Below are 57671 nucleotides of genomic sequence, written 5' to 3'. Positions count from 1 at the left end.
GCGATGGAAGCCCTGATGCAGGCCAAGGAGGAGAAGCTGATCCGCGCCCACGGCACGAGCTGCCACGGCATGGACCCGCTGCGGACCTCCGCCAAGCTGCCGTTCGTCGAGGTCGACCTCGCCCGGATCAACCCCGAAGGGCTGATCATGGACGACAAGAAGCCCGACGAGGTCGCCTCGGTCCTCGAGGAGATGCACACCGCCGGCAAGGGCGTCATCGGCATGAAGATCCTCGGCGAAGGCCGGATCACCGAGCCCGCCAAGATCGACGCCTCGCTCCGCTTCGTCCTGGGGCTGGGCACCGTCGACGCCTACATCATCGGCTTCCAGTCCACGGACCAGGTCGACGACATCCTCAAGCGGACCGAGGCCGCCATCGGCGCCCTCAAGGCCTGAGCCTTGCTCTTCCGACCTTCTCGGCCGCCGCCCCCCCCTCAAGGGCCGGCGGCCGGGACCGGCGGGACGGCGGCCAGGATGTCGCGCCAGGGCGCAGGCGAGACGTCCGCGGGCCCGACCCAGGCGACGATCGCCAGCCCCGCCTCGGGCGCGATCCCGCGGACCAGCGCGACCGCCGCGCCCGCGACGGCCGGCGATCGGCTCATGCCGGCCCCGCAGCAGACCAGCGTGGGGACCCCGTCCCGGATCAGCCCGGCGACGGCCCGCACCGCCGAGCGCAGCAGCCACGCGGGGTTGCCCTCGCCGTCGACGAGCGGGAAGCGGCACGAGACCAGCGCGCGGCCGAGCGGCGAAGGCGGCTCGTCGAGCGCCAGGTCGACGACCGCCTCGACGCCGGCCTCCGCCAGCGCCCTCGGGTCGCGCAGCGCGGCCACGGGGCCCAGCCAGAGCGGATGTTCGGGGATGCGTCTCACGGGCGTCTCCGTCCTCGGGGCGAGGGTGCGCCTCCAGCATACGATCGCGACAGCCGATGAGTCCACGGCGTCGGTCGTTGCGTCGACCCGCACCTTGGTTATATAATGCTCGTCCCAAGTTTGATGAAAATGTCGTCATTCCAGTGCTGAGTTGAGAGACCGGCCGCTTTGCAGGCTCGCGCGACGAGCCCGCGGCGCGGACTCTCGATGCTCCTGAATCGAAGGGTCAAGAGATGGCCGACGCCCAAGGAATCTCGCAGGGGACCAAGACCCTGGCGTTCGCGATGCGACGATTCCCGCTGAGCATCCGCAAGACGTGGTGGTGGTGGGAGCAGCTTTACCGCAAGATCGGGGGCGGGGGCTTCGACGACGACCCCGAGACCGACGCCAGGTGGCCGGGTGGCCTGCAGGCCCCCATCGTCACCCGCCCTTACGGCTTCAAGGTGCGCCTGGACCTCCGCCTCTGGCCCGAGCGTCGCACGTACTTCAGCGGCTCCTACTACCAGACGTCGCTCGAGTACCTTTACCGCGCCGTGCTCCGTCCCGGAGACCAGTACCTCGACATCGGCGCCAACATCGGCATGACGTCGTTGATGGCGGCGAGCCTGATCGGCGATCGGGGCAAGGGCTTCGCGTTCGAGCCCAACCCCGAGACGTTCGACCGGCTGCGGATCAACTTCGACCTGAACCCGTACCGCAACATCGAGCTGGTCCCTTGCGCCGTGGCCGACGTCGAGTCGGAGGCCGTCCTGAGCCTGCCCGCCGAGGGCAATACCGGCATCGGCTCGCTCGCGGGGTCGCCGGAGGAGGGGGGCCGGTCGTTCAAGGTCCGTACGGTCCCGGGCCAACGATACCTGGACCAGCTCGACCGGTCCCGGCCGACGTTCGTCAAGGTCGACGTGGAGGGCTTCGAGGTCAAGGTCCTCAGCGGGATCCGGTCGGCCCTCGACTGGCCGGAGATCGGCCTGGTGCTCGAGGTGAACGAGTCGATGCTCCAACGCGCGGGCGACTCCGTCGCCGCCATGGACGAGCTGGTGAAGGCCCACGGGTTCGAGGTGTACGGCATGGACATGCACCAGACCCGTTTCGACAGGACCCTGACGATCGACGGGCCGGTCGAGCTCGCCGACCCGAGCACCCGCAGGTGGGCGGACGTCCTGCTCCTGAAGCCGGGGACGACCTTCCGAGAACGACTCGCCCCCCTGATCCGCCCCGCGGCGGGCCGGACCGCCTGACTCGGCCGCGACCGGAACGCGCGGCGCGGGGTCGCCGCCGGGCCCGCGACGGCGACCGCGACGCCCCGGTTTATGGTAGGATCCGGGGGACGGGGTCGCGGGGCGGTCGGGGCCGGGGCGAATCCGGCCCGGCGGGCGGGCAGCGGGGATGAGAACGACGGCATGAGCGCAACGTATTTGGGGGGGCCCTCGTCCGCGACGGCGACGGACGGCGGGGAGGGGGCGTGGATCGAACTCCTGGACCCCCGCCGCGCGGGCCCGATCCGCGGCGAGCTGCTGGGGACGGACCGGCTGGAGCGGCTGGCGCGGGCGCTCGCCGGGGCGGGCGTCACGGCGCGTCGCCGGCGGGCGGGCAGCCCGCTGTTGAAGCGGTTCGCCGACAACGGCAAGGTCCTCGAACAGGTCCACGCCCGGATCGTCGCCGGCGACGAGCACGCGCGCGGGATCGACGTCGAGTGGCTCCTGGACAACTTCCACATCGTCGACGAGGTGCTGAAGGAGGTCCGCCGCGACATGCCCCAGGGCTATGACGCGGTCCTCCCCAAGCTGGCCGCCACGCCGCTGAAGGGCTATCCCCGGGCCTACGCGATCGCCATCGCCCTGGCGGCGCACACCGACGCCGAGTTCGACGAGGCCCGGCTCAACCGCTTCGTCGCCGCCTTCCAGCAGGAGTCTCCGCTCACCATCGGCGAGCTCTGGGCCCTGCCGACCATGCTCCGCCTGGTCCTCCTGGAGAACCTGCGGCGACTGGCCGAGGAGATGGTCTGGTCGTGGCGCGAGCGGCGCCGGGCCGACGCGTGGCTCGCCGCGGCCGAGGCCGAACGGCCCGCGATCGGTGAGCCGTCGGGCCCGTTCGTCGCCCGCCTGATGCAGGCCCCGCGCGCCCCGGGGACGACGGCGCCCGCCGCCGCCGCCGTCCACGACCGACTCAAGGCCCGGGGGATCGACGTCGACGACCTCGTCGGCCGCGAGAACCACCGCCAGGCGGCGAACCAGGTGACCGTCGGCAACTCGGTCGTCAGCCTCCGGCTGCTCTCGGCCGTCGACTGGAACGCCTTCTTCGAGCAGCAGAGCCTCGTCCAGAAGATCCTGCTGGACGACCCCTCGGGCTCGTACGCGCTGCAGGACTTCGCGACCTGCGACCGCTGCCGCAAGGTCGTCGAGAGGACCGCGCGAGGGTCGAAGGCCGACGAGCTGGCCGTCGCCCGCCGCGCCGTCGAGCTGGCCGCCGGGGCCGACCCGTCCGACCACCGTCGCCGTCACGTCGGCTACTGGCTGCTCGAGGACGGGCTCAAGGACCTCCGCGCGAGCTTCCCCTACCGCGGCCCCCGGGTCGAGCGGCTGCAGGAGGCGGCCCGCGCGCACCCGCACGTCGTGTACTTCGGGTCGATCGTCGCGACCTGGCTCGTGATCGCCTCGGCCTGCGTCTGGATCGCCGGGGCCGCGTCGTTCGGGACGCTCGGCCTGCTCGCGTTCCTGGCCCTCCTCGCGATGCCGGTGGGCGAGGTGGCCGTCGGCTTCATCAACCACACCCTGACGATCGTGATGCCGCCCAAGGTCCTCGCCAAGCTGGAGTTCAAGAAGGGGATCCCCGACGAGCACCGGACGTTCGTGGTCATCCCGACGATGCTGATCCGGCCGCACCACGCCGCGGGCCTGCTGGAACGGCTGGAGATCCACTACCTCTCCAACCCCGACCCCAACCTGCGGTTCGCCCTGCTGACCGACTTCGCCGACGCCCCCAGCGAGCACATGCCCAACGACCAGGCCCTGATCGACGACGCCCTGGAACGCGTGCGGGCCCTGAACGCGCGGTACGCCTCGACGTCGGGCGGCGAGGACCTCTTCTACATCTTCCACCGGCGGCGGCTCTGGAACCCGTCGCAGGGGTCGTGGATGGGCTGGGAGCGCAAACGCGGCAAGCTCTCGGAGTTCAACAAGCTCTTGCGCGGGGACGTCGCCGGCGGCAGCTACGACGTCTTCAGCGTCGACCCCGCGACGCTGCCGCACTTCCGGTTCGTGATCACGCTCGACTCCGACACCCAGATGCCGCGCGACACGGCGATGCGGCTGGTGGGCACGATCGCGCACCCGCTCAACCGGCCCCGGTTCGACGCGGCGAGCGGGCGGGTGGTCGAGGGCTACGGCGTGCTCCAGCCCCGGGTGAACTTCCACCTGACGGCCGCGACGCACTCGTATTTCGCCCGCCTGCTGGCGTCGGGGGGCGGCATCGACCCGTACTCGACGGCCGCCTCGGATTCGTACATGGACCTGTACGGGATCGGCAGCTTCACGGGCAAGGGGGTCTACGAGGTCGACGCCTTCGAGCGGGCCACGGGCGAGATCTTCCCCGAGAACCGGATCCTCAGCCACGACCTGATCGAGGGCAACTACGCCCGCTGCGGCCTGCTGAGCGACACCGAGGTCTTCGACGACTTCCCGGCCCGCTACCACGCCTACGCGCGTCGCGAGCACCGCTGGATCCGGGGCGACTGGCAGCTCCTGCCGTGGCTCGGCCCGAACGTCCCGCTGCCGGGCGGGAAGACCCGGCCCAACCCGCTGCCGACGCTCGAGCGCTGGAAGCTGCTGGACAACCTGCGCCGCAGCCTGGTCGCGCCGGCGATCGTCCTGATGCTGGCCCTCGGCTGGACCGTCATGCCGGGCTCGCCCTGGCTCTGGACGGGCGTGGCGCTGCTGGTCCTGGCCCAGCCGGTCCTCAAGTGGCTCACGGCGACGACCGTGGGCGCGATCCGCAGCGCCTCGATCGGGCCGTTCCGGGGCTGGTGGGAGAGCGTCTATTCGCTGGGCGGCCAGTCGCTCCTGTCGCTGGCCTTCCTGCCCGACCAGGCCCGGCAGGCGGTCGACGCGATCGTGCGGACCCTGTACCGCCAGTACGTGAGCCATGAGCGGATGTTGGAGTGGGAGACGGCCGCGTCGACCGAGCAGCGGTTGGGCGGCGGCCTGGGCGACTTCGTCCGATCGATGTGGCAGGCGCCGGCGGTGGCGATCTTGATCCTGGCGGCGGTCGCCTGGCTGCGGCCGGAGTCGCTCTGGTGCGCCGCGCCGATCCTGCTGGCCTGGCTCCTCTCGCCGCTCGTGGCCTACGGGATCAGCCGCCCCCTGCCCTCGACCGAGGTGCCCCTGGGCGCCGAGCCGCGTCGGGCGCTGCGACGCCTGGCGCGGAAGACCTGGCGGTACTTCGAGACCTTCGTCGGCGACGAGGACCACTGGCTGCCGCCCGACAACTTCCAGGAGGTCCCCGACGGCCGCGTCGCGCATCGGACGTCGCCCACCAACAAGGGGCTGCTGCTGATCTCGACGCTGTCGGCCCACGACCTGGGCTTCCTGTCGCTGGGGACGATGCTCGACCGCCTGGAGCGGACCTTCGACACCCTGGACCGGCTCGAACGCCACTGGGGCCACTTCTACAACTGGTACCAGACGCAGACGCTCGAGGCGCTGCCGCCGCTCTACATCTCGACGGTCGACAGCGGCAACCTGCTGGGTTGCCTGGTCGCCCTGCGGCAGGGGCTGATCGAGAAGGCCGGCGAGCCGATCGTCGGCCCGGCCGTCGCGGAGGGGTTGGCCGACGCGCTGAACCTGGCGCTGGAGGTCGGCGGCCTCGACGCCTCGCGGCTGCGGGCGCTGCTCGACGCGCCGCCGGCGGACGTCCCCGGCTGGCGGAGCTGGCTCGACCGCGTGGAGGCCGAGGCCGAGCGGCTGAACGACGCGGTCGCGGCCGAGGCCGGGCGTCGCGAGGGCGACTTCGCCGCGGCCAAGATCTGGGGCCGGAAGCTGCTGGAGCAGGTCCGCGACCACCGCCGACAGCTCGACGCCCTGACCGGCGGGGAGGCGTTCCCGGCCGGGGCGGCGGCCCCGACGCTGAAGACGCTCGCGGCCTCGCGGCCCGCGGCGGCCGTGCTGGCCGGGCGGCTCTCGGCGCTGGCCGATCGGGCCGACGCGATGGGCCGGGAGATGGACTTCCGCCCGCTCTACAAGAAGGAGAAGCACCTCTACGCGATCGGCTGCAACCTGTCGCAGGGGCGGCTCGACGGCGCCTGCTACGACCTGCTGGCGTCGGAGTCGTGCCTGACGAGCTACCTGACGATCGCCCGCGGCGAGGCCCCCCGCAAGCACTGGTTCCAGCTCGGCCGGCCGTTCGTCCGCGCGGCCGGGCGGATCGGCCTGATCTCGTGGGGCGGGACGATGTTCGAGTACCTCATGCCCCGGCTGCTGCTCAAGAGCCTGTCCAACACGGTGCTCTCCGAGGCCTGCCGCGCGGCCGTCGCGCGGCAGATCGAGTACGGCGGCCAGCTCGGGCTGCCTTGGGGGATCTCGGAATCGGCCTTCTCGGCCCAGTACGCCGACGGCGACTACCGCTACCAGGCGTTCGGCGCGCCCGGCCTGGGGATCAAGCAGGGCCTCGACGAGGACCGGGTGATCGCGCCGTACGCGACCGCGATGGCCACGATGATCGCCCCCGCCGCGGCCGTCGAGAACCTCAAGCGGCTGACGTCCGAGGGCGCCGAGGGCCCCTTCGGCTGGTACGAGGCGGTCGACTACACGCCCTCGCGGCTCGCGCCCGGCCAGCACTCGGTGGTCGTCCGGTCGTACATGAGCCACCACCAGGGGATGAGCCTGGTGGCAGCCGCCAACGTCGTGCTCGGCGACCTCATGCCGCGGCGGTTCCACGCCGAGCCCATGGTCCGCGCCGCCGAGCTGCTCCTTCAAGAACGCGTGCCCCGCGACACGCCGCTGGTGGACCTGGACGCCGACTACGGCCAGGGGGCAGACGCCGAAGGGGCGGGCGGCGCGCCGGCGGCCGAGCAGCCCCCCGCGCCGAGCTTCCTCAGCCGCAGGTTGACGACCCCCGCGACGGCCGCGCCTCGCACCCACCTGCTCTCCAACGCCCAGTACCACGTGATGATCACCAACGCCGGCGCGGGCGCCAGCTCGTGCCGCGGGTTCGCCGTGACCCGTTGGCGCGAGGACCCGGCGCGGGAGGCGTACGGCCAGTTCCTCTACATCCGCGACGTCGCCAGCGGCCTGGTCTGGTCGGCGGGGTTCCAGCCGGTCTGCCGGCCGGCCGACGAGGACGAGATCGTCTTCGCCGCCGACAAGGCGACGTTCCGCCGCCGCGACGGCTCGGTCGAGAGCCTGCTGGAGGTGACCGTCTCGCCCGAGCAGTTCGCCGAGGTCCGCCGCCTGACCCTGTTCAACCACGGCTCGAAGCCGAGGGAGCTGGACGTCACCAGCTACGCCGAGGTCGTCCTGGCCCGCCACGACGCCGACCTGGCGCACCCCGCGTTCCACAAGCTGTTCCTGGAGACGGAATGGCTCCCCGGATCGGCGGCCCTGCTCTGCCGGCGGCGGCCGCGGTCGCCGCACGAGGAGCCCCTCTGGGCCGTCCACGTCCTGGCCGTCGACGGCTCTTCCGCGGGCTGCACGCTCGTCGGCGAGGCGACGTTCGAGACCGACCGCGAGCGGTTCCTGGGCCGGGGCCGGACCGTCGCCGACCCGGCGGCGCTCGACCCGGGCGAGGCGCTCTCGGGGTCGGTCGGGCCGGTGCTCGACCCGATCTTCAGCCTCCGCCGCCGCCTGACGCTGGCGCCGGGCGGCACGGTCGTCCTGGCGTTCACGACGGCCGTCGCCGAGAACCGAGCGGGGGCCGTCGCGCTGGCCGACCAGTACCACGGCCCCAGCGCCTCGGCCCGCGCCTTCGAGATGGCCTGGGCCCACCGCCAGGCCGAGAACGGCCAGCGCGGCTGGTCGGCCGAGGAGGCGCACCTGTTCCAGCGCCTGGCCTCGCACCTGATCTTCGCCGGCCCGGCCCTGCGCGCCCGGCCGCCGGCCCCCGACCCGGTCGAGCCCGCCCCCCGGGTGCTCGCCCGCCACGGCGTCGGCCTGGGGCTGCCGATCGTGCTGGCGCGGATCGCCGACGCGCCCGAGCTGTCGCTGGCCCGCCAGCTCATGGCGGGGCAGGCGTATCTCCGCCTCAAGGGCCTGGAGTTCGACCTGGTGTTCCTCGACGACGCCCCGGCCCCCGGCCTGGGCGGGCCGCTCGACGCCGCGGCCCGCGAGGTCGGCGTCGCCGGACGCGTGAACCAGCCGGGCGGGATCCACGTCGTCCCCGGCGCCGCCCTCGACCCCGCCGCGCGGGGGACGCTGGCCGCGGCCGCCCGCGTGATCCTCGACGCCGCCGACGGGCCGCTGGCCGACCAGCTCGAGGCCGTCGACTGGAGCCCGGAACTCCCCGAGCTGCTCACCGCCTCGCCCCCGACCACGCCGCGGCGCGACGAGCCCGTGACGGCGCCCGACGGCCTCCTCTTCCCCAACGGCCTCGGCGGCTTCACGCCGGACGGCCGCGAGTACTGCATCCTCATCGACACGCCCGGCCGGCCCGACGGCAACGGCGCATCGGCCGCGCGCCAGCCGCTGCCCCGGCCGGCGCTCGCCCCCCTGCCCTGGAGCAACGTGATCGCCAACCCGACGATCGGGTTTTTGGTCACCGAGGGGGGCTCGCAGGCGACCTGGGCGGGGAACAGCCAGGCGAACCGGCTGACCGCCTGGAGCAACGACCCGGTCTCCGACCCCTCCGCCGAGGTCGTCTACCTCCGCGACGAGGAGGCCGGCCAGGTCTGGTGCCCCACGCCCCTGCCCATCCCCTCGGCCGGCGCGGTCCTCGTCCGCCACGGCCAGGGCCGCACGACGTTCGAACGCAACAGCCACGGGATCGAGCACCGGCTCGACGTCTACGTCGACCCCGAGCGGCCCGTCAAGTACCTCCGCCTCCGCCTCAAGAACCCGGGGACGACGCCGCGGAAGCTCTCCGCGACCTTCTACGCCGAGTGGGTGCTGGGGACGACCCGCGACCGCTCGGCCATGCACGTCGTCACCGCCGTCGACGCCGAGACCGGAGCGCTCACGGCCCGCAACGCCCTCCGCGAGGATTTCGCCGCCGGCGTCGCGTTCCTCGACGTCGACCGCCGGCCGCGGACCGTCACCGGCGACCGGGGCGAGTTCCTGGGCCGCCACGGCTCGATCGCCAACCCCTCGGCCCTCGGCCAGGTCGCCCTCTCCGGCCGCGTCGGCGCGGGGCTCGACCCCTGCGGCGCGGTCCAGACGAAGCTCGACCTGGGCCCCGGCGAGTCGCTCGAGGTCGTCTTCCTGCTGGGCTGGGCCGACGCCCCCGGCCAGGTCCGCGAGCTGCTGGCCCACGTCCGGAACGTCGGCGCGGCCGCCGCGCTCGAAGGGGCGACGGCCCGCTGGGACGAACTCCTGGGCGCCGTCCAGGTCCGCACCCCGGAGCCGTCGTTCGACCTGCTGATCAACCGCTGGCTGCTGTACCAGACGACGAGCTGCCGGCTCTGGGGGCGGACCGCGTTCTCGCAGTCGGGCGGGGCCTTCGGCTTCCGCGACCAGCTCCAGGACGCCCTGGCCCTCTTGCACGCCGCGCCCGGCCTGGCGCGCGAGCAGGTCCTGCTGCACGCCTCGCGGCAGTTCGTCGAGGGCGACGTCCAGCACTGGTGGCACCCGCCCGCGGGCCGGGGGGTGCGCACGCGGTACTCGGACGACTACCTCTGGCTGCCGTTCGTCGCCTCGCGATACGTCGAGACGACCGGCGACCGCGGCGTGCTCGACGTCGAGGTCCCGTTCCTCGAAGCCCCCGCGCTCGCGCCCGGCCAGGAGGACGACTACCGGCTGCCGAGCGTCGCCTCGGCCGCCGGTTCGCTCTACGAGCACTGCGTCCGGGCGCTCGACCGCTCGAGCCCTCGGGGCGCCCACGGCCTGCCCCTGATGGGCGGGGGCGACTGGAACGACGGCATGAACCGCGTGGGGGTCGAGGGGAAGGGCGAGAGCGTCTGGCTCGCCTGGTTCCTGAGCGTCGTCCTCCGCCGCTTCGCCCCGATCGCCGAGGCGCGCGGCGACGCGGACCGCGCCCGCCGCTGGCGGTCCCAGGCCGACGCCCTGGTCGCGGCGGCCGAATCCCACGCCTGGGACGGCGGCTGGTATCGCCGCGCCTACTTCGACGACGGCTCGCCGCTGGGCTCGGCCGCGAACGCCGAGTGCCGGATCGACTCGCTGGCCCAGTCGTGGTCCGTCTTCGCCGGCGCGGACGCGTCCCGTTCGGCCCGGGCCCTCGACGCCGTCGAGGCGCAGCTCGTGCGCGAGGCCGACCGGCTCGTCCTGCTGCTCGCCCCCCCCTTCGACCGGTCGAAGCCGAGCCCGGGCTACATCCAGGGCTACGTCCCCGGCACCCGCGAGAACGGGGCCCAATACACCCACGCCGCCGCCTGGGTCGTCCAGGCCGCAGCCGGGTTGGGGCGGGGGGAATCGGCCCTGAAATGGTTCGAGCACCTCGACCCGATCCGCCACACCCTTTGTAAGGATGACTTCCGGCGTTACAAAGGTGAGCCCTACGCCCTGGCCGGCGACGTCTTCGGCAAGGCCCCTCACCTCGGCCGCGTCGGCTGGACCTGGTACACGGGCGCGGCGGGATGGCTCTACCAGGCGGGCCTGGAAAGCATCCTCGGCGTGAGACGCCGCGGCGACCGCCTGAGCCTCGACCCGCGCATCCCCTCATCGTGGGAACGCTTCCAGGTCGACTACCGCTTCGGCGCGACCCGCTACGAGATCCACGTCCTCAACCCCGACGCACGCGAGCGTGGGCGGACGCGAGTCGCCATCGACGGCGTCATTCAGGAGACGGCCGAGATCCCCCTCGTCGACGACGGCCGTCATCGTTATGTGGAAATCGTTATGTTTCCACTTGATGATGACGCTGTGGGTGCATGATTTCTGAGCACGTCGCCCGAATTCGTCTCAACGGCCCGCCCCAGCTGGAGGGCGGCCGTTTTCGTCCAGGACCTCCGTCATCCCGGGCGCTGCCGCCCACCCCAAGGCGCAGGGCCGACCGCCGTCCCCTGGATCTCGCGATCGAGCGGGGGACGACGGTCGGGCGTTTTCGATCGCAAGTCCAGGCGGGCCGCGGGGCTTCACGCCTGAATATATTGCTTGCATGGAAGACTGCAAGCGTCGATTCATCCGATGGTCGCGCCGCAGGGGGAGAGATGCGGCGACGCCGGGCGGAGGGGGAGATGTGAAAATCCCGAGACGTTATCGTCCAGGTTATATGAGCATATCGAGTTTGCGTTCTCAACGCGCCTTGAGCATGGCGCGCATCTGGAGGCGGCTGGCGGGCAGCGAGGCTTCTTTCAGGAGACGGGTGAGCTTGGACTCGACGACGCAGGCGGGCCGCAGGCCCGACCGTTCGTCGACGATCAAGGCTTCCTCGCGGGGCGAGGGCGGCCGTCGCACGGCGACGGCCCCGCGGCCCGGGGGGACGAGGTCGACGGAAGGGGCGGTGGGCGACACGTCGGTGGCGATCAGAACGGGACTCAAGTAACCCTCGCTTGGAAACATGGTTGGAAGACCTCCTGCAAAGCCTGGCGGATAGCCGCTCCGGTCCTATGGTGGCGAAGAGCAAACGGCGCGCCGAAGGCGATTCTTCAGAGCGGCCGGGGAGGCGATGTGCGGGGCGCCTTAAGGAATCGTGAAGAACAGGCGTTCGACACGATCCTCCGCGCCCCGTCGGGCCTGGCGGCGACGGTGGGGATCTGTTCGTCCCCGTCGCTCACAAACTTAGTACGCGTTTTCCGGAAAGAGCGTGGGACGTTCCCCACGGTTTTCCAAATTCTTAAGAAACGCCTTCGAAGGTCGCGGCGGGCGGGCCGGAAATCGGGCGAATCGCCGGAGCGGTCCTCGCACGACCGGCGGCCCGATCCGTACCATGGACCGGAGAGGCGGGCGGCGGCCTCGCGGCCGCGCGGGGTCGGCCCGGGGCGAGGTGACGGGTCGGTGCGACTTTGGGGGCTGGAGAAGCGATGGCGCGAGAGAGCGTGGCGAGGCGGTTGCGGGAGGTCGGTCGCGAGCTGTCGCGGATCCGGCGGCGGGGCGGGCAGGTCTGGCGGCTCGTCCCCTGGCGGCACCGGGCCTCGCTGGCGATGGCCCTGGTCGTCATGGGCCTCGCCAGCGCCGGCGGCACGGCCAGCGCCATCTTCCTGGGGAAGCTGGTGAACGCCATCGGGCCCTCGGCCGACGGCCGGAACCGGCCGGCGGATGAGATCGCCCGGACGGCGGCGGGCTACCTCGCGCTGATCGGCATGGGATACCTGGTCCGCGAGACGATGAACGTCCTGCGGCGTTTCCTGGTCGAGCGGGCCTGCACGCGGATCGACAAGGACATGTGCGTGCGGCTGGTCTCCCACCTGATGAAGGTCGACCTGGCCTCGCTGGCGCAGGACCAGGTGGGCGCGCTGTACGGCCGGGTGACCCGCAGCGCCGACGGGTTCGTGCGGTTCCTGCGGATCAGCTTCCTGGACTTCGTCCCCGCGCTGTTCACGGGCGGCTTCGCCATCTCGTACGCCGTGACGCAGCAGCCCTGGGTCGCGCTGGCGATGCTCGGCGTGGTGCCGATCTCGCTCGGCCTGACCGTCGCCCAGATCGTCACCCAGAAGGGGGTGCGGCTCGACCTGCTGCGCACCCGCGAGCGGATGGACGGCACCGTCGTCGAGCAGCTCAGCGGCATCGACTACGTGCGGGCCTCGAACACCCACAAACGCGAGGTCCGCCGGGTGGCCAAGGCCGCGGAGCGGAAGCGCTCCATGGAGCTGCGGCACCACTTCCAGATGTCGCTCTTCGGCTGCGGCAAGGCGCTCAACGAGGGGCTCTTCCACCTGGTCGTGCTGGCCCTGGCCGTCTCGTTCTACATGCACGGGCGGATCAACCTGGGCGACATCTTCACGTTCTCGGTCCTCTACCTGAACGTGATGGCGCCGCTCAACGAGGTCCACCGCTTCATCGACGAGGCCCACGAGAGCAGCCTGCGCGTCGGCGACCTGATCGGCCTGCTGCGCGAGCCGATCGACCCCTCGTTCAAGCCCGTCGACCCCCGCACGCCGGTCCTGGCGCTAGGCGAACCCCTGTTCGTGGCCGAGGACGTGGGGGTGAGGTACCCGCGGACGATCGAGAACGGCCGCCAGGCGCTGGAGGGGCTGTCGTTGGTGGTCCGCCACGGCGAGACGATCGGCATGGCCGGCCGCTCGGGCTGCGGCAAGACGACGTGGCTGCGGGTGCTGATGCGGCTCGTCCACCCGACGTCGGGCCGCGTCTGGTTCGGCGGGGTGCCGCTGGAGAGCGTCTCGCGCGAGTCGATCGGCGACTTGGTGGGCTACGTGGGGCAGAACCCGTTCGTCTTCTCGGGGTCGATCGCCCAGAACATCGCCTACGGCTGCCGCGACGTCACCCACGAGGGGATCCGCCGGGCCGCCGAGGCCGCCTGCATCCACGACGAGATCATGATGATGCCCGGCGGCTACCGGGCCCGGGTCGCCGAGCGCGGCCAGAACCTCTCCGGCGGCCAGCGGCAGCGGATCGCGCTGGCGCGGATCTTCCTCAAGAACCCGCCGATCCTGATCCTCGACGAGGGGACCTCGGCGCTCGACAACATCAGCGAGCGGAGGGTCCAGAAGGCCGTCGACGCCGCGCGGGCCGACCGCACGGTGATCCTCGTCGCCCACCGGCTGACGACGTTGCTGGACACCGACCGCATCCTCGTCTTCGAGGACGGCAAGGTCGTCGAGAGCGGCACCTACGGCCAGCTCGTCCAGGCCGACGGCCACTTCGCCGACCTCGTCCGCTCCGCCGAGCAGGGCCGCCTCGACCCCCCGACCGACCCCGCCGCTCCGGCCGAGGTCGTCGAGGCGATCGAGCGGGGCGAGGGCTGACTCGAACGCCCGAGAGGGGCCGTCACTCCTTCGTTTCGAGGGCCTTGCGGAGCGATTCGACGGCCTCGCGCAGGGCCTTGATCTCGGCGGCGATCTCGTCGATCCGCTTCGTCGCGGCGTCGGCGTCCGGCGCGGGGGCGGTGCGCGACCGCATCGATTCGGCGAGCAGGCCCTGGAGCGTCTGGCCGCCGTCGCCCACGACCACGCCGGGGCGGAAGACGTCGACGTACTTGTTCGTGTAGGTCGCCGTCGTCGGGGATTGATGGAACAACGTGTAGGACCGATTCGTGACGTCGTGGAGGGGCCGCTTCTCCGGCGTGACGACCAGGGTGCGTCGCTCGCCGGCCCGGAGCACTTCCAGGTGCATGGCCTTGGCCCCCGCCTTGCCGACGCGTTCCAGCAGGCCGGCCGCGTCGGGGACCGTCGCGCCGTCGACGGTCAGGAGCACGTCGTGGACCTTGAGGCCGCACTTGGCGGCGGGGGCCCCGTCGACGAGCCGCGACACGCTCAGGCCCTGGTCGGCCGGCAGGTCGAGCTGCTCCCGCAGGACCGCGGCGATCGGCTCGACGCTCGCGCCGATCCAGTACTCCGGCGCCTTCTCCTCGATCGGGCCGAGCTCGACCTGGACGCGGGCCATGACCTTGAGCGTCAGCGGCTTCCGCTTGCGGAGCAGCGTGAGGGTCGCGGGCTGGTCGCCCGACTTCTTCAGCAGGCGATCGAGGTCGTCGATTTCGGCCAGCGGCTGGTCGCCCAGCGTCAGCAAAACGTCCTGCTCGCGGACGCCGGCCTCCCACGCCGGCCCGTTGGCCCGGACCGAGGTCACGATCAGGCCGCGGCCCTCGGCGACGCCGAGCTGGCCGCGGGTCGCGTCGTCGAGCTTCGTCAGGGCGAGGTTCGATTGCCCCGTCAGTTCGGCGATCCAACCCAGGTTCCCGTCCGCGGCCTGGAAGGCCGTGGCGCCCTGGAACTCGGCGAATCCTTGCAGCGGCCGGGCGAAATTCACGGAATGGACGGCGGCGGGCTTCTCACCGGCCGGTTCCTGCGTCATCCCGGACGTCGGGACGGCCGGGCCGTCTTGCAGGCCGAGCGGGGCGAGCAGCAGGCAGGCGACGAATCGAAGCATGGTCGAGGATCTCCGTAAGGGATTCAGTGACGGGCCGGAATTTCCGAGTTGCGCTCGATCGAAAGGTCATTCGTGAACTCGGGCGATCGTCCTTCCCCCCTCGTGGGAGAAGGTGGCCGAAGGCCGGATGAGGGGCTCGTCATCCGACGAAAGCCCGTCGCATTCCATGCGAGCCCCGGGCCTCGAAGTCCGTCGGCCCGACGAGGGTGTTCCCCCTCATCCGGCCTTCCGGGCCACCTTCTCCCACGAGGGGGGAAGGACGACCGGGATGGGATCGGGCTAGAGCGTCTCGCCGCCGACGTAGCGGACGCCGACGCGGTCGACGGGGACCACGACGCGGCGGCCGTCGGCGAGGCGGGCGGCGACGATACGACGCCGCTGGTCGAGTCGATAGCCGCGCGCCTGGAGCGAGGCCTGGGCGTCGGCCGAGACGGGCATCGGCTGGTTCAACACCCACGACGGGATCGGCTCCGGCCCTGGCTTCGACCTCGGCCCGGGATCGGGTCGGGGTTCGGGACGCGTTCCGGCGGCGGGGGCGGCCTCGACGATCGCGACCGAGGGTCCCGGGTCGCGACGCGACGCCGTCCCGCCCGCGAACCAGCCCGCGCCGAAGGCCGCCAGCGCCACGGCCGCCGCGAGCGCCGGGCGGAGGGACCGGCGACGGGCCGAGGCCTCGGCGGCGAGCGTGAGGGCGGGCCGGCTCGTCGCCTCGGGCGCGGCCGGGCGTCGCAGGACCTCGTCCAGGCACTGGGCCTCCAGAAAAGCGAGCGTGCAGCGCCGCCAGCCGTCGCGGGCGGACTCGACGCGGGCCAGGGCTTCGCGGAGGCCGGTCGGGGATAATCCGCCGTCGACGATGCGGTCGATCGCGACGTCGAGGTCGTCGTGGCTCATGGGTCGTGCTCCTCGAAGTCGCCGGTCAGGGATTGCAGCTCGGCCCGGAGCCGTTTCCGGGCGCGCGAGAGCCGGGCCTCGATCGCGGGCACGCCCACGCCCAGCCGTTCGGCCAACTCGCGGGCGCTCCAGCCCTCGCCGTGCTTGAGCGCCAGCAGGTCTGCGTCGCGGGGCGGCAGGCGGTCCAAGGCCCGGCGGACGAGATCCCGGCGCTCGTCGTGCAGCAGCCAGGCCAGCGGCGACGGCTCGGGAGCCGCCTCGGCCGCGGGCCGGGCCGTCGCGCACCGGCCGATGAGCGCCCGCCCGCGGCCCGCCTTGCGGCGGTGCAAAAGCGCCTGACGCACCGCCAGACGATACAGCCAGCCGCCGAGCCGCGCGGGGTCGAGCAGCGGGGCCCGCTGGGCGACGACCGCCAGCGCGACCTCCTGCATCACCTCGTCGACCCCCTGCGGCTCCCGCAGCCGGGCCGACACCACGCGCCGCAGCCAGCCGTCGTGCCGGGCCAGCACGCCGCCCCAGTCCGGGCCCTCCGCATCCATTCGTCGCGGGCGTTCCTCGCTCATGGTGCAGAGTAAGTTGCCGCAGTCCGGCCCGACCTTGCAGGGGGGTCGGGAATTTGGTCAGGGCACGACGTCGAACGCCCGGACGCCGTCGATGCGATACACACGGAAGTGGTGGTCGAGAGTGAAGATCCGAGACAGGCCGAGGCTCTCCGCCGTCGCCACGAGAGTGGCGTCAGCCAGGTCCATCGGGACGTCGCGATATTGCTCCATCAGGCCGGCCATCCGCTCGGTCTCCCCGGGTGCCGGCTCATGGAACGCGAGGAAGGATTCGACGACGAAACTCCATAGGATCGCCTGCATCGGCCACCCGCCCGACCGGTGGGCGAGATACATCGCCTCCGTGAAGCTCGGCCAAGTGGTGACGAGAGGCGAGGAGAGCCCGGCGAGCGCCGCCTTGCAACGCCGATGAGCCTCCGCCTGCCGTGAGTCCACGAGGGCGAAGAGCGGGCCGGCGTCGCAGAGGATCACAAGTCGAATCCCTGTCGTCGGAATTTTTCGACGACGCCCTCCGACCAATCGACGCTCGACTCGGCGGGCGTCGGACTCGTCAAACGCTCGGCGATCGCGATCAGGGGGGCGAGGGCCACGTCGAGCGGCCCGCCCGACTCCGGCTCGTCGAGAACCGTGAGGCGCACCCTGCGACCGGCCAGCTCGGGCCCGCGGCTGGCGATCTCTTCCCAGGTCCCTTCCAGGATTCGCTCTTCCATGGGTTCAAGCATACCGAGGGTTCGAGGGCGTCGACAATCGCTCGCAAGCGTCGGCGGCGATCATAACTTCCGCAGCAGCGCCAGCGGGACGTAGAAGGTCTGGTAGCGGCGGCCGTCGGTGAAGAGGGCTCCGGAGGGGTGTTCGACGAGCACGGTGGCGCGGCGTGTGATGCGGTTGACGCGGCCGCGGAGCCGGGATCCCTCCATGTCGAACTCGACGGCGTCGCCCACGCGGACGCCGAAGGCCGACGCCGCCTGCTCGCGGGGGGTGACCAGGTCGTGCCGCACACCCTCGTGCGCGAAGATCCGCCGCGAGAGCGCGTGGAAGTTCTCGGCCGAGCAGCTCGATCGGCCCCAGCCCAGGAACTCGGCCAGGTGCAGCAGCTCGTGCTCGAAGATCCGCTGGAGCGCCTCCAGGCGGTCCGAGCAGGCCAGTCCGCCGACGACGACCTCGCGGTCGACGTCCTGGAAGGTGTTGAAGAGCAAGGTCGTCGAGACCGAGATCTCGTACTCCGGCTGCTCGACCACCACCCCCCCGCGCCGGATCCGGCGCACCAGGCGGATCGTCTGGCCGGCGGCGCGGGTCAGCCGGCGCGAGAGCCGGAAGGCCATCGGGTAGGCCCGGTCCTCCTGGAGCATCTCCGAGAGGAAGCCCCGGAAGAACCCGGCGTCGTAGAGGCGGAAGAGTCGTTCCAGGTCGTCGACGGCGAGCCGCGAGAAGTTGCCCGCTCGGATCTGGGGCGACTCGTCGATCAGGGCCTCATAAATGCGCCGCGACCGCTCGCGGACCTCGGCCGGGGCGTACAGCAGCGAGGCCAGCTTGGCCTGGCGCGGCCGCCCGGGGCCGGGGGCCTCGGCCCACGACGCGTCGTCGCCCAAAGGTACGCTCATGCGCGGGCCTCGGGGCTCAGGTCACTTCGCCGAGATCGGCTGCGCCACGAACCGGATGCACACCGGCTTGGGGATCGAGACCGGCTCGCCCACGGCCGTCAGCCCGCCGGTCGCCGGATCGATGCGGAAGACGACGATCGTGTTCGAGTCCTGGTTCTCGGCCAGCAGGTAGCCGCCCGTCGGGTCGATCACGAAGTTGCGCGGGTTCTTGCCGCCGGTCGGCTTCCACCCGGCCGCCGTGAGCTTGCCCGTCGCCGGGTCGACCTCGTAGATCGCCAGGCTGTCGTGGCCGCGGTTGGAGCCGTAGACGAACTTGCCCGACGGGTGCACGACGACCTCGGCGCAGCCGGCCTTCCCCTTGTAGTCGCCGGGGAGCGTGCGGATCGCCTGGACTTCCTTCAGGGAGCCCTTCGCCTTGTCGTAATCGAAGACGGCGACCGTCCCCCCCATCTCGGTGATGACGTAAGCGAAGCGTCCCGAGGGGTGCCAGGCCAGGTGCCTGGGGCCCGAGCCGGACTGGACCTCGGCGAAGGCGGGGTCGTGCGGCGTCAGCTTGCCGGCGGCGGCGTCCAGGTCGTAGATCAGGACCTTGTCCAGCCCCAGGTCGGCGACCAGGGCGAGCTTGCCCGTGGGGTCGAAGTTGACCGAGTGCGCGTGGGGCGCGCCCTGGCGGTCGGGGTCGACGCTCTTGCCGTGATGCTGGATGAACGACGACGCCGGCCGCAGCGAGCCGTCGGGCTCGATCGGCAGGCAGGCGACGCTGCCGCCGCCGTAGTTGACGGCGACCACGGCCTTGCCCTGGGGGTCGACGGCCAGGTGGCAGGGGTAGTCGCCCTTCGACGACTGCTGGTTCAGCAGCTTCAGGTCGCCGGTCGCGGGATCCAGCGCGAACGCCGAGACGCCGCCGGCCTTCTGGCCCTCGAAGTCGCCGACCTCGTCGACGGCGTAGAGGAACTTGCCGCTCGGGTGGACGGCCAGGAACGAGGGATCCGCCGCCCGGGCCGCGACCCCCTTGGGCGTCAGCGAGCCCGTGGCCGGGTCGAATTCGAGCTTGTAGATCCCCTCGCTCGGCGAGGTCTTCGAATTGGTGTACGTGCCGACGTAGGCCCAGTACTTCTCGGCCCCCAAAGCATCGCTCGCCGCCATGATCGTGCCCGCCAACAGGACGCATGCGAACGCTCGCCGCGACGTCGAACCCATCATCGTCGTCATCGCCCCATCCCCCCGCCGCGGCTTCGACCTGTGCGCCCCCAGAAGTCCACCGACGTTATCACACCCCCCGACGCCCGCCAAGGGGTCCGCAAGGCCCTCCGGGTCGGCCCCGCCCTGCCTCGAAAACCGACGACCAGGCCGGATGCGAGATTGCACGATTCGAGGATTCCGTTCTACTGGGCCGCGCCCCGACCGAGGCGATCTCCCTCGCGCCGTTGCGAGCCGCGCAGTCGTCGGCGCCGTCCGCCCGATGGAAACTCGAGGCCGCCATGAAACTCATGCGTTCCGTCTCGCTCCTGAGCGCCCTCCTGGCGATCGCCTGGGGGTGGGGCGCCCGCGCGGACGTCGTCTACTCGACGTTCGGCCCCGGCGGCTCGTTCGACGCCACCAGCGGCTGGACCATCGACCTGGGAACGCCCGGCGACCCGACGGCGTCGACCCAGGACGTCGCGGCCGCCTTCACGGTCACGGGGGGGGATTTCCTCCTCACCTCGTTCGACGTCGCCCTGTACGGCCCGCCCGCCCCGGCGCAGGACGTCCTGACGTTCCGCATCATGTCGAACTCGGGTCCTGGAGGCGCGCCGGGGACGGTTTTGGAGACCGTCGCGGCGACCGTGCCGGAACTCGGCGGCGTCGCGACGGGGGTCGCCTCGGGGTCGCTCATGCTGCTGGATGGGGCGACCTACTTCCTGGCGACCGACGCGGCGGCCTCGACCTATCGCGGGTTCTGGCACCTCTCGGATCCCCCGACCTCGGGCTCCGCCGCCTTCAGCTTCGACCGGGCCGCGACGTGGTCGGTGGAAACCGAGGCCCAGCCGGCCTTCCGCATCAACGGTCGGTCGACCGGGGCGGTCCCCGAACCGGGCGGCCTGACGCTGGGCGGGGTCGCGGCCCTCGGCCTGATCGCGGTCCACCTGCGACGCCGGAAGGCCGCCGCCTGAGGCACGGAGTTCGCGGGACGAGGGCATCCGAATCTTTTTGTGAGCGCCGATCGGCGTCCCAACACGTTCGAGTGCGGGACGCGGTAGGATCCGGGTGCGGCCTGGTGTTCGAGATCCACCCCCTTCGGAGCCACAATCCATGTGGGACTGCCCGAAGTGCCGGTCGAAGGTCGACGATTCGTTCGAAGTCTGCTGGTCCTGCGGGACGACCGTCGACGGCGTCGAGGACCCGGACTTCGTCACCGCCGACGAAGCCGATCCGACCCCGGACGAGCCGCTCCCCGAAGAAGAGACGCTTGCCGAAGAGGTCGATGGCGAAGGCCCCTTCGCCGAACTCGCGGGCGAGCCCCTCCCCGAGCCGGGCGAGTGGGACTGCCCGAAGTGCGGGTCGAAGGTCGACGATTCTTTCGAAGTCTGCTGGGCCTGCGGGACGACCGCCGACGGCGTCGAGGATCCCGGCTTCGTCACCGCCGACGAAGCCGAACCGATCCTGGACGAGGTGTTGCCCGAGGTGGTCGACGTCGACGACCCTTTCGCGGAACTTGCGGGCGAGCCCCTGCCCGAACTCGCCGAGTGCTTCATGGCGAGCAACCCCATCGAGGCGAAGTTCGTCGCCGACCAGTTGATGGAAGAAGGCATCCCCGCGATCGCGGACCGGATCGACGTCAACATGGTGATGGGCGGCTTCAAGCCCCAGATGTGGGGATACGGCCCGAAGGTCCGGGTGCGGAAGGAAGACCTGCCGCGCGCCCAGCGCTGGCTCAAGGGATACGAAGAGCGTCGCAGGCGGAGGCAGGTTCTGGATTGACGACAACGATCGCCCCCGCCGCCGATCGCTCCGCCCGGGCGCCCCCGGCCCGCGCCTGGCGCGAGGCCGGCGGGTCCTTGCGGGGGGCTTCGGGGTCTGATCCGATGGGTGATGTCGACGGACGGAGTTCGTCGCCCCGCCCGCGCGCCCGACCGGATCCTTCCGCGAAGAGGGCCTCTCCCCATGCTTCCGCTCTTCCAGCCAACGCCCCGTCGCGCCTTGCTGGCGCTCGGGCTGCTGACCACCATGACGATCTCGAACGCGTTCGGAGCCCCGCCGAGGCCGATCACGGTCGAGTCGCTCCTGGGGAGGATGGCCGACCCCTCGTGGCTGGCCGAGCCGCCCCGGGCGGGCGAGCGGTCGTTCCAGTTCTCCAGCTACGACCGCGCGAGCAAGCTGGAGGGCGACAAGATCGTCGCCCCCTTCGCCAACGGCGACCGCGGCCACTATCTGCGCGTCGAGGGCCTGGGCGATAAGCAGGAGTGGGTCCTGGCCGACGCCAAGGGGCCGGGCTACGTCTCGCGGATCTGGAGCGCCAACCCGGACGGCGAGCTGCGGATCTACATCGACGGCGCGGCCGAGCCGGTCCTCGCGGCCGACTTCGCGACGATCACCGACGGCAAGGTCGAGCCCTTCTCCGCCCCCTTCGGCCACGACGCCTCGCGCGGGCGGAACCTGTACTTCCCCTTCCCGTTCGCGAAGTCGATCAAGATCACGACCACCAAAGGCGACCAGTACTACCAGGTGAACGTCACGACGTTCGCCCCCGACACGGCCGTCGAGAGCTACACGCCCCAGGTCCTGTCGCGGGCGGGCGAGGCGATCGCCAGGGCCCGGCGCGAGCTGACCGCGGCGCCGAGCCCCCTGAAGAAGTCGAGCCTGTCGGAGACGACCTTTTCGGGCCGCAAGTTCTCGCTGGAACTCCCGACGGACGCGAAGGGCCGCCCAGGCGCGCTTACCGCGATCGAGTTCAAGATCGACAAGGAGGGGCTCGACGAGGCGGCCCTGGCCGACGCCCTCGCCCGGACCCTCCTGACCATCACCTTCGACGATGCTCCCGCGCCTCAGGTGGCCGTACCGCTCGGCGACTTCTTCGGCACCGGGCCCGGACTCAACCCGTTCCGAACGGCGCTCACCGAGGCCCGCGAGGACGGGACGTTGCTCGCCCGCTGGTATATGCCCTATCGCCGGGGCGTGAAGCTCTCGATCGAGAACTACACCACCCATCGTCCCCAAATGTCATTGAATCTGAATGCTATCGAGGATCCCGCGGCCGCGGACAAGCTCACGTTCCACGCCCGGTGGCGGCAGCGCGACGACGTGCCGACGATCAAGGGGGACGGCACGCTCGACTGGCCGGCGCTCCGGGTCTCGGGCGGCGCGGGCCGCTACGTCGGGCTGGCCGCGAACGTCTACAACCCGACCCCGGCGTGGTGGGGCGAGGGGGACGAGAAGGTCTACGTCGACGGCGAGAAGTTCCCCAGCACGTTCGGGACCGGCACCGAGGACTACTTCGGCTACGCGTGGTGCGACCCGCATCCCTTCATGAATCCGTTCCACGCCCAGAGCCGCTGCGACGGCCCCGGCAACAAGGGGAACACCAGCAACCTCCGCCTCCAGATCCTCGACAACATCCCGTTCGCCGAGTCCCTGTCGTTCGACATCGAGCTGTGGCACTGGGAGGCCGTGAAGGTCCAGTACGCGACGATCGCCTACTTCTACGCCGCCCCCGGCGCGACCGTCGAGCCGTCGTCCGTCCCCGACCTGTCGACGCGGGTCGTCCACGCCCGGCCGCCCATCAAGCGCGAGCCCGGCGCGATCGAGGCCGAATCGCTGAAGGTCCGCGCCAAGACGGCCGGCGACGTGCCGAATCAGGACATGACCCCCTTCGGCGACGCCTGGTCGGGCTTCTCGCAGCTCTTCTGGCTGGTCCGCCAACCGGACGCCCGGCTCGACCTGGAGCTGCCCGTCGAGAAGGCCGGCTCCTACGCCCTGTGGGGCGGCTTCACGAAGGCCTCCGACTACGGGACGGTGCAATTCGCGCTCGACGGCGCGCCGCTGGGCAAGCCGATCGACCTCTACGCGACGTCCGTCGTCCACTCGGGCGAGGTCCCGCTCGGCGTCGCCGACCTCGAGGCCGGCCCGCACGTATTGAGCATCTCGATCGCCGGCAAGAACCCCAGGAGCAGCAGCTACCTCGTCGGCATGGACTGGATCAAGCTCGTCCCCGCGCCCGCCGGCGACTTCGGCGGCCAGACCAAGGCCAAGCGCTGAGGCCGTCGCCAGGGGAACGATCGCAGACGAAAGGGAGTCGGCATGACGGACGCGCTCGTGGAGACGTGGCAGATCCATAATCGGATCAACCTGTGCATGCTCGACGCGATCGCCCAGGAGCACCTGGCCGATTCCCTGGGCGGCAAGGGGCGCACGGCCTTCGGCCTGTTCGCCCACATGCACAACGTCCGGCTGATGTGGTTGAAGGCGTCCGCCCCGGAACTCCTCGAAGGGCTCTCGAAGGTCGAGGGCGACGCCGGGACGAAGGCCGACCTTGCGGCCGCTCTGACGGCCTCCGGCGCGGCCGTCGGGGGGCTCCTCGCCGACGCCGTCGCCAAGGGAGGCCGGGTCAAGGGATTCAAGCCCCACGTCACGGCGTTCCTCGGCTACCTGATCTCTCACGAATCCCACCACCGCGGGCAGGCCGGCTGGGCCCTGAAGGCGAACGGCCACCCGCTCGACCGCAAGACCGCCTTCGGCCTCTGGGAGTGGGGCGTCCGCTGAACCGAGCGCCCCCGCCCCCGCCCCGCTCCGCACTCCACCCACCGGAAAACCCTCATGAACACCCCCCGATTTCGACGCCCCCGCGCGTCCCGGCCGATCGCCTCCGCGATCGCGCTGGCCTTCGGCCTCGTCGCGACGTCCGCCCTCGCCGGCGACCCGCCCCGGCTCAAACGGGCCGACAGCTTCCTGGGCATCCACTTCGACTTCCACGCGGGGCCCGACTGCAACGAGGTCGGCAAGAACACGACCCCGGAGATGGTGGACCGGATCATCGACCTGGTGCGGCCCGATTACCTGCAGACCGACTGCAAGGGCCACCCCGGCTACACGAGCTACCCGACGAAGGTGGGGAACCCCGTCCCCGGGTTCGTGGGCGACCCCCTGAAGGTCTGGCGCGAGGCCACCGCCCGCCGCGGCGTGGCGCTCTACATGCACTACTCGGGCATCTACGACGAGCACGCCGTGCACGCCCACCCCGACTGGGCCGCGACCCGCGCCGACGGTTCGAAGGACGACAAGGCGACGTCGCCGTTCGGCCCCTACGCCGACGGGCTGCTCATCCCGCAGCTCCGCGAGCTGGCCGGCTACGGCGTCGACGGCGTCTGGATCGACGGCGACTGCTGGGCCACGGTCCCCGACTACGGCGACGCCGCCCGTAAGGCGTTCCTCGACGCGACCGGCTTCTCCACCCTGCCGAAGGGGCCGGGCGAGCCCCACTGGCGGCCCTTCCTGGACTTCCACCGCCAGGCCTATCGCGGCTACCTCCGGCGCGTGGTCGCGGGGGTGAAGGCGACCGACCCGACGTTCCAGGTCTGCTCCAACTGGGCCTTCACCGACCACATGCCCGAGCCCGTCGCCGCCCCGGTCGACTTCCTCTCGGGCGACTTCTCGCCCCAGGACAGCGTCAACTCGGCGCGGCTGTCGGGCCGCTACCTGGCCCGCCAGGGCGTCCCCTGGGACCTCATGGCCTGGAGCTTCACGACCGTCCCCAGCCAGACCACCACGCCCGGCCGCAACACCAAGTCGGCCGTGCAGCTGCAGCGCGAGGCGGCCGTGATCCTCGCCCTCGGCGGCGGCTTCCAGGCGTACTTCACGCAGAACCGCGACGGCTCCGTCGACCTCGCGCGGATGCCCGCCATGGCCGAGGTCGCCGCCTTCTGCCGGGCCCGTCAGGCCCTCTGCCACCACTCCCAGGCCGTCCCGCAGGTCGGCCTCCTGTTCTCGACCCCCGCGCACTACCGGCGCGTCGACCAGCTCTTCGGCCGCGACAACGAACGCCTGGGCGGGGTGCTCGCGGCCCTGCTGGAAGCCCGACGCTCGGTCGAGGTCCTCGGCGAACACCAGCTCGCCGGCCGGCTCGCCGAGTACCCCCTGATCGTGGTCCCCGAGTGAGACTATCTCGACCCGGCGTTCCGCGTCAACCTGCTCGACTACGCCCGGAACGGCGGCAACCTGCTGCTCGTCGGGCCCGACTCCGCATCTTTGTTCGCCGAAGCGCTCGACGCGAAGATCGACCCGGCCGGATCGTGGGAAGTCCACCTCGCCCACGGCGGGACGGCGGTCGACCTGCCCGGCCGCGCCCCGACCGTGACGCTCGGCCCGAAGGCGAAGCCGTTCGGGACGCTACGCGAGACGGCCGACGCCTCGTCCCCGACCCGGCCCGCCGCGGCCGTCGCGACGCTCGGCAAGGGCCGGATCGCCGCGACCTTCTTCCCGATGGGCCGGGCGTACTCCCACCAGCCCGACGCGACCGCTCGGCGATTCCTCGACGACCTGGTCCGCGAGCTGGCCCCCGAGCCGATCGCCGTCGTCAACGGCTCGACCGAGGCCGGCGTCGACGTCCACCTCGCCCGCAAGGGGGGGAAGCTGCTGGTCAACCTGGTCAACACCTCGGGCCCCCACCGCACCGAGCCCGTCTTCGACGCGATCCCCCCCGTCGGCCCGCTGGGCGTGGCGATCCGCGTCGCGTCCAGGCCGGCGAAGGTCTCGCTCCAACCGGCCGGCGTCGACCTGCCGTTCACCTACGAGGACGGCCGCATCCGGCTCACCGTCCCGAAGGTCGACGTCCATGAAATCGTCGTGATCGAGCCCGCGGAGTGACGCGAGCCCCGGCGGGCGTCACATTCCCGGATGTCGGACGCCCGCCGCCTCGGCCGCCTCGCCGATCCAGGCGATCATGGGGCGCATCGCGGCGACGTCCATGTCGCGTATGCGGTCCTCGTTCGCGTACATCCGGTTGAGCGACTTGAAAATCTCCGGGTCGCCGCCGGTGAACGCCGAGACCAGGTCGAACCAGCGCCGGGCGAGCGCGCCGGCGCGGGGGTCGGGCGGGTCGACACCCTCGTCCATCGCGGCCTGGACCTCGGCCTGTAGGTCGGCCCACTGCTGCGGGGCCCGGTTCATCGCCTCCTCGCCGACCTCTTCCCGGCGTTTCCGCAGCGCCGCGAGCTGGTCGGCCGTGTAATACTTCTCGATCATGGTCATCCCCTGAATGGTGGTCAGGAATTCCTCGACGGAGACGGCCTCTGCGCGGTCCAGCGCGTCGGCGAGAGTCCGCAGGCGGGACTCCAGGCTCGTCAGCTCCGCGAGCTGGCCGCGGACGCTCGCCAGGTGCAGCCGTAGGACCTGGCGCGGGTCGTACTCGTCGCGCCCCAGCTGCTCGCGGATCTGGTCGAGGCTGAACCCCAGCAACTTGAGCGACAGGATCTGCTGGAGCCGCGCGACGTCCGCCTCGCCGTACAGGCGATGCCCTGCGCCGTGGGCCGACTCCGTGCGGACCGAAGGCCGCAAGAGCCCCGTCGAGTCGTAGTGGTGGAGCGTCCGCACCGTCAGCCCGCAACGCTCGGCCAGCTCGCCGACCTTCCAGAACCGCGCGGCCTCTCCCGATCGTCGCGACATCGCCGGCCTCCTCGATTCGCTCGGTCACCGCCCTGCCGAGGGCATGATAAGACCTGACGCCACGTGAGGTTCAAGGCGGTCATGGAAAATCGCGGCGAGGCGAGGCGCGTTGGTCGTGGAGGTCAAGACGACGGGACGAGCGACGCGGTCGACGTGCGCGGCTGCGGGAGCCGCCGGGGGAGGTCGCGGCGATAGAGGTTCGCCACCTGCGATCGGCCGACCAGGGACCAGCCCGGCTGCCGGGCCATGTGCCGATCGAAGCCCGAGCCGACCAGGACGAAGGCGTGGTCGATCCGGTATTCTTCGAGCCATTCATCCAGGAGCCGCGGGTCCTTCGACTCGGAGTCGGTGAACCGCTGCAGCCAGGCGTCGCCGTAGACTTCGCAGCGGTCGTCGATGAAGACCTTGAGGTCGGGCGTGAAATAGATGAGGAAGCCGCCGAGCGCATAATCGTTGAAAATGCGCGAGCCCTGCGAATACTCGCGCTCGCACCGCCGCAGCTCCGGCAGGAGTTCGATCGGCCAGTGGGCGGGATCGAGCCTCGCCCAGCCGCGACCCAGGACCGGGACGCGGACGTCGGCCGCCTGCAGCCCAATCGCGGCGAGGACGACGAGCGCGGGCGCGAGCATCGGCGCCCATTCGCGCCGGCCGGCGGGGCCGGGATCGGGATCCGGGCGGCGGAACAGGTCCCTGCCCGGCCTCGCCAGCCAGGTCGCCAGTCGGGTGTACGGGAGCATGTCCGCGAAGGCCAGGACCGACACGATGGCGAAGAGCGACGCGTGCCGGATGCGCGAAAGGGCCAGGACGAACCAGACGAGCGGGATCAGCCAGGTGACGCGCGGCCGACGAGGCAGCGCGCTCAGCAAGGCGGCCGTATAGCCCAACCCGAGGATCACGAGCGTCCAGAAGCCCATCTCGCGAGGATCGGGAGGCGCGTGCTCCACGATGATGCGAGGCAGGACCGGCGACCCCATGATCGCGAACCAGGTCGCCGGCAGCCGCAAGCCGTAAGGATTCACCAGCACGGTCAGCCCACAGCCGACGGCCAGCATCGCCAGCAGGAAGGCCTGGCCGCGATTTCGGATCGGCGAATCGCCCTGCAAGGCCCCGACGAGACACCAGCCGAGCCCGGCCAAACTCAGGGTCGCCAGGCCTCCCAGCACCGCGCCGTGCCAGTTCGTCCAGATCACGTAGAGGGGGATGAGCCAGAAGAGCCGCCCGATCCCGATTCGCCCCGATTCGAAATCGCAGAGGGCCGCGTAAGTGATCCCCAGGAACACGATCGAGAGGATGTGCGGCCGGACGAGGAAATGCGTCCCGCTCACGGCGATCGTCATGGAGACGATCAAGGCCGTCGGCAGCCAGTGCAGGCCGCCGCGGATCAGCCGATGGGCCGTCCACGCATAGAGCCCCGCCAGGACCGTCGCCGTCGCCAGCAGCAGGCCGTCGAGCCCGCTGATCCCGTGGACGACGGCCATGGCGCATTCCGCCAGCCATTCGTACGGGACCCAGGGGGTGCCGCCGAACGTGTAGCTGAACGGGTCGGATTCGATCAGCCGTCCTGAGGAGAGCATGTTCCGGCCCATGACCGTGTGCCAGAACGTGCCGGGATCGTGGAAGAACCGGCTCCGGCCGAAGACCATCAGCGCCAGCCAGATACCCAGGAAGAACCACGCCTCGGCCCGCCAGAATCGCCGCCCCGTTCTCGGCTCGCTCATCGTCCCTCCCTGTTCCGCAGGTGCGTCTGCAACAAGCCTAGTTCACCACGCCGGTTATTCAATCGCCGCGGCCGGGCAAGCCGGCCATCGCTGCGGCCGCAAGGGGGGCGCCCCGTCGGCCATTGACGGCGCTCGGCGGCGGGCTTAGTCTGCAGGTCCGTCGCCGGTGGGTCGCCGGCCGGAACGAAGTCGCCCCAGCCGATCAGCCCCGCCCGGAGTCCCGCCCGTCATGACCGCGCGACGCCTCTTCCTCGCCTTTTCGTCGGCCCTCGCGGCCGGGGCCCTGCCGATCCTGGCGGGCGCGGACGACCCGGCCCCCAGCCACGCGCCCGTGGCCGTCGACCAGGCGCCGTCGCGGATGACCATCCCGCCGGGCTTCCAGGTCAGGCCGTTCGCCTCCGAGCCCGACGTCGTCCAGCCGATCGCCTTCACCATCGACCCCCGGGGCCGGCTCTGGGTCGTCGAGAACTTCTCGTACCCGATCTGGCTGGGCGGGCCCGTGGGCAAGGACCGGGTCGTGATCTTCGAGGACGCCGACGGCGACGGCAGGTTCGACTCCCGCAAGGTCTTCTACGAGGGGGGCACCAGCTTCACCGGGATCGAGCTGGGCTTCGGCGGCGTCTGGCTCTGCGCCACGCCGAACTTCCTCTTCATCCCCGACGCCGACGGCGACGACAGGCCCGACGGGCCCCCGGTCGTCGCGCTCGACGGCTGGGACGTCAAGGCCCAGCATAATATGTTCAACGGCCTGAAATGGGGCCCGGACGGCTGGCTCTGGGGCCTCAACGGCATCATGTCGAACTCCCGCGTCGGCGCCCCGGGGACCGCCGACGCCGACCGCGTGGCGATCAACACGGGCGTCTGGCGGTACCACCCCACGCGCAAGGCCTTCGAGGCCGTCGCCCACGGCACGACGAACCCCTGGGGGCTCGACTTCGACGACCACGGCGAGGCGTTCATCACCAACTGCGTCATCCCCCACCTGTTCCACGTCGTCCCCGGCGCCCGGTTCGACCGGATGTTCGGCGAGGACTTCAACGTGAACACATATCGGCGCATTCCCACGTGCGCCGACCACCTGCACTGGGCCGGCGGCCACTGGACCGAGTCGCGCGAGGGGGCCGGGCACGACAAGCACAGCCAGGCCGGCGGCGGCCACGCCCACGTCGGGGCGATGATCTACCTGGGCGACAACTGGCCCGACTCGTACCGCGACGGCGTCTACACGTTCAACATCCACGGCCACCGCGTGAACCACGACCGCCTGGAGCGCAAAGGGTCGAGCTACGTCGCGCATCACGACCCCGACCTGCTGCGCGTCGACGACGTCTGGTTCCGCGGCCTGGAGCTGAAGTACGGCCCCGACGGCGCCGTCTACTTCACCGACTGGGCCGACGTCGGCGAGTGCCACGAGAACGACGCCGACGGCTCCCACCGCGAGAACGGCCGCATCTACAAGATGAGCTACGGCGACGTGAAGCCCGTCGTCGTGGACCTGGCGAAGCAGACGAACGACCAGCTCGTCGCGCTCCAGCGCCACAAGAACGAGTGGTACGTCCGCACCGGCCGCCTCCTCCTCCAGGAGCGCGCGGCGGCCGGCGCCGACATGACCTCGGCCCGCGCCGGGCTCCAGGCGATCCTCCGCGACGCGGCGACGGCCCCCGGCCGCCTCCGCGCCCTCTGGGCCCTCAACGCGATCGGGGCGCTCGACGAGCCGGCGCTCCTCGGCCTGCTGGCCGACCGCGACGACTCCGTCCGGGGCTGGGCCGTCAGGTTGCTGGTCGACAAGCCGCCGATCTCGCCCGCGGTGATCGCTAAGCTCGCGGACCAGGCGAAGGGCGAGACCGCTCCCCGCGTCCGGCTGGCGCTCACGTCGGCCCTCCAGCGCATCCCGGTGGCCGGCCGCCGGCCGCTGGCGGAGACGCTCGCGGCGGCGGACATCGACCCGGCCGACCCGATGCTGCCGCTCATGACCTGGTACGGGATAGAGTCCCTCGCGGCGGGCGACCTCGACCGCGCGGCGGCCCTCGTGCCGCAGGTCAAGCTGCCGATGCTCCGCAATTTCCTGGCCCGCCGGATCGTCACGTCCGACCCCGCGAAGGGCCTCGCGGCGCTCGCGGCGGTCCTGAAGCTCGACCGCGACGACGTCCGTTCCGACGTCCTCGACGGCGTGCTGGAAGCCTTCCGGGGCCGCAAGCAGGTCCCCCGGCCCGAAAATTGGGGGGACCTCTATGCCGGGCTGTCCGCGGTGAAATCGCCGGGCGTCCTGGAAAAGGCGCTGCTGCTGGCCGTGATCCTCGACGAGCCGAAGGCCGTCGACGCCCTCCGCACGATCCTGCTCGACCCCAAGTTCGATGCCGACCGCCGGGCGGTGGCCCTGTCCGCCCTCGTCGAGCGTCGGACGCCCGGCCTGGCTCGCGACCTGCCCGGCCTGCTCGACGACGACGCCCTGCGAGCCCGTGCGCTCCGCGCCATGGCCGCCTTCGCCGACCCGGACGTCCCCCGGGTCGTCCTCGACCGCTACTCCAAACTCACGCCGGCCGAGCGCGAGGACGCGGTCGCCACGCTCGCCGCGCGGCCGGCCTGGGCGCTCGCCCTGCTGGACGCGGTGGAGCGCGGAGTCGTGCCCCGGCGCGACGTCAGCGTGACGATCGCCCGCCAGATCCAGGCGCTGGGCGACGCCGGCCTGGCGAAGCGGCTGGAGTCCGTCTGGGGGACCGTCCGCGCGACCTCGGCCGACAAGGCGTCCTTGATCGGCAAGTACAAGTCGGTCCTCGCCGCCGGCAAGCCCGACCTCGGCAACGGCCGGGCCCTCTACCTGCGGACCTGCCACGCCTGCCACAAGCTGTTCGACGCCGGCGGCGACGTGGGCCCCGAGCTGACCGGCTCCGATCGCGCCAACGCCGACTACATCCTCGAGAACGTCCTGGACCCCAGCGCGACCGTCGCCCGCGAGTACACCGTGACCAACGTCGCCACCGCCGATGGCCGCCTCGTCTCGGGCATCCTCCGCGGCCAGACCGACGCCGTGTTGACCATCCAGACCGCCAACGAGCGCATCCTCCTTCCCCGCGAGGACGTCGAGGAGATCAAGTCCTCCAACGTCTCCATGATGCCCGAAGGCCAGCTCGAAGCCCTCTCCCCCCAGGAGATCCGCGACCTCTTCGCCTACCTCGCCTCGCCGGGCCAGGTCGCCCCGCCGAAGTGATCCATGATTTCTTGAGTTGACATACAATCACGTAAAACCCCTTCCCCCCTCGCGGGGGAAGGCGGCCCGCCGGGCCGGATGAAGGGGAGACGCGCCATCGAGCCGTCGCCCGGACATCCGGCCCGTTTCATGCATCGTTCCTCTCGGATCATGAGGCGCGTCGGCCGGTCCGATAATCCGTCACCTCGCTGAAGCAGACCAAGGCGAGGCCTGCCGCAATTCCTCCGGTCGACTCGCTCGTCTCCCCCTCATCCGGCCCTGCGGGCCACCTTCCTCCGCGGGGGGAAACGACGTTATGGTTTGGCTCGCGACTTTTCCACGCGCGGCGAGATCCCGCCGCTTCATCGTCGTTTAGAAATGAGGGCCGACGCCGGCCCTCGACGCGACCCCCACGCCCGCCCGCCGGTGACGGCCTCCCGCAGGCTCCCTCCCGATTTTCGAGGAAGAGATCGACGGTCATGGAATTGACGAGAAGGTCGAGAGACGACGTCTACACAGCGCCAGGGGCCTATCGCGAGCTTGAGGCCCGCGTGCTGCGGAGGACGGCCGGCAAGGGCGTCCGGACGCTCTTCATGACGGCGTTCGACCGGCGGACGCGGCTCGGGCCCTACGTCTTCGTGGACAAGTCGCTGATCCCGGGCGCGGCGCGGGCCGTGGGCTCGGCGCTCTTCGCGGCGGGGCTCACGGACACGCGGCTCGTCCTCCAGTCGTGGTCCGAGCGGGTGCGGCCGAGCCGGGCGCGGATCGCCGGCGCGGCGCCGGACCTGTTCCTGGTCTCGGGCATGCAGATCCACAGCCGATCGGCCTATCGGCTGGTGGAAGACGCCTGGAGCATGGGCGAGCATCGGCCGCTCATCATCGCCGGCGGGTCGAAGGCCGCGTACGAGCCCTGGGACTTCTTCGGCCTGGGTGGAGACGGCCGGGCCGGGGCCGACGTGGTCGTCACGGGCGAGGAGTACGTCCTGCTGGAGCTGCTCGACCGCATCCTCGAATTCAAGGCCGACGGCGAATCCTGGCGCGACGGCTTCGACCGCGCCCGCGCCGCCGGCGCCCTGCACGACGTCGCCGGCCTCGTCTTGGCCCCCGAGGCGGGGGAAGACGCGCCCGAGGCCCTGATCGACACCGGCCCCCAGCGCCTGGTGCGCGACCTGGACGAGCTGCCGCTCCCCTTCGACGGCCTGGGCCTGTTCGAGCCCCCCCACAAGGGCGAGGAGCTTTCCGACCGCCCCCTGCCGGCCGCCGGCCTGAAAAACCACGCCGCGCTCCTGACCGTGGTGATGACCCACGGCTGCAAGTTCCATTGCCCGTACTGCCCGATCCCGGGGTACAACCAGGGGACGTATCGGCATAAAAGCCCGCGAAGGATCGTCGAGGAGCTGGCGGGGATCGTCGAGCGCTCGGGCATGGCGACCTTCTTCGGCGCCGACGACAACTTCTTCAACAACCGCGCCGCGACCGAATCGCTGCTCGCGGAGATGGCCCGCGGACGGGCGAACGGCAAGCCCTTCCGGGATGCGATCTGGATCGGCACCGAGGCCACCGAGCACGACGTCGACCGCAACGCCGACCTGCTCCCCCTCGCCCGCGAGGCCGGCGTCCGCGCCGTCTGGTTCGGCATCGAGGACATGACGGCCTCGCTGGTCAAGAAGGGCCAGACGCCCGAGAAGACCCGGGTCGTCTTCCGCAAGCTGCTCGACCAGGCCATCGCCCCGATGCCCATGATCATGCACCACGACGAGCAGCCGCTGTTCACCTTCAAGGGCCTCTACGGCCTCTTGAACCAGGTGCGGTTCCTGCGCCGGGCGGGCGCCGTCAGCATGCAGATCACCTTCCTGACGCCCATGGTCGGCTCGAAGAGCTACGAGCAGTACTTCGAGGACGGCCTGCTCATGAGCGAGGTCGACGGCGAGGTCGTCGGCGACCGCCATTTCGACGGCAACCACTGCCTCACGACGGGCAGCCGCCATCCCTGGCGCAAGCAGGCCAACATGTTCGCGGCGTACGCCGTGTTCTACAACCCCCTCAACTTCGTCCGCGACCTATTCAAGAAGCGCGACGACGTCTGGAAGTTCCGGCTGATGTACCAGGCGCTGGGCCAGCTCGGGCTGCTTCGCTCCATCTGGGGCGGCTCCGGGTGGACCCGGCGGCTCTTCTCGGGACGGATCGCCACGCACACCACCGCCCGTCCGCCCAAGTACCCCATGATCGCCGCGAACGCCGAGGCGCCGTCGATGTATTCGAACGCGGGGGTCTGAGCGGCCGTCATCAATCATAGGGCGGAGTCGGGTAGAATGCGGCGGCCGTCCACGTCGGCCTCGACCTCCCGGAGAACCCCCTCATGAATCCGCCGCGAGCCCTGCCCGCCCTGCTCATCACCCTGGCACTGGTCTCGTCGTCGCGCGTCGCCATTGCCGACGAACGGCCCAACGTCGTCTTCATTTTGGCCGACGACCTGGGGATCAACGACCTCGCCTGCTACGGCCGCAAGGACCACGCGACGCCCAATTTGGACCGGCTCGCGACGCGGGGGGCGCGGTTCACCTCGGCGTATTGCGGGCTCTCGATCTGCTCGGCGTCGCGCGCCGCCCTGATGACGGGCAAGTCGCCGGCGAGGCTGCACCTGACGACCTTCCTGCCGGGCCGGCCCGACGCCCCCTCGCAGAAGCTCCTCCATCCTCAGATCGCCATGGCCTTGCCCGGCTCCGAGGTGACCCTGGCCGAGCGGTTCAAGGGCCTGGGCTATGCGACGGGCATCTTCGGCAAGTGGCACCTGGGCGACGCCCCCGGCTCCGCGCCCGTCGACCAGGGCTTCGACGAGGCCTTTCTGCCGCCGACCGACTCCGAGCCCTCCGCGACCGAGGGGGGGAAGAACGAGTACGCGATCACGCGGCGGGCGGTCGAGTTCCTGGAGCGGAAGAAGGACGGGCCGTTCTTCCTCTACATCGCCCACCACAACCCGCACATCCGCCTGGCCGCGAAGCCCGAACTGGTCGCGAAGCATCGCGACGCCTACAACCCGACGTACGCGGCGATGATCGAGACTCTCGACGACACGGTCGGCATGATCCTCGCCGCGGTCGAGCGCCAGGGGCTCGCCGGCAAGACGATCGTCGTCTTCACGTCCGACAACGGCGGCCTGCACGTCCTGGAGGGCGGCGACGCCCCCGCGACCCACAACACCCCCTTCCGCGCCGGCAAGGGCTACCTCTACGAGGGCGGCCTGCGCGTGCCCCTGATCGTCGCCTGGCCCGGCCGCATTTCGCCCGCGACGATCGCCGAGCCGACCGTGAATTTGGATTTCACGCCGACGTTGATGGAACTCTGCGGCGGCCCGCCGCCGGCCGAGCCGGGCCTCGACGGCGTGAGCCTCGCCGCCCGGCTCCGCGGCGGCCCCCCCGCCCCGCCGCGGGCCTTCCCGTTCCACTTCCCGCACTACACCAACCAGGGGAGCCGCCCCGCCGGCTCGCTCCGCGAGGGCGACTGGAAGCTGATCGAGCATTACGAGGACGGCCGCCTCGAATTGTACGACCTCGCCGCCGACCCGGGCGAGCAGTCCGACCTCGCCGGCCGCGACCCATCCCGCGCCCGCGCGATGCGGGCGAAATTCGCCGCCTGGCGCAGCTCCGTCGACGCCCAGGCCAACACGCCCAACCCCGACTTCGACCCGGGGCTCGCCGCGCCGATCTACCGGGCCTTCGACTCCTCGAACGTCTCTCCCCGCGCCACCGCCGCCGAGACCGCGCCGCTCTTCCAGCCCTGGCGCAGGCTCATGAACGCCGCCGTCGCCGGCGGGCGCAAGCGGGCGAGCCGGTAGCGTCGAATGTTGCTCGATCTTGCATGGTCGAGAACTCGACGCGGCGGCCGCGGGCCCGGGCCGATCGACTTCGCGACGATCCCGAAAATCATGGCTTGAAAGTCGGAATCGATCGTTTTACAACGAAAGGGATCGACATCTCGGCCATTTAATAAACTTTTCGGAGAGCCTCATGTCGACCCTGCCATCGCCGCCGGCGGGCGACGTCCCGCCGCAGGTCGCCCCCCCGGCCCATATCATCCTGACCCTGCACGGCATCCGGACGTTCGGCGAGTGGCAGGAGCGGCTCGAGAAGTTGGTCACGGAGCCCGGCGTCGAGTTCAAGCACTTCCGGTACGGCGTCCTCTCGCTGATCTCGTACGCCGTCCCGTTCCTCCGCTGGATCCGCGTCCGGCTCTTCCGCCGCTCCTTGCGCGACCTGGCCCGGCGTCACCCCGACGCCCGGATCGACGTCGTCGCGCACAGCTTCGGCACCTACATCGCCGCGCGGGCCATCGCCTCGCTCTCCCGCTCGGAAGCCGTCAAGATCGACACGGTGATCCTGGCCGGGAGCGTCCTGAAGGTGAACTTCCCCTGGGACGACCTGAAGGCGAAGGGGGTGGTCCGGCGCGTGATCAACGAGTGCGGGACGGAAGACGACGTGCTCCTCGTGACCCAGCTGTTCATCCTGCTCACCGGGATGGCCGGGAGGATCGGGTTCACCGGCCTGCAGGACAGGGATTTCACGAACCGCTTCTACAAGTTCGGGCACGGCGGCTATTTCCAACCCTGGGGCGACCCCGATGGTTCGACGGCCCCGGACGACTGGTTCATGAAGCGGCAGTGGCTCCCCCTCCTGGCGGGCTACTCCCAGGTCCTCGGCCACAGCGAGCGCACGGCGAGCCCCCTCACGCCGTTGCAGCACTTCCTGCTCACCTCGGCGGATCCGATCAAGCTGGCGGCCTACGGCGGCGTCGTCGCGGTGGCCGTGGGATTCCCGGTCTACTGGATCACCACGGCGAACGCGAACGCGAGGGAGGCGCACCGCTCGCTGGAATCGTACGCCTCGGCGACGGCGAAGGGGCTGCAAGCGTTCGGGCGGACCGTCCGCGAGGACGTCGCCCTGCAGAACCACCCCGCGCTCTCGAAGACCCGGGCGAAGCTCCTCGAATCGGCGGAGGGGCTCTTCGACGGCCTCCTGGACCGGGCTTCCCACTTCCCGAACGTCAGCGACGAGGTCGAACGGGACGTCGCCGAGGCGTACCTCGAGATGGCCCGAATCATGGTCGACCTGGAGAAGGGCCCCCCGGCGGCGATCGCGAGCTACGGCGACGCGATCCGGCGGTTCGACCGACAGCACGGGCTGCATCCCGAGGCCCCGAGGATCCGCTGGGGTCTGGGCAGCTCCTACATGGGGCGCGGCGAGCAGCACATCGCGCAGCAGCGGGTGACGCAGCTCAAGTCGGACGCCGCCGAGGCCGACCTGAAGGTCGCGGTCGACCTCCTCGAGCCGCTCCTGGGCACCCCCTCCCTCCCCAAGGACGAATGCCGAAACGCGCTCGTGGGGGCGCTGACGCTGCTCGGCAATTCGGCCACCGACCCGACCGTCGCCTCCGAATACTTCAAGAGGGCCGCCGAACTCGCCGATCCCCAGAGCGTCGAGGCCGGTTGGCTCAACAACAATAACGGGCGGCTGTGCCTGCAAACCCGCGACTTCGCCGGCGCGCAGCGGCATTTCGTCGAGGCCTGCAGGGTTTTCGAAAGCCTGAAGGCGGGCTCCCTGCTGAGGATCCGGGCGCACGACGAGAGCCTGGCCTGGGCCCTGGTCGGCAGGGGGAACGCGGGTCTCGGCCTGCTGCCGGACAAGGGCTCGGCCGACTACCCCTCGCGTCGCGAAGAGGCCTTGAGCCACATGCGGAGGGCCTGCGAGCTGTTCTCGGGCCTCGATCGCGACTTCGTCGACAACCCTCGCTACAAGGTCGCCCTGGCGTCGGGGTCCAAGGATCTCGGCGAGGCGCTACGCACCTCGACCCACGTCGCCGACGAGGCCAGCCGCAAGGAGGCCGCCGAGCGGCTGGGCCGGGCCGTGGGGCTGTTCGAACGTCTCTCCGCGAGCCAGAAGCAGACCTTCGGGGTCGCCGTCCTCTGGTCGTGGGCCGAACACAGCCTCGGCTGGGTGCTCGTCGATCTCGGCAAGATCCGGGAGCAGCGGCAGGAAACGGAGGCGGAATCCTGCTTCACGGCCGCGATCGGCCACTTCGAGAGGGCCCTGGAGCTGCAGCCGGGCGCCGTCGACCTCACCCTGGGACATGGCTTCGGCCTGATCACGCGAGGCCGCTACCTGGAGTCGCGCGCGATGCTGGGGCTCGCGAAGGAGAACTTCGGCAAGGCCGCGAGCCTCTTCGACCGCCTGGTGGAGGATGACACGGCCGACGCCGACCACCGCAAGGCGGCCCGCGACGGCTGGAGGGGCGCCCACGAATCCCTCGCGCGGTTGGCTCCCAAATGACGCCCGACGGCGATGCGATCGGTTCGAGAGAAGTCCCCGCGCCGAGACGCGTCGTCGGACGGGCCTCGGGCCCGGATCAGGGCTCGCGGTGTTCGCGCGCGAACAGCTCTCGGAACGACCGCACCAGATCGGGACGGCCGGGGGCGAGGTCGCGCGATTCGGCGGGGTCGGCGTCGAGGTCGTAGACCTCCAGCGGGACGTTGGGACCCGTGACGATTCCCTTGTAAGGGCCGATGCGACCCGCCTGCGCGAGCCCCGCGCGAGGCTGGGCGACGGGCGTCTCCCAGTAGAGGGGCTCGTCGCGGGGGGGGTGGTGTGCGCCGAAGAAGGTGGGCAGGGCCGACCGCCCCTGAAGTTCGTGGCCTTCGGGAGGTTCGGCGCCCGCGAGGGCGGCGGCCGTCGGATGGATGTCGACGAGCGACCACACGGCGTCTGTGACCTGGCCCGCCGGCACGCGGCCGGGCCAGCGGACGATCAATGGGACGCGGATCCCGCCCTCGTAGAACGAGAACTTCAGGCCGCGCAGGGGGCCGGCGTTGCGGAAGAACGCCGGGTCGGCCCCGCCGGCCGTGATCGGGCCGTTGTCGCTGGTGAAGATGACGAGGGTCTTCTCGTCCAGCCCCAATTCTTTCAGCAGTTCGAGGACGCGGCCGACGTCGCCGTCGAGCCGGCTCACCATCCCGGCGTAGGCGGCGCGGGGGGTCGGCTGGGCCGCGTAGTGGCCGCCCGGAAACGGGGTCTCGGGGAAGGCGCCGCGATAGGGGGCGATCGAATCCTCGGGCGCGTCGATCTCGGCGTGCGGCGGCGTGACGGCGAGGTAGGCGAAGAAGGGCCGCTCGCGATTGGCCCGGATGAAGCCCAGGGCCTCGGCGACGATCGCGTCGGGCGCGTACCGGACGCGGCGGTCCTCGCGGTTCTCGGGGATCTCGACGCGGCGGTCGTTCCGGAACAGGTGGTCGGTGTAGTGGAAATGGGCGTGGGTCTGGTCGAGGAACCCGTAAAATAGGTCGAACCCCTGCCGCCAGGGCGCCCCGGGCGAGTCGGCGTCGCCCAGGCCCCACTTGCCGAAGCCGCCGGTGGCGTACCCGGCGCGTTGCAGCACCGAGGCGATGGTCCGCCCCTGGTCCTGGGCGCGGAGCCCGGGGTCGGAATTGCTGCGCACCGGCGTGCGCCCCGTATGCACGCCGAGCATCAGCGCGGCCCGCGACGGCGCGCACATGCAGCTCCCGGCGTAGGCCTGCGTGAAACGCAGGCCCTCGGCGGCCATCCGGTCGAGCCGGGGAGTCTTGACCTTCTCCTGGCCGTAACAGCCCAGCGCCCCGTAGCCGAGGTCGTCGGCCATGATCAGCACGATGTTCGGGCGCGCCTCGACTCCGTCCGGGACAGCCTGCGCGGCGGCGAATCGGATCGGGGCGAGCAGCAGCAGGGCGAGGACGAGGCGGGCGGCCGGCGGGTGCACGTGGTCGACTCCGGGCGGAGCGTCAGCGTCGCTTCGATTTGGCGGAGGTCGGGGCCGGCGAGGTGACGTCGAACGAGAGCGGCTCCTTGGCGCCGCCGGCCGGGATCTCGGCCTTGAGCGTCGATGCGACGTTGTAGCGGCGGTCGACGAGGCTGAGGGTCTCGTCGATCTGCGCGCCGGGGTCGTCGGGGTTCGGGACCTTCCGCCCGGTCGGTTGGGAGCTGTAGACCTCCACCCGGTAGCCGCCGGGGCTCAGCCCTTCGGCGACACCCAGGAGAAACGCCCCGTCCACGATCTCGGCGGTGCCGGACGCCCCGGGCCCGCCGGGGACGAAATTGATCGTCCCGGCCTTGAGGGGCTTGCCGTCGAGCTGGACCGTCCCGTGGACGGGGAATCGCTGATACGGATCGGCCTCCCCGCCGCAGCCCCAGCAGCCCGCCATCGCCGTCGCGAGGGCCGCCAGGCGGACGACCCCTCGCCGCGATCGCCGGTGGTCAATAAGCGTCACTGGAGATCACCTCGCCGCCGTTGCTGGTGCTCAGCGCCATCCACGTCGGGATGTTCACCGAGTCCTTGAAATAGCGGACGGAGCCGTCGCAGAGCAGGCCGACGACGCCCCCGGGATGCCGGCTCCGGGCCCCCATGTAGAAGTCGTTGGATGTAACCGTGTTGTTGGTGCAAGGCAGCCCCTTCGCGGGGTCGTTGTAGCAGGTGCTGAAGTCGGGCAGGCGGCTGTTCGGACCGAACCGGGTCATGAGGGTGTAGCCCGCGCTGTCGTCGTTCCAGAGCCGGGCGCGGCGGTCGATGACCGAACTGGGGCCGGCCGGCGACGGGGCTTGCAGCATTTCCGTCATCGCCAGCGTGTTCGACGTCCCGTCGGTGACCGCCGCGATCCGGGCGCCGTAGCCGATGTAGAACGGGGCGGCCTGCCGGCCGTTGCCCATCCCCTGGTCCCAGTAGGTGCTCGTACCCCAATTGAGCCCGTAGTTCCCCTTCACCTCGAAGTCGATGAGGACGCCCGCGACCGTCTGGTGGAAGATCTGCGTCTGGTCGGACGGGCACTGATAGGCCGAGATCGGGATGAGCCGCGTCGTCAGGTTGTCACCCAGGTTGAAGCCGACCGACGCGTTGTACGAGGAGTACAGGTTGCCCTGCTCGTAGAACGGCAGCAACGCCACGACGAACGGCTGGCGATTCGGGAAGGCCATATCGTAGAGGCCCGTCACCGGGTTGCGGCCCTGCGCCCCCATGGGGAACTGGCCGTGCACGTCGTGATAGTTGTGCAGCGCCAGGCCCAGCTGCTTCAGGTTGTTCGTGCACTGCATCCGGCGGGCGGCCTCGCGCGCCGCCTGGACGGCCGGCAGCAGGAGCGCGATCAGGACCGCGATGATGGCGATCACCACCAGAAGCTCGATCAACGTGAAGCCGGAACGGGACTTGCGCACCATGGCGGGACGACTCCTGGGATGCGGAAAGCGGCCTCGCCACGGCCCGGTGCGGGCGTCGGGACCGTCCTGTTCGCGCGAAATCAAAAACCCGCCCCGACGCAGCCGCCGGACGGGAACTCGGGTGCGAGCCGCCGGGAAGGGGGACCCGACGGGATCAGGAGACACCAAGCATTCGCATAGGCATTGATGAATAGAGGTATCCTGGCGAATGTTAAAGACTTTGTCAACATCGCCGGCCGAGTTTGTGCACCTGCGTCGATTCGCCGGGTCTACCGCGGCGCAGGGCGTCGATGGGCGTCGTCAAGCGGGGCCGCGGAATCTTCTCAACCCCCATCGTGTAGGAGCTTTCCTTCCGGTCCGTCCCAGCGGTCGAGGACCCATCGGGCGATGCGGAGGAGTTCCCGCTCGCCGCCGGACTTCGGTTCGCGATGACGCGTCTCCAGGGCGCGGAGACGGTCGAGGCCGGCTCGCAGCTCGGCGCGTCTCGCGGCGGTCAGCTCGTCCCGAGCGGCCATGGCGCGTACGCGGTCCGGGCAGGTGATCGGCGCCGGCTGGCACCAGGTCCGGTCGGCGTTGAAGAGCGCCTGGAGCGTCAGGAGGTCGGCGACGTCGGCGGGCTTCGTCGAGCCGAGCAGCTCGCGGCCGACGATCTGCTCGAACGCCGCGAAATCCATGTCGGGGTCGCGGGCGAACTCGCGGTAGGCGATCCGGTTGACGCGCTGGAGGATCTCGTCGTAGGGAGGGTCGCCGGGCGCGAGCCAGCCGAAGCCGAGCGGGACCTGCCGCTCCCCCTTGAGCCACTCCTGGGCCTCTTCGGCCGCGTCGGCGACGAACGTGAACGCCTCCAGCGAGGGGACGTAGCCGTTCATCCCCTCGCGACGCGCGCGGCGGGCGTTGGCCTGGATCTCGCGAGGCCCGCGCCGCGAGGGCGAGTCGTCCGACCACAGGCTCGCCCGGGCCTTCGCGATCAGCGCCGGCTCGGGGTGCGCGCTGTGCGGCGTGAACATGAGCGACCACCGCGGGTCGAACGGCAGGGTCGCCCCGCGCACCCCCAGGCCGGGCGCCTCGGCCCCGGAGAAGTAATGCGGGTAGACGACGATTTCCGCTCCCGGCTTCCGCGCCCAGAGCTCGTCGGAGATCGCCTTCACGAAGGCGAACTCGCGCTCGAAATACCGGCTTCCGCAGTCCCGGCAGCGGCACGCCGCGTAGTCGGACGACTCGATCAAGAGGCCGTCGGCGTCCGGGTAGAAGTCGAAGATCATCTCGCGCGCGTAGTCGAGCATGAAGCGCTGCGACTCGGCCTTCGACGGGCAGAGGTTCCACCCCCAGCAGCCGATCCCGAACGGGGCCGTCGGCCCGCCGTCGGGCCCGACCGCCTTCAGCTCGGGATGCTCCAGCGCGTACCGATTCACCCCGTCGTAGCCGAACGGCGTGAAGCCCAGCAGCACCTTCACGCCCCGCACGTGCGCGTGGCCGATCAGCTCGCGGACGAAATCGGCGCGGACGTTTTCATGCTCCTGGTTATAGGCCCACGTGATCGGATATTTCTTCGACCGGAACCCGCCCGCGACCCAGAGCAGCAGCGTGTCGCCGCCGTCGTCGCGCACCGCGTCGACGATCCGCCGCCAATCCTTCAGGTCGTAGGTCGGCATCCGCATGAACGTGATGTAATACCCGCGCCGGGCGAACGTCTTCTCGGAGGCGCCGAGCGGCGCCGCGGCCGTGAGCGTCATCAGGGCCGCCAGCAGCGGTCGGATCGGGATCATGCAGGCTCCGGTCGGATCGGTCGTCGCGGCGGGGAGGAGTCGTCGAGAGGTTTCACCCTTATACCCGAAGCGTCCGCGTTCGTCTCCCGGCCGGCGACGCCGGGGACCGTACAGCCTTCTTGATACTAACAATGGCACGATTCTTGTATGAATTGTCCATTTTTATCCTTGTCCGAATTCAACTCGACACGCACAATCAAGAAGATCGTTCGCAAGACCGAGGCTTCGAGTCAGGCCTTCCGCCGCGGCTCGGCGGGCGGCTCGCGCCCCCCTCGAGCCCGGGCGGGGAGACGGGAGACCAACATGTCCGAGCCCCTCGCGCTGGCGATGGTCCGGGGCCGCCTCGGGACCTGGAACCGGCTCCCGTTCGTCCTCATCCCAGGGTTGTTGGTCCTCGCCCCGTGGTGCCTGCACGCGCTGTATTCGTTCGCACCCGAGCTCGCGCCGAAGTTGGCCGGGAAGGACGACCCGGCCGCGGCGATGGTCGAGAACGGCCAGCAGACGGTGATCGTCCTCGTGTTCGCGCTCGCCCTGCTCGGCTTCGGGCGATTCGTGCCGGCCTTGTGGTCGCTCTGCCAGTCGAGCCTCTCCGGCCTGCTGATCGCGGCCGAATTCGGGCTGGTCTACTGGATCGTCTATGGCGGCCTGGCCGGCGTCGGCATGCCCGGGCTCTTCTGGCATTTCGACCCTTCGGTCCGCCTGCGGGCGGCGTTCGGGGTGACGATCTTCACCTACTGGATGCTCTACCTGCTGTTCATCCGCGACTACGAGGTCCATCGCCACGAGCCCGGCCGGCAGATCTGGACGCGTTTCTTCCCGGCCCTGGAGGCTAGCGGCCTGCCGGCCCCGCTCGCCTTGAGGCCGACGGCGACCGCCCCGGCCTTGCAGGAGGCCCCCGGCCCCGCCCCGTCGCCGCCCGCGCCTGAGCCCGCGGCCGGCGGGGCGGGCCTCGACGCGATCCGGCGGTTGCGATGGTTCCTGGGCGTCGCGGGCCTGCCGGCGCTGCTGGCGCTGGCGCTCCCAGCCCTCATCCCGGTGGCGCGGCCGGTGCTGCTCCGCGCGCGGGGGCCGCAGGGGGGGGTCGTCCCCGGCATCGTCGACTGGCCCTGGCTGGGGGGGCTCGCCGCCGGGGTCATGGCGGTCGCGCTCCTCGCCGGGTCCCGCGCGCCGACCCGGTTGCACGCGTTGTGGCACGCCATCCGGCGGCGGGCCTCGCGGCGGGGGCTCGACCGCGACAGGCTCGATCCGCACGCCAATATGAAGAACATCATCATCATCCTCACGCTCGTCTTCCTCGCCTCATACGTGGACGAGTGGTGGGCCGCCGCGCCGGGCCTGAGGTGGACGTATCGCCTCTTCCCGGCCGCGTTCTCGATGTGCGTGGCGCTGGGCGTGCTGGCGACCGCCGCGACCTGGATGGGGACGCGCTCCTGGGCCACGCGGATCGCCTTCGGGGCCGTGCTCGCCGCCCTCTTGTCGGCGGGCGGGGCGCTCGATTACGAGGTGCAGCTCCGGGACCTCGAAAACCTTTATCCGTCGGCGACCGACCAGTACAGCCGGCACCTGGCGTCGGTCGTTTCCAAGCCCGACTGGTATCGCGGGGTCGTGGACCTGCAGGAATTCCAGAGGGCCAGGATGACGCCCGCCGCCGCGACGGAGGCGACGACGCGGCGGCTGGACCTGCTCAAGAACTGGAGGGGGTCGTTCGAGGGTACGGGCCGCCGGCCGATCCTCGTGGTGGTCGCCGCGAGCGGCGGCGCGCTCCGCGCGGGCGTCTGGACCGAGACGGTGCTGGGGTACCTCGACGGCGTCTTCGAGGACTTCCCGCACCACGTCCGGCTGATCGCCGGCGCCTCGGGCGGGATGCTCGGCGCGGCGCGATTCGTCGCCGACCAGGTCCACGGCCGGGGCATGCCGGGCGGGCCGCCCGGGACGAAAGGCGCCCGCAAGGTCCCGCCCGACTACCTCACGCCGATCGCCTGGCAGATCGCCTTCCGCGACTTCGTCCCCAACGCGCTGATCCCCCGCGCGATGCGGAACCGCGGCGACGCCCTCGAAGACGCCTGGGCCGGGGTCGACGCGGGGATCAACCTGACGTTCGCCGACCTTCTGAAGGGCGAGGAGGCCGGCCGGATCCCCTCGATCGTCTTCTCGCCGATGATGTCCGAGGACGGCCGGCGGCTCCTGATCAGCAACCAGCCGCTCGCCGACCTCGCGTCCAACGCCGGCCGCTCGGTCATCATGGCCGACCACGCCCGGCTGGCGCAGGACTTCCTCGAGCAGCAGGGCAAGGAGCCCGACGACTACGACCTCGAATACCCGGCCCAGTCGTCGATCTCGGCCGTCGAGTTCTTCCGCCTCTTCGAGTCGAGCCGGCCCCGGGTCCGGCTGGCGAGCGCCGTGAGGATGAGCGCCACGTTCCCGTACGTGACGTCGACCGTGGTGCTGCCGACGTACCCGCCGCGACACGTCGTCGACGCGGGCTATTACGACAACTACGGCGTCAACCTCGCCAGCGCCTGGATCGCCAGCCACGCCCGCTGGCTCGCCGAGAACACCTCGGGCGTCCTGTTCGTCCAGGTCCGCGCGTTCCCGAACGAGGCCCGGCTCAAGAAGCTCGACCGGAACGTCCTGGCGTCGGGCGCCGTGGAATCGAGGTCGGTGTGGAGCCGCATCGAGTCGCTGCTCGAGGCCGTGCCGAAGGCCGTCGGCCTCGCCGTCGGCGGGCTGCAGGCGCTGGCGATCCCGTTCGAGGGGATCGCCCAGGCGCGAGACTCGTCGATGTACTTCCGCAACGACGCCCAGCTCAACGGCCTGCACGAGACCTTCAAGGCGCTGAGCCCCGACGCCGGATTCTTCCGCACCGTCGTCTTCACGTGCGACACCAGCCCGGTCGTCTCGAACGCCCCGAACGTCGAGACCCTGAACTGGTACCTGGATCCGGTCGAATACGAGGGCATCCGTCGCAACATGGAGAACGTCTCGGCGGATCGACAGACCGGCCGCCTGCGGAATCACCTGCGGTTCGCAGCCCTCCTCGACTGGTGGCGTTCCCGCGGCGGCGCGATCCGCGAGGCCGCCGAGGCGCCCCGAACGTCCACCTCCGGCCAGTAGTCGATCTCATTCGAATCGACGGTTGGTTAATCTGGATTGGTGCATCGACGGCGTCCGCCCCGGTATCCTCTCGGAGCCGTGCCCCTTGGAACCGGACGACCTGGAACGCCGGGTGCGACGACTCGTGGCCGAACAGCTTCCGTGGCTCCCGCGGGGCACGCCCGAGCAGGCGGACCTGGTCGTCGCCGCCCGCATCTACGGGGATGACGTCTGGGAGTTCGTCGAGGATTTCAGCAAGCAATTCGAGGTGGACATGACGGGGTTCCGGTGGGAGCACCATAGCGGCCCCGAGGGTTGCAACCTACTATGGCTCCTCGACCCGCCGTGGTGGTCGCGGGTGCCGCACGTTCCCATACGGCTGGCGGACCTGGTCGATTCGGCCCGGCGTCGGACGTGGTGCATCCGCTACCCGGGCCAGGAGGCCCGTTGATGCCGACCGCGCGGCATGCGTTCACGCCGACCGCCGACGTCCCCGAGGGACGATGCGTATGACGCCGGGAGAGGGCACCGAGGCCGAGGGACGACCCTCGCCCACTCGCCTCCGATTCGGGAGCGCCGCGGCGATCTTCGTCTGGTCCGTCTGGGCCGCCGCCTCGCTGGTCGCCCTGGGATACGTGGCCCGGTTCGGAGCGGACGTGCCGCGCTGGGACGATTACGCGGTCGCCCCGCAACTCTGCGGCGCGAGCGCGATCACGCTCGAATGGCTCTGGTCGCAGCACAGCGAACATCGGATCCCGATCGCGCGGCTCGTGCTGCTGGGCGTCTTCCGGTGTGCCGGCGCCGACCCCCGGCCGGTGATGGTCCTGATCGTGCTGCTGCTCGCGGCGGGGGCCGCCGCCCTGCTCGCCGCCGCCGGCCGGGCGCCCGGAGGTCGGAGGTACGCCGACGCGTTCCTGCCCCTCGCCCTGCTCCACCTGGGCCATCACCACAACCTGCTCTGGGCGATCCAGATCACGTTCGTGCTGCCGATCTCGCTGCACTGCGCGGCGACGGCCCTCGTCGCGGGCCTGCGAGGGGGGCCAGGCCTCGGCCGTGCGGCGGCCTTCGGCGCGTGCCTGGCGGTCATGCCGCTTTGCAACGCGGGCGGACTGATGCTCCTCCCCGCGCCGCTGCTCTGGCTCGCGGCGCGCTCGTGGGACGAGTGGAAGTCGGGACGGCCGCACTGCCGCCGCCGCGCGGCCGCGATCGCGGCCTGCGCGGCGCCCGCGACGCTGCTGGGGGTCTTCTACCTCCGTGGCTATTCCGCCCCGAGCCACCACGCCCCCCCGGGCGGCCCGGGGGCGGTCCTGCGGGCGACGCTCCAGTTCCTGGCGACGGCCCTGGGGCCGGCCGGGGTCGACCACTGGCTGTGGGCGGGAGGCGCCTCGTCGGCCCTGGCGCTCGCGGCGGCGGCGACGCTGCTGGCGGCCTGGATCCGGCGTCCGGCCGAGCGGTCGGGGATCGGGGGCCTGCTCGCCATGCTCGGCTCGGCGGGGCTGCTCGCCCTCGCCACGGGCTGGGGACGCTCCGGCGAGGGCGCCGAGTCCGGCCTGCAGCTTCGTTACGTCACGCTCGCCGCGCCGGTGCTGACGACCGCCTTCCTGGCCTTCCGATTCCACGGCGGCCGCCTGCTCCGCCAGCTCGCGCCCGCGGCCCTCTTCGCGACGTCCTGCGTCCTGTTCTGGCCCAACGCGAAGGAGGCCCTCGAAGCCGGCCGCGTCGCCCGGGCGGAGGCCGCGGACTTCGACCGCGAGCGCGACTCCGGCGCCCCCCTCTTCCGCCTCGTGCGCCGCCACGTCCCCTTCCTCCACCCCTCGCAACAGGCGCTGCACGAGTATTTCACGATGCTCCGAGACGCGGAGATCGGCCCGTTCCGGCGCGTACGACCCGATCCCACGTTCCGGGAACGCCCAGTCGAGCTGGTCCCGACCGACGTCCGCATGGGGCGCTGGGAGGATGGCGTTTTCATCGCGACGGGCGCCGACCCCTGGATCCGTTTCGACCTCCCGACACCCCTCCGTGTGGCCGGCGTGCGGGTGCATTACGACCACCGCAACGACGACGGCGCGCCCGCCCGGTTCCGGCTCGCCTGGCGGCCCAACGACCGCTACGACGCCCCCGAGACGCAGTTCGGCGACTGGAACCTGCCGACCGGGGAGGACCGCACCGTGACCGTCTGGATCGACGAGCCGGTGGGCCGGATCCGGCTCCAGCCCGACAACCGTCGTTGCCGGTTCCGGATCCGCGGGCTGACCTTGCTGGTCGAGCCCTGAACGGGCCGGCTCAACCGTAGGCGCGGACCTCGTAGATGCGGGCGGTGTCGGAGCCGTTGGTGGCGGCGATTTCGATGCGGAGCCGGGCGGCCGCGACGGGGGCGAAGTCGTGGCGGCGGAGGCGCTGGTGGTTCCCCTCGACGCGGGCGACCTCGACGCGCTCGCCCCCGGGGCTCTCGACGACGATCCGATAGTCGCGGATCGTCTCGGGCTGGGGGGCGCGGATCATCTGGGCGTTGTGGGCGTCGGAGGCGGTCAGGGTCAGCTCGCGGTGGAAACCCGAGTCGAAGGTGAGCTGGACGCGGCGGATCGTCCGGGGCTCGGGCCAGGCCAGTTCGAGCCACGCGCCGTCGGGGGTGACGGGGGCCGACCAGCGGTGTTCGAGCTCGCCTGACATGTCGCGGACGAACCCGTCCAGCACGTGCTCGGGCTTCGAGGGCTCGGTCGCCGCCGACGCCGTCGCCCGGGCGAGCGGGGCCACGTCGGCGGGGTCGGCGTTCTTGAGGTTCTTGATCGTCTGGTCGTCGCGAAGCAGCGTCTGCTGCAGCTCCCTCAGCCGGGGCTTGTCGCGGTACAGCTCGCGCGGGGCGAGGTTGTAATGGGAGCACACCGCGGCGGCGGTCCCGGCGGCCTGGCCCATCACGGCGCAGGTGGCCATGACGCGCGTGGACGTGAAGGCGACATGGCTGCAACTGGCGTTGCGGCCGGCCATGAACAGGTTCGCGACGTCCTTGCTGTAGAGCGAACGCAGCGGGATGTTGTAGACCTCCGCCAGCTTGATGCTCAGGAACGGCGGGACCTCGGGGTCGTCGAAGCCGGACGCCGGGTGCTCGTCGAGGCCCCAGCCGCCGATGGCGACGGCGTCGTCGAACTCGGGGCTGAAGCCCATCACGTCGTTCTGGCAGAGCACGTGGTCGCCCTCGATGCGGCGGCTCTCGCGCTTGCCGGGCATCATGCCGACCCAGTCCATCGCCCAACTCGCCGCCGCGGGGTATTCGCCCGAGTTCTTGATGTGGTCCCAGACGCCAGTGACGATCGACAGCAGCTCGAAGCGGATCCGCTCGTTGTCGCGGATGGTGTCGCGGCCGCCCCCCCACTCGATCCACCAGTAGCCGTATTCCCAGCTCGTCTTGCCGACGCCGCGATGCTTGAGCTGGCCGGCCCCGATCTTCCGGGCCCAGGCGGGCGCCTTGTAGGGCATCGGCTTGCCGTGGTCGCGGGCGGTGAACAGGACGCTGGAGCCGAGCGTCTCGCGGCTCGGCTCGTGGGGGGCGAGCGACTCCTTGAACTCGTCGCGGCCCTCGTGGCCCCAACGGATCGTCGCGCCGGCCTCGAGCGCCAGGCGGGAGTCGCCGGTGCAGTCGGCGGCGTACCGGCAGGCGATGCGGTAGAGATGCTCGGTCTTGTCGCAGCGGGCCAGAACCCGCTCGATCCGGCCGTCGACCACGTCGGCCGCGCAGACGGAGGCGTCGAGGATGAGGGTGATGTTGGGCTCGGAGACGACCTTGTCGTAGAGGAGCAGGTCCCACAGTTCCCACGAGCGCTGCGGGTTGTTCGCGGCGTCGTCGAGGCGCAGCTCCTCGATGATCCCGCCCTCGCGCCAGCCGGGTCGGCCCTGGTGCATGTTGGCGCCGACGATGTGCATTTTGACCTCGCTCGACGAGTTGCCGCCGAGCCGCGAGCGGTCCTGAACCAGCACGACCTTCGCCCCGTTCCTCGCCGCCGAGAGCGCCGCGCAGACGCCGGCCGGCCCGCCGCCGGCGACGAGAAGGTCGCACGTCAGGTCCACGAGCGTCATGTTCGGCTCGCCCTCGAACCGCCGCTTGACCGCCTGGGGATCGACCGGCGCGATCGTCTCGAAGGCCCCCCGGATCGCGTCGGGCGTCCGATCCGTCGCCGCACGAGCCTCGGCATCCCCGTCCGCGAACACGAACAGCGAATACGCCGAGGCCCCCGCCGCCGAGGCCAGGAAATCCCGCCGCCCCATCCGACCGCCTCGCTCGCGATTCATGGCCCGACCCTCCCCGAGGACGACTTTCAGACCCCGGCCGCGACCGCGGCGGCACCTCGATCTCAGCCTAGCGTGCGGCCGCTTCCGGTCAAAGGGCCCATCGGGCGAACGGCCGCGTCGACGTCCCCGGGGCCCTCGCGATAAAATGGGGCCCGACGCCGGCGGGCGAATGCAAGCTCGGGGGGAGACGTCCGTGAAAATCCTGCGATTGGTCCTGCTGGCGGCAGGGGCCGCCGGGGCCCTGATCGCGGCGTCGCTGGCCCGCGACGTGCTCCCCCTCATGCTGCCGCGCGTGGTCTTGAACCACCCGGTCGAGTGGGCCTTCGGGGCCGTCCTTTTCGGGCGACTCCTGATCGAGGAGTGGGTGCGGCGTCGCGGGACCGACGCGCGCTGGGGCGGGGCCCTCGATCGCCTCGACGCCGCCTCCTCGTGGGCGATCCGGCGCGGGCTCTTCCTCGGGCTCGCGGCCTGGACGTGCGTCCGGATGGCCGCGTGGCTCCCCCACTACCCCTTCTGGCCCTGGTGCCGGGACGTCGACAATTACGCGGTCTTCGAGATGTCCTGGGAAGCGGGGGAGCTGCCCTATCGCGACGTCCGGGCGTTCAATTTCCCCGGCCACATCTACCTGCACTGGATCCTCGGCAAGGTGTTCGGCCGGGGTCGCCCCGGCGTCTTCTACATGGTGGACGCGGCGGCCCTCTTGACGCTCGGCGGCACCCTCCTGGGCTGGAGCCGAAAGCGGCTGGGCGCCCTGCTCCCGGGGATGTTCTCATACTTCGTCTTCCTCGCCGCCTACTTCGACATGCAGATCGAGCTCGTGGCCGAGCGGGACTGGCACGCGGGGCTCGGGGGGACGCTGGCTCTTTTGACGCTCCAGGCGTGGCCGGGACGGAGGGGACGCTGGATTTCCGCCCTGCTGACGGCGACGGCGTTCACCATCCGCCCGCAAGTCGTCCTCTTCCTCCCCGCGCTGGGCCTCGCAACCTTGCTGGGGGACGGGGAGGATGAGCCGTCGAGCCTGCGGGCGGGCGCGGCGAGGCTGGCGGAATGGGCCTTCGCCTTCGCCCTGTTCGTGGCGGCGGGCTTCGCCCCGCTGGCGATCGCCGGCGTCTTGGACGACCTCGTCCGGGGTCTGCGCGTGGTCTCTTACGGCGGGCCTTACAGCACGTTCACGCCGGCCCGCGCGATCGAGCTATTGGGCGAGGAACTCGGCCGGCCCACGACGGCGGCCCTGCTGGCCTCCCTGACGGCGCTGAGCGTCCGCGGGCCGTTGAAGAACCTGGCCCGCGTATGGCTGACGGCGGTGGTGGGCGTGCTGGCCTACCGTCCCCTCTCCCCGGTCGCGCATGAATACCTGAAGACCCCGCTGACGCTGGTCGAGGCCATCGCCTGGGCCCTGCCCGTGGCCTGGTGCATCCGCGCTGTCGAAAGCTCGGGGGTCGGGCGTCGAACGTTCCTCGGGCTGCTCGCGGTCCTGCTGCTGCTGTACGAGTCGGTCCCCACGCGTGAGCCCTACAACTGCAGCTTCCCGGCCTCGCTCGACGCGATCCGCGCCGCGGTCCGCTCGGGCTGGCCGGACGTGCCGCCGGGCGCCTGGGTCTGGTTCTCGCCCACCCGCGCCCCGAACTATCCCTGGGACGACTATCAGCGCCTCTTGCAGCACCTGCGCGAGAAGACCGGCCCCGACACGATCGTGGCCAACGTCCTGAAGCAGATGCCGCTGCCGCCCGTCAACGGCCCCGCGGGCCGCCGTTCCCCGTTCCGGGTGGAGGCCGGGATCACCTGGATGTGGATGATCCGCGAGGACCTGGACGAGCAGTTCGCCCGCGAGCTTCGACAGGCGGGAGAGGACTCGGTCGTCGTCTGGGTCCCCTCCGAGGCCGACGACCAGACGCGCCTGCCGCTGAGGCGGCTGACGCAGGTCATCCGGGACGAATACAAGGCCGACGCCCGCTTCGGCCCGATCGAGGTCTGGCGCCGCCGGGCGCGGCGCCGACCTTCCGGATGACCGGCCCCGACGTCGAACCTATTTGCACGCCCTCAGGAACGCGACGAGGTCGGCGAGGTCCTGGGGGGAGAGTTGCTGATCGAGGCCGGCGGGCATGACCGAGACCGTGCCGGGGCGGATCTCCTCGACGTCGCCGCGGGGGATGCGGGCGGTCTGGTTGGCGCCGGTGACCAGCACGTACTCGTCCGGCGTCTCAGACTTCAAGAGCCCGTTGACCACCTTGCCGTCGGCGGTGGCGATGACCACGGGCTCGTAGCTGCGGACGAAGCTGGCGCTGGGGTAGAGGACGGCCTCCAGCAGGTCGCGCTCGGTGCGGACGCCGCCGATTCGGGTCAGGTCGGGGCCGACGTCGCCGCCGCGGTAGCCGATGGCGTGGCAGGTCGTGCAGGCGGACTTCTCGCCCTGGAAGACGAGCTGGCCGCGGCGGACGTCGCCGCTGCTCATCTTGCCCAGCAGGTCGTCGAGCCGCGCCTGCTGCTTGCCGGCGTCGGCGTTGAGCCGGTTGTACAGGGACTCGGCCGCCTTGTGCGTCGCCGGGCCGAACTTCGCCAGGTGGGTCTTGAGCGCGTCGACCCGCAGGCTCGACAGGGCCGACGAGCCGGCCAGGGCCTCGACCAGCTTGACGCCGAGCGCGTCGTCCGCCTGGGCGTCGAAGGCCGTCAGCAGGCGGTCGACCTCGAGCGGTCCGGCGCCGCCGAGCGCCTCGACCAGCGCGGCGAGCTGCTCGGGCGCGAGCCTGGCGCGGGCCAGGACGTCGGACGCCAGGCCGCGGGCGGCGACCGTCCCCTCGGGGTCGAGCTTCGAGGTCAGGAAGGCGAAGGTGTCGGGGGCGACGCTCGCCAGGCCGCCGGGGACCGCGGCGAGGGCCTCGAGGCGGCCGTCGGCGGGGAAGTCGGGGCGGCCGGCCAGGGCCAGCAGCGGGGCCGTCAGGGCCTGCCCCTTCTCGGGAGGCGGGGCCAGGGCGCGGGCCGTCGCCACGGCCTGGCGGGCGACGACCGCGTCGGGGCCGGCGAGGGTCGCGGCCAGGCCGGCGATCCAGGCCTCGGGGATCTCCTTCGCGCGGACCTGGGCCATCGCCTTGAGGGCGCTCAGCCGGGCCGGGACGCCGGCGTCGGGGGTCGAGACGGTCGCGGCGAGCAGGTCGCGGACGGCCGGCGCGGCGGCGTTGCGGGCGAGTTGGCCCTCCATCGTCGCGCGGTCGGCGGGGGCGAGGTCCTCGCGGCTCAGGCGGTCGCCGAAGAACCCGGCGAGGTCCTGGCCCCACTCGGGGCGGCGGCCGATGATCCACGCGGCGGCCTCCTTGACGCCGGGGTCGGGGTCGGCCAGGAGCGCGGCGGTCTTGCGGGCGTCGAGGCCGCCGCCGTCCATCTGGTCGAGAGCCATCAGGGCCGCGCGCCTCACCCTCGGGCTGGCCGAGCGGAGCCCCACGGCCGTGGCCGGCGGGTCGCCGATCTGGATCAGGGCGTAGGTCAGCGCGTGGTGCAGGAAGCGGTCGTCGGCCGCCGAGTCGTCGAGCGCCTGGAGGAGGGCGTCGATCGCCGCCTTGTCGCCGATCCGTCCCAGGGCCTCGGCCGCGACGCGGCGGTTGAGCAGCGAGGGGCCCTCCAGCATCGCCACCAGGAGCGGCAGCGCATCGGCGTCGCGGGTCAGGCTGACGACGTTGGCGGCGGCCTGGCGCACCGACTCGTCGCCGTCGGTCAGGCCGACGCGGGCCACGGCTCGGGCTTCAGGGCCCTCGATCCGGGCCGAAGCCCAGACCGCGTTGCGCCGGCCCTCGACGACGCGGCACCGCTGGGCGACGTCGGACAGGGCCGGCAGGGCCCCGCCTCCGAGCGCCCCGAGCGCCGCCGCGGCGCGGCGGCGGACGGTCGGCCGCGAGTCGCAGAGCAGCGCGGCGAGGTCCACCGGGCCCAGCTTCTTCCACTCGACCCGCAGCCCGCGGGGATCGGCGATTTTGGGGGAGCCCTTGCGGCGGACCCGGTACACGCCCCCCAGCTCGTCGGGCTTGGAGAGCTGCGAGGTCGGGCAGCAGAGCTTGTACCAGCCGCCGGTGTCGACCACGATCAGGCTGCCGTCGGCGTCCTCGATCACGTCGGTCGGGTGGAAGTCCAGGTCGGGACTCGTGATGAAGTCTTCATCCTTGGTCGCGTAAGTCGCCCCCGACGGCGTCAGGACGTGCCGGCCGACCTTGTGTAGGTTGAAGTAGCAGGCGAACAGGTTGTCCTGGAACCCCTCGCCCAGCGCCGTCGACTCGACGCAGGTCAGCCCGGAGGGGGCGGCGGGTCCCATGTGCAGCAGCGCCGGCATGACGCCGGGGCCGCTCCACTTGTGGGCGGGCGCGTCGAGCACGCGGTTCACCTTGCCCCAGACGCCGCCGTAGACCGCGTGGATCAGGCCGTCGCGGAAGCCGCCGCCGGGCTGCTGCAGGAAGGTCGAGGTCAGGAACCGCTCGCCGCCGGGGCTGAACGCGACGTCGACCGGGTTGTCCATGCCGCCGGTCAGCACGGGCTCGATCTCCGAGCCGTCGGGCCGGGCCCGGAAGACGTGCGCCGCGTTGGTGACGAACGGCTCCTTGCCCGGCCGCCCGTAGGTCTGCTGGGCGAACGCCCCCTTGGTCCAGTAGACGCGGCCGTCGAGGCCCGGGTAGGGCCCGTGCAGGTCGTTGGCGCAGCCGGTAAGGGTCTTGCCCTGGAACCACTCGACGCGCTCGTCGGCCACGCCGTCGTCGTCCGTGTCGGTGAGCTTCCAGATGCTGGGCGGGGCGGCGACGTAGAGCGAGCCGTCCAGCCACATCGTCCCCTCGGGGAACATCATGCCGTCGGCGAAGACGGTCCGGGCGTCGAACACGCCGTCGCCGTCCTCGTCCTCGAGCCGGACGATGCGGTGCGGCTTCTTCTCGAGCTGGATCTCGACCTTCTCGTTCGACCCCGACGAGTCGGCCACGTACAGCCGCCCCCGCTCGTCGAACGCCGCCGTGATCGGCCGGTCCACCAGCGGCGCCCCCGCGACCCGCTCGATCGCGAACCCCTCGGGCACGACGAGCTTCCGCCCCGCCCCCGCCGCGGGCGACTCCCCGCCGACCGCCGCGGCCGCCAGCCACGCCCAGCCCGCCAGACCGACCACGCCCTGCAGCCATCGCACGCGCATCATGGGAGACGAATCCAAGAGAGAATGTTCAAGCGTCAGCTTATCTGTTGTAGCGGCTCGGCGGCCCGTGCGTCAACCGCCGACCTGATTCGTCCGGGCATCGAGCCGGCCGCCGGAAATCCGCGGACCGAGCTGGGACGGTCGGGGAACGATGAGCTAGGATTCCTGGTAGCGCTCGTGGGAGCGGGAAGGCTGCGCACGCCGGGCTCGCGGGGGGACGCCATGACGACGAGGGGACGGATCCGGCGGCGCGGCCGCGCGCCGGGGTGCGAGGAGTTGGAAGACCGCCGGCTCATGGCGGTGTCGCTGGCGTTCGACTACTCGCTCGACTCCTCGGGGTTCTTCACCGCCGATCGCCGGGCCCTCCTGGAATCCACCCTGGGCGCGATCGCCGCGCGGCTGGGCGACTCGCTGGCGGCGGTCCCCTCGGCCGCGTATCCGCTGGCGACGGCCGGCGGGAGCCGGGTCGTCACGACGAGCGTCCCGGCCGACGTCGTCAAGGTCTACGCCTACGGCGACACCCTGACCGACGGCAGCGTGGCCCAGGGGGGCAGTTATTTCACGAGCGGCACGAACAATGGGATGCGGGGCCAGGGGGCGAACGACTACGCGCCCGACATCGCTTACCTGAAGTTCGACGGCGGCACGAGCTGGTTCTTCGGCCCCACGACGTCGGGCCTGACCAACGACGAGGTCGACTTCGTCACGGTGGCGCGCCACGAGTTCCTGCACGCGCTGGGGTTCCTGTCGAGCCAGCCGACGTTCGCCCGCTTCCTCCAGGGCGGCGCCTTCACCGGGCCCGACGCCGAGGCGGCGCACGGCGGCGCGGCCGTGCCGATGGTCGGGTCGCACGTCGCCGCCCAGGTCCCCTCGATCATGAACCCGGTCACGAACCAGGGCGAGCGGAACGACCTGACGGCCCTGGAATGGGGCTTCCTGGAGGACTTCGGCTGGACCGTGGCGACGGCGACCCCCCGCTTCGACCGCGACCTCGACCTGTTCACCGGCGGCCAGGGCGACGGCTCGGCGCAGGTCGAGGTGATCCCGTCGCGGGGCGTCTACCTGATGCGGCTCGACGTCCTGGCCGGCGACACGCTGCACCTCCGCACCTTCGACGGCTCGACGGCCGGCGAGCAGGGCGTGGACAGCTACCTCAAGATCTTCAACGACTCCGGCGGCGTGGTCCTCCAGAACAACAACACCTCGGCCGCGCCCGGCAAGGAAGACCTCACCTACACGTTCACGACCGGCGGACGGTACTGGATCGGCGCGAGCACGGCCGGGCAGAGCGGCTACACGTTCACGACGCCCACGTCGGCGATCGCGGCCTCGACGTCGTTCCATCTCGAAGCCACCCTGACGGGCCGCGCCGGCGACGAGCCGCACGACATCGCCGCGGCCGCGCAGGCCGTCGCCTTCGCCGGCGGGACCTACTCGCGCACGACGACGCTCGCCGGCGTCCCGGCCGACGTCTACCGGATCGACGCCTTCGCCGGGGCCACCTACGCGATCACGACGGCCCTCCCCGCCGGCGGCGGCCTCCCCGGCGCGACCATCGCCACGATCTACGACGCCTCGGGACGCAAGGTCGCGGCCATGAGCGGAGCCTCGTCGTATGGCACGACGACGTTCATCGCCCAGGCGACGGGCCCGTACTACATCCGCCTGGCCCGCGCCGTGGGCCCGGCCGTCGTCGCCCTCCACGAGTCGATCACCGACCCCGGATTCCAGGTCATCCACGCTGACGGCGAGTACACGATCGCCGGCTCCCGCAGCCAGGGCCAGGACTACGCCCTGACGATCACCCAGACGATCCCCACGCCGCCGCCGAACCTGAACCCTCTGTACGTCGACTACGGCGCGTTCGGCCTCTGGCGCTGGTCCGAGGCCGGCGGCTGGAGACAGCTCAACACGGCCGACCCGCAGGGGTTCGCCGTCGCCGCCGACGGCTGGCTTTACGTCGACTACGGCGCGTACGGCCTCTGGCGCTGGTCCGAGGCCGGCGGCTTCCAGGCGCTGGGCCCGGCCGACCCGGAGCGGCTGGCGACCGGCGGCGACGGCTCGCTATTCGTCGACTACGGCGCGTACGGCCTCTGGCGCTGGACCGCCGCCGCCGGTTTCCGGGAGTTGAGCGCGGCCGACCCCCAGGGACTCGCGCCGGGCCCGTCGGGCGACCTGTACGTCGACTACGGCGCGTACGGACTCTGGCGTTGGACCGCCTCGGCCGGTTTCCGGCAACTGAACACCGCCGACCCCCAGGGCCTCGCCGCCGGCCCCGCCGGGACGCTCTACGTCGACTACGGCGCGTACGGCCTCTGGCTCTGGACCGACGCCGGAGGCTTCTTCCAGGTGCACGCCGCCGACCCCCAGGGCCTCGCGGCCGGGCCCGGCGGGACGCTCTTCATCGACTACGGGCCCGGCGGCCTTTGGTCCTGGTCGCAGGGCGGATTTCAGCTCTTGAACCCGGCCGACGCCGAGGGGCTCGCCGCCGCGTCCGACGGCTGGCTCTACGTCGACTTCGGCCCGTACGGCGTCT

The 57671-nt window shown here is 71.4% G+C and carries 36 protein-coding genes (2 of these 36 cut by a window edge); 19 read left to right on the top strand and 17 right to left on the bottom strand.

Annotated elements, in window-relative coordinates; all coding sequences use genetic code 11:
* A protein-coding gene (locus tag PZE19_RS29480) for an aldo/keto reductase (RefSeq protein ID WP_277864185.1) crosses the window boundary here: on the top strand, nt 1–396 show its 3' end. 513 nt of this gene lie to the left of the window's left edge; only the last 396 of its 909 coding nucleotides appear in the window; its start codon lies beyond the left edge, outside the window; the stop codon is at nt 394–396.
* Nucleotides 397–434: 38 nt separating this feature from the next.
* Here the strand turns inward: PZE19_RS29480 and PZE19_RS29475 are convergent, their stop codons facing one another.
* The gene (locus PZE19_RS29475) at nt 435–869 is read right to left on the bottom strand and encodes a protein-tyrosine phosphatase family protein (RefSeq protein WP_277864184.1); all 435 of its coding nucleotides are present in this window, start codon (nt 867–869) and stop codon (nt 435–437) included.
* 233 nt (nt 870–1102) lie between these two features.
* Here PZE19_RS29475 and PZE19_RS29470 point away from each other — a divergent pair, with 233 nt between their 5' ends.
* Together PZE19_RS29470 and PZE19_RS29465 are read left to right on the top strand one after the other, a co-directional pair.
* Nucleotides 1103–2104, top strand: a complete 1002-nt coding sequence (locus tag PZE19_RS29470) for an FkbM family methyltransferase (protein WP_277864183.1) — start codon at nt 1103–1105, stop codon at nt 2102–2104.
* A gap of 162 nt (nt 2105–2266) precedes the next feature.
* The gene (locus PZE19_RS29465) at nt 2267–10900 is read left to right on the top strand and encodes a glycoside hydrolase family 94 protein (protein WP_277864182.1); all 8634 of its coding nucleotides are present in this window, start codon (nt 2267–2269) and stop codon (nt 10898–10900) included.
* 360 nt (nt 10901–11260) lie between these two features.
* Here PZE19_RS29465 and PZE19_RS29460 read toward each other — a convergent pair whose 3' ends face one another.
* Nucleotides 11261–11506, bottom strand: a complete 246-nt coding sequence (locus tag PZE19_RS29460) for a hypothetical protein (protein WP_277864181.1) — start codon at nt 11504–11506, stop codon at nt 11261–11263.
* A gap of 482 nt (nt 11507–11988) precedes the next feature.
* On the opposite strand from PZE19_RS29460, the gene PZE19_RS29455 reads away from it, so the two are divergent.
* On the top strand, nt 11989–13890 hold the full coding sequence (locus tag PZE19_RS29455) for an ABC transporter ATP-binding protein (RefSeq protein ID WP_277864180.1): 1902 nt from the start codon (nt 11989–11991) through the stop codon (nt 13888–13890).
* Between the two features lie 22 nt (nt 13891–13912).
* Here the strand turns inward: PZE19_RS29455 and PZE19_RS29450 are convergent, their stop codons facing one another.
* The 7 genes from PZE19_RS29450 to PZE19_RS29420 all read right to left on the bottom strand — a co-directional run bounded on the left by PZE19_RS29450 (nt 13913) and on the right by PZE19_RS29420 (nt 19277).
* On the bottom strand, nt 13913–15013 hold the full coding sequence (locus tag PZE19_RS29450; RefSeq protein ID WP_277864179.1) for a PDZ domain-containing protein: 1101 nt from the start codon (nt 15011–15013) through the stop codon (nt 13913–13915).
* 279 nt (nt 15014–15292) lie between these two features.
* Nucleotides 15293–15904, bottom strand: a complete 612-nt coding sequence (locus tag PZE19_RS29445; protein WP_277864178.1) for a hypothetical protein — start codon at nt 15902–15904, stop codon at nt 15293–15295.
* Nucleotides 15901–16443, bottom strand: coding sequence for an RNA polymerase sigma factor (locus PZE19_RS29440; RefSeq protein ID WP_277864177.1), 543 nt, complete (start codon nt 16441–16443; stop codon nt 15901–15903). The genes PZE19_RS29445 and PZE19_RS29440 overlap by 4 nt, the downstream gene beginning before the upstream one ends.
* Before the next feature lie 81 nt (nt 16444–16524).
* Nucleotides 16525–16935: a type II toxin-antitoxin system VapC family toxin gene (locus PZE19_RS29435; protein ID WP_277864176.1), complete on the bottom strand. Its 411-nt coding sequence runs from the start codon at nt 16933–16935 to the stop codon at nt 16525–16527.
* A complete protein-coding gene (locus tag PZE19_RS29430; protein WP_277864175.1) occupies nt 16932–17186 on the bottom strand; it encodes a hypothetical protein in 255 nt (84 codons plus the stop codon). The genes PZE19_RS29435 and PZE19_RS29430 overlap by 4 nt, the downstream gene beginning before the upstream one ends.
* Before the next feature lie 48 nt (nt 17187–17234).
* Nucleotides 17235–18065 (bottom strand): SprT-like family protein, encoded by an 831-nt coding sequence (locus tag PZE19_RS29425; RefSeq protein ID WP_277864174.1) that lies wholly within the window; start codon nt 18063–18065, stop codon nt 17235–17237.
* Nucleotides 18066–18086: 21 nt separating this feature from the next.
* The gene (locus PZE19_RS29420) at nt 18087–19277 is read right to left on the bottom strand and encodes a lactonase family protein (protein WP_277864173.1); all 1191 of its coding nucleotides are present in this window, start codon (nt 19275–19277) and stop codon (nt 18087–18089) included.
* A 269-nt stretch (nt 19278–19546) separates the two neighbouring features.
* Here PZE19_RS29420 and PZE19_RS29415 point away from each other — a divergent pair, with 269 nt between their 5' ends.
* The 6 genes from PZE19_RS29415 (at nt 19547) to PZE19_RS29390 (ending at nt 25904) form a co-directional block, all read left to right on the top strand.
* On the top strand, nt 19547–20218 hold the full coding sequence (locus PZE19_RS29415; RefSeq protein WP_277864172.1) for a hypothetical protein: 672 nt from the start codon (nt 19547–19549) through the stop codon (nt 20216–20218).
* Between the two features lie 139 nt (nt 20219–20357).
* On the top strand, nt 20358–21026 hold the full coding sequence (locus PZE19_RS29410) for a double zinc ribbon domain-containing protein (RefSeq protein ID WP_277864171.1): 669 nt from the start codon (nt 20358–20360) through the stop codon (nt 21024–21026).
* Nucleotides 21027–21209: 183 nt separating this feature from the next.
* Entirely contained in the window at nt 21210–23300 is a 2091-nt protein-coding gene (locus PZE19_RS29405; protein ID WP_277864170.1) for a glycoside hydrolase family 172 protein, read from the top strand.
* A gap of 42 nt (nt 23301–23342) precedes the next feature.
* Nucleotides 23343–23804 carry a DinB family protein gene (locus PZE19_RS29400; protein WP_277864169.1) on the top strand — a complete coding sequence of 154 codons (462 nt, stop codon included), beginning with the start codon at nt 23343–23345 and terminating at the stop codon, nt 23802–23804.
* Nucleotides 23805–23858: 54 nt separating this feature from the next.
* A complete protein-coding gene (locus PZE19_RS29395) occupies nt 23859–25196 on the top strand; it encodes a glycoside hydrolase family protein (protein ID WP_277864168.1) in 1338 nt (445 codons plus the stop codon).
* 90 nt (nt 25197–25286) lie between these two features.
* Complete coding sequence (locus PZE19_RS29390; protein ID WP_277864167.1) at nt 25287–25904, top strand: hypothetical protein; 618 nt, start codon at nt 25287–25289, stop codon at nt 25902–25904.
* Nucleotides 25905–25922: 18 nt separating this feature from the next.
* On the opposite strand, the gene PZE19_RS29385 is transcribed toward PZE19_RS29390, so the two are convergent.
* Both PZE19_RS29385 and PZE19_RS29380 read right to left on the bottom strand, forming a co-directional pair.
* Complete coding sequence (locus PZE19_RS29385; protein WP_277864166.1) at nt 25923–26702, bottom strand: MerR family transcriptional regulator; 780 nt, start codon at nt 26700–26702, stop codon at nt 25923–25925.
* Between the two features lie 122 nt (nt 26703–26824).
* Complete coding sequence (locus PZE19_RS29380) at nt 26825–28420, bottom strand: hypothetical protein (RefSeq protein WP_277864165.1); 1596 nt, start codon at nt 28418–28420, stop codon at nt 26825–26827.
* A gap of 229 nt (nt 28421–28649) precedes the next feature.
* On the opposite strand from PZE19_RS29380, the gene PZE19_RS29375 reads away from it, so the two are divergent.
* The 4 genes from PZE19_RS29375 to PZE19_RS29360 all read left to right on the top strand — a co-directional run bounded on the left by PZE19_RS29375 (nt 28650) and on the right by PZE19_RS29360 (nt 37930).
* On the top strand, nt 28650–31628 hold the full coding sequence (locus PZE19_RS29375) for a PVC-type heme-binding CxxCH protein (protein ID WP_277864164.1): 2979 nt from the start codon (nt 28650–28652) through the stop codon (nt 31626–31628).
* Nucleotides 31629–32086: 458 nt separating this feature from the next.
* The gene (locus PZE19_RS29370; protein WP_277864163.1) at nt 32087–33883 is read left to right on the top strand and encodes a B12-binding domain-containing radical SAM protein; all 1797 of its coding nucleotides are present in this window, start codon (nt 32087–32089) and stop codon (nt 33881–33883) included.
* Nucleotides 33884–33966: 83 nt separating this feature from the next.
* Nucleotides 33967–35442, top strand: coding sequence for a sulfatase (locus PZE19_RS29365; protein ID WP_277864162.1), 1476 nt, complete (start codon nt 33967–33969; stop codon nt 35440–35442).
* Nucleotides 35443–35614: 172 nt separating this feature from the next.
* Entirely contained in the window at nt 35615–37930 is a 2316-nt protein-coding gene (locus tag PZE19_RS29360) for a hypothetical protein (protein ID WP_277864161.1), read from the top strand.
* Between the two features lie 76 nt (nt 37931–38006).
* Here the strand turns inward: PZE19_RS29360 and PZE19_RS29355 are convergent, their stop codons facing one another.
* The 4 genes from PZE19_RS29355 to PZE19_RS29340 form a co-directional block, all read right to left on the bottom strand.
* Nucleotides 38007–39389 (bottom strand): arylsulfatase, encoded by a 1383-nt coding sequence (locus PZE19_RS29355; protein WP_277864160.1) that lies wholly within the window; start codon nt 39387–39389, stop codon nt 38007–38009.
* Between the two features lie 22 nt (nt 39390–39411).
* A complete protein-coding gene (locus tag PZE19_RS29350) occupies nt 39412–39897 on the bottom strand; it encodes a hypothetical protein (protein ID WP_277864159.1) in 486 nt (161 codons plus the stop codon).
* Nucleotides 39884–40837: a DUF1559 domain-containing protein gene (locus PZE19_RS29345; RefSeq protein WP_277864158.1), complete on the bottom strand. Its 954-nt coding sequence runs from the start codon at nt 40835–40837 to the stop codon at nt 39884–39886. Before PZE19_RS29345 ends, PZE19_RS29350 begins: the two co-directional genes overlap by 14 nt.
* Nucleotides 40838–41160: 323 nt before the next feature.
* Nucleotides 41161–42603 (bottom strand): alpha-amylase family protein, encoded by a 1443-nt coding sequence (locus tag PZE19_RS29340; RefSeq protein WP_277864157.1) that lies wholly within the window; start codon nt 42601–42603, stop codon nt 41161–41163.
* Between the two features lie 303 nt (nt 42604–42906).
* Between PZE19_RS29340 and PZE19_RS29335 the strand changes: the two genes are divergently transcribed.
* From PZE19_RS29335 to PZE19_RS29325, 3 genes are all read left to right on the top strand, one after another.
* On the top strand, nt 42907–45717 hold the full coding sequence (locus PZE19_RS29335) for a patatin-like phospholipase domain-containing protein (protein ID WP_277864156.1): 2811 nt from the start codon (nt 42907–42909) through the stop codon (nt 45715–45717).
* Nucleotides 45718–45802: 85 nt separating this feature from the next.
* Complete coding sequence (locus PZE19_RS29330; protein ID WP_277864155.1) at nt 45803–46147, top strand: DUF1493 family protein; 345 nt, start codon at nt 45803–45805, stop codon at nt 46145–46147.
* A gap of 58 nt (nt 46148–46205) precedes the next feature.
* A complete protein-coding gene (locus tag PZE19_RS29325) occupies nt 46206–47969 on the top strand; it encodes a hypothetical protein (RefSeq protein WP_277864154.1) in 1764 nt (587 codons plus the stop codon).
* A 10-nt stretch (nt 47970–47979) separates the two neighbouring features.
* Here PZE19_RS29325 and PZE19_RS29320 read toward each other — a convergent pair whose 3' ends face one another.
* Nucleotides 47980–49980, bottom strand: a complete 2001-nt coding sequence (locus tag PZE19_RS29320) for an FAD-dependent oxidoreductase (protein WP_277864153.1) — start codon at nt 49978–49980, stop codon at nt 47980–47982.
* Between the two features lie 193 nt (nt 49981–50173).
* Between PZE19_RS29320 and PZE19_RS29315 the strand changes: the two genes are divergently transcribed.
* Nucleotides 50174–51988 (top strand): hypothetical protein, encoded by a 1815-nt coding sequence (locus tag PZE19_RS29315; RefSeq protein WP_277864152.1) that lies wholly within the window; start codon nt 50174–50176, stop codon nt 51986–51988.
* A gap of 18 nt (nt 51989–52006) precedes the next feature.
* Here PZE19_RS29315 and PZE19_RS29310 read toward each other — a convergent pair whose 3' ends face one another.
* Complete coding sequence (locus PZE19_RS29310; RefSeq protein ID WP_277864151.1) at nt 52007–55138, bottom strand: PVC-type heme-binding CxxCH protein; 3132 nt, start codon at nt 55136–55138, stop codon at nt 52007–52009.
* 219 nt (nt 55139–55357) lie between these two features.
* Between PZE19_RS29310 and PZE19_RS29305 the strand changes: the two genes are divergently transcribed.
* On the top strand, nt 55358–57671 hold the 5' portion of the coding sequence (locus tag PZE19_RS29305; RefSeq protein ID WP_277864150.1) for a hypothetical protein. Its footprint extends 89 nt past the window's final position; the window shows 2314 of its 2403 coding nt (coding positions 1–2314); the start codon lies at nt 55358–55360; the stop codon falls past the right edge of the window.

Source organism: Paludisphaera mucosa (assembly GCF_029589435.1).
In the GTDB taxonomy this organism is placed as follows: Bacteria; Planctomycetota; Planctomycetia; order Isosphaerales; family Isosphaeraceae; genus Paludisphaera; species Paludisphaera mucosa.
This window is presented reverse-complemented; position numbering and strand designations above follow the sequence as displayed.

Excerpts from the sequence above, each read along its gene's own strand:
- PZE19_RS29420 (WP_277864173.1), bottom strand. The coding sequence starts at position 19,277 with ATGACGACGATGATGGGTTCGACGTCGCGGCGAGCGTTCGCATGCGTC.
- PZE19_RS29425 (WP_277864174.1), bottom strand. The coding sequence starts at position 18,065 with ATGAGCGTACCTTTGGGCGACGACGCGTCGTGGGCCGAGGCCCCCGGC.
- PZE19_RS29380 (WP_277864165.1), bottom strand. The coding sequence starts at position 28,420 with ATGAGCGAGCCGAGAACGGGGCGGCGATTCTGGCGGGCCGAGGCGTGG.
- PZE19_RS29395 (WP_277864168.1), top strand. The coding sequence starts at position 23,859 with ATGAACACCCCCCGATTTCGACGCCCCCGCGCGTCCCGGCCGATCGCC.
- PZE19_RS29335 (WP_277864156.1), top strand. The coding sequence starts at position 42,907 with ATGTCCGAGCCCCTCGCGCTGGCGATGGTCCGGGGCCGCCTCGGGACC.
- PZE19_RS29375 (WP_277864164.1), top strand. The coding sequence starts at position 28,650 with ATGACCGCGCGACGCCTCTTCCTCGCCTTTTCGTCGGCCCTCGCGGCC.
- PZE19_RS29325 (WP_277864154.1), top strand. The coding sequence starts at position 46,206 with ATGACGCCGGGAGAGGGCACCGAGGCCGAGGGACGACCCTCGCCCACT.
- PZE19_RS29440 (WP_277864177.1), bottom strand. The coding sequence starts at position 16,443 with ATGGATGCGGAGGGCCCGGACTGGGGCGGCGTGCTGGCCCGGCACGAC.
- PZE19_RS29465 (WP_277864182.1), top strand. The coding sequence starts at position 2,267 with ATGAGCGCAACGTATTTGGGGGGGCCCTCGTCCGCGACGGCGACGGAC.
- PZE19_RS29385 (WP_277864166.1), bottom strand. The coding sequence starts at position 26,702 with ATGTCGCGACGATCGGGAGAGGCCGCGCGGTTCTGGAAGGTCGGCGAG.
- PZE19_RS29345 (WP_277864158.1), bottom strand. The coding sequence starts at position 40,837 with ATGGTGCGCAAGTCCCGTTCCGGCTTCACGTTGATCGAGCTTCTGGTG.
- PZE19_RS29370 (WP_277864163.1), top strand. The coding sequence starts at position 32,087 with ATGGAATTGACGAGAAGGTCGAGAGACGACGTCTACACAGCGCCAGGG.
- PZE19_RS29340 (WP_277864157.1), bottom strand. The coding sequence starts at position 42,603 with ATGATCCCGATCCGACCGCTGCTGGCGGCCCTGATGACGCTCACGGCC.
- PZE19_RS29360 (WP_277864161.1), top strand. The coding sequence starts at position 35,615 with ATGTCGACCCTGCCATCGCCGCCGGCGGGCGACGTCCCGCCGCAGGTC.
- PZE19_RS29455 (WP_277864180.1), top strand. The coding sequence starts at position 11,989 with ATGGCGCGAGAGAGCGTGGCGAGGCGGTTGCGGGAGGTCGGTCGCGAG.
- PZE19_RS29430 (WP_277864175.1), bottom strand. The coding sequence starts at position 17,186 with ATGCTTGAACCCATGGAAGAGCGAATCCTGGAAGGGACCTGGGAAGAG.
- PZE19_RS29470 (WP_277864183.1), top strand. The coding sequence starts at position 1,103 with ATGGCCGACGCCCAAGGAATCTCGCAGGGGACCAAGACCCTGGCGTTC.
- PZE19_RS29400 (WP_277864169.1), top strand. The coding sequence starts at position 23,343 with ATGACGGACGCGCTCGTGGAGACGTGGCAGATCCATAATCGGATCAAC.
- PZE19_RS29410 (WP_277864171.1), top strand. The coding sequence starts at position 20,358 with ATGTGGGACTGCCCGAAGTGCCGGTCGAAGGTCGACGATTCGTTCGAA.
- PZE19_RS29320 (WP_277864153.1), bottom strand. The coding sequence starts at position 49,980 with ATGAATCGCGAGCGAGGCGGTCGGATGGGGCGGCGGGATTTCCTGGCC.
- PZE19_RS29405 (WP_277864170.1), top strand. The coding sequence starts at position 21,210 with ATGCTTCCGCTCTTCCAGCCAACGCCCCGTCGCGCCTTGCTGGCGCTC.
- PZE19_RS29310 (WP_277864151.1), bottom strand. The coding sequence starts at position 55,138 with ATGATGCGCGTGCGATGGCTGCAGGGCGTGGTCGGTCTGGCGGGCTGG.
- PZE19_RS29415 (WP_277864172.1), top strand. The coding sequence starts at position 19,547 with ATGAAACTCATGCGTTCCGTCTCGCTCCTGAGCGCCCTCCTGGCGATC.
- PZE19_RS29445 (WP_277864178.1), bottom strand. The coding sequence starts at position 15,904 with ATGAGCCACGACGACCTCGACGTCGCGATCGACCGCATCGTCGACGGC.
- PZE19_RS29450 (WP_277864179.1), bottom strand. The coding sequence starts at position 15,013 with ATGCTTCGATTCGTCGCCTGCCTGCTGCTCGCCCCGCTCGGCCTGCAA.
- PZE19_RS29365 (WP_277864162.1), top strand. The coding sequence starts at position 33,967 with ATGAATCCGCCGCGAGCCCTGCCCGCCCTGCTCATCACCCTGGCACTG.